This is a genomic window from Thermostichus sp. OS-CIW-30 (assembly GCF_054060215.1).
Map to the genome: position 1 here is coordinate 1 of NZ_JBSSCZ010000005.1, position 57,671 is coordinate 57,671.

The window sequence follows — 57,671 nt, forward strand, 5'->3', positions numbered from 1 at the left end:
CGGCGCAGATGCCGTCAACTGCTGCAACGGCTGTCTGGCAAGGAGAGACGCTTTCAAACGTGGGTCAATCATCGCATCTCCAAAGCTATTGTCTCTAGGGCAAAGGCTACCAACAGCGCTATCGCCCTGGAAGACTTGACAGGGATCCGGGAAAGGGTCAATCAACAGCCACGCAGCAAAGCTGAACGGCGCAGGGCCAACAGTTGGGCGTTCTACCAGCTGAGGCAGTTTCTGGAATACAAGGCTCTGCGTGCAGGGGTTGCTTTGATTCTGGTGCCGCCTGCCTACACGTCGCAGACCTGCCACCGGTGTTTGCACGTCCATCCCGATCCTACGCAATCCTATCGCAGTGGGAAGCAGTTCAAGTGTGGGCACTGTGGATGGGAAGGAGATGCGGATTTGAATGGTGCGAATGTGATTGCGCTTTGGTGCTCCGCACCGCTAACGCGACTGGGGGCTGTCGTAAACCAGCCTAGAGGTTCGGGCCTGTTTTGTTCTCTGGTAGAGCAGAGCAGGCTCAGGGCTACTGAAAGCCCGCTCCGTACCGCTTTAGCGGTCGGAGTCGGGTAGTTTACAGCCTCTATAGATTGCTGTAGCGTTCTTCGGCCCAGGGTTCACCGCCCATGTAGTAGCCGTTGCTCCCCCAAAAGCCCAGCTGATCTTAGGGGGGAAACTCCAGGCATATGGGTGAGGGATCAAAGTGCGCACCGGCCCTACCGGGAGCGGTTGTCCTTCCAGGGTATGAACCAGGTAGTTTTCGGGGCGGGTGAACTCCTCCAGAGTCAGGTTGGTGGTGTAGCCGCCATAACAGTGTTGCATCACCGCCTTGGCCTCAGGAGCAATGGATACCAACTGCAACCCATCCGGGATCCACACCCCTGTCCAGTTGACATCCTCCATCTCCTTTCGGTACAACGCAAAGACTGGAGACACGGCACAGCTTGCCCACTGCTGTCGCCCCCATCCAGCCCCACCACTTGGCCGGTGTACTCCGTCATCGAAGGCTTGGTACTGCGCTGGAGTGGCCTTGAGGAGTTTGGCATCTCCGACCAGCGTGGGTGTATCTTATCGCAGGTCTAACAGGGCAAAAGCCGTCCTGGAAGGGCGGGGCTTTGGACCTAGCTTTTTGGTAAAGGTATGGGCTCTAGGGTGGAATCTTGTCCGTGACGGGCCTGTAGGATCGGGTCAACCGGGAACGAGGACTGGCGCTGCTTCAGGATCGGGGAGAATGGATCCCTGTTGGAGCCTGTGAATGGCTGCCGGGGATAGGGGAGAAGAGCCCGGAAGGGACTCCGTCCCGCTAACCCAAGCGGGTGAGGTTGATAAAGCCGACTGGTGGAACTGAGTTGAGCAATTTTGGGGTGCAGAGCGTGTTGTCGATGAACCTATGGAGTGCAGGGCTGTTGGGCCTTACCTTCAGCTCACCTGGAGAATTTGTCTTCCGCTTTCCCCCCGGCACCCCGCTGGTGGGAGGGCTGGGCCTACGCTGGTATGGCCTATTGATGGCAGTGGCCGTGTTGGTCGGCTTGATCTTGACCAAAGCGTTGGCAGAATCTCGTCATCTAGAGAAAGAGCCTGGCAAAGCCAGTGAACGAGTGGAGCTACTGGCCCTGTGGTTGGTAATATCTGGGTTTCTGGGCGCCCGCCTCTACTACGTCCTCACCCACTGGTCAGAGTTCCAAGACAACCCCCTCTCGGCCTTTGCCATTTGGCAGGGGGGTCTCATCATCCACGGTGGGGTGTTGGCCGGCGCGCTTGCCCTTTACCTCTATTGCCGCACCACCGGGATCAACGGCTGGAAGTACGCCGATGTGCTCACGCCGGGGTTAATTTTGGGCCAAGCCATCGGGCGCTGGGGCAACTTTTTCAACTCTGAGGCCTACGGTGCCCCTATTCCTCCCGACAGCCCTTGGCCGCTGCGGGTGTACATTCCTCCCCAAGCCCGCGAGCCGGAATACAGCCAATTTGAGTTTTTTCACCCCATCTTTTTTTACGAAAGCGTCCTCAACCTGCTTCTATTTGCCCTCTTGATGGGAATGTTCTGGCGCTTTCCCAAACTCAAAGATGGCACTTGGGTTTGGACCTATGTTGTCGGCTATAGCCTGATCCGCATCCCCTACGAAATCTTGCGCGTGTCGGCGGTGGCCTATCTGCCGGGAACTTCCATCAAAGCCGCCTATGTAGCCAGTGGCTTGGGCTTGGTGATCGGGATCGGCATGTTGATCTACATGTACCGGCTGCGCTTCGACCCCGATTTGGAACAACTGGCAGCGTGGTTATCGGAGCAAGCGGGATTAGCGCCAGAAGCAGCCCAAAACCTTCTGGAACGGGCTTGGGCCATCCAGCAACAACACCGCCGCGCCGACCTGTTGGATCGTGTTACCCTAGCCATGCCCCACTTTCCCAGCGCCCTTGCCCCCCACCTCTCTCTGGCTCGACGGGAGCTGCTGATGCGGCAACTGTTTTGTCGCCTGGAAGGCAGGGATCCCTCTGAGGAAGGGCTGGCCCAAGCCAGTTAGTGCCGTGGCCATCAGGCTGAATCAGGGTCATTCCCTCACCCCCAAGGAGAAAGCAGGGCCAGGGAGCAAAACCTTTAGGCCAGCAGACCTCGGGCCAGCAAACCCGCCCCCCCTCCCATCAACACCAACAGCCAAGTGGGCTGGCGAAAGCGCATCAAGGCAATGAAGGCCGCTACCCCGATCCCCAAAGCCACCAGCGAAGCGGGAGTTGTTTGTTGTAGCAGCGCATTTTGGGCCAAGGGCACTGTAGCCGCAGCAACAGCCCCCAGGGCCGTTGGGGTAATTGCCTGCAGGGATCCCTTCACCCAAGCATTGTGCCGTATGCGCAACAGAACCGGAGCTGCCAGCAAAATAAAGGCAAAAGAAGGGGCAAAGATGGCCACTGTTGCCGTCAGGGCCCCCAGCACCCCTGCCACCTTGTAGCCGATAAAGGCTGCCGTCAGCACCACCGGGCCAGGAGTAAATTGCCCAATGGCCACCCCATCCAAGAACTCTGTCGGCGTCAACCAGCCCAACTGATCCACCACCTCGTCGGCGATGAAGGGGATGATCACCAGCCCTCCCCCGAAGATGGTGCCGCCTACTTTCAGGAAAAACAAGGTCAAAGGCCAGAAATAGGCACCAATCCGCTCCAGACCCCAAAAGCTGCTCAGGATAAGGGTTTCCGGTGGAACCGTGGCCACTACCGTCTGGGCCAACGTCAATACTGGCCAAGGGAGTAAAATCGGGATCCCCGATAGTGGGCCTTTTTTGGGCCCATACAGCAGCAGCCCCACCAGAGCCGCCAGCCCGAACAGCAACAGGATATTCACCCCCCCGATCAGCAGCAGGGCAAAGGCCGCCACCGCGATCAGCCCCCGGCTCCAATCCTTCACAGCTTTACGGCCCAGTTTCCAGCAAAAGGCCAGGATAATGGCGATCACCACCGGGGCCACCCCAAAAAACATCCCCTCTAGCTGCGGCACCCCCTGAAAGCGAAAGTAAAGCCAAGAAAAAATCACCTCGATCACAAAAGCAGGGGCAATGAAGCAAATCCCCGCCAGCACCGCCCCCAACCAGCCTGCCCGCACATAGCCGACATAGATCCCCATCTGGGTAGAAGCTGGCCCTGGCAACATTTCACATAGGCCCACCCCTTCGGTAAATTGTTCCTGGCTCATCCAGCCCCGCCGGATCACCGCCTCATCGTGTTGCATGGCGATGTGGGCTTGGGGGCCGCCGAAACCCAGGGATCCCAGCCGCAGGAATACCACGGCAATCTCTTTCAGGCGCGTTGAAAGGGAGGGCAAGTTGTCGGGGGCGTTTTCCGGCCTGGGGAACTGACCGGGAGCAGACTCAGAAGACATGGGCAAAGCCCGGCAAGACAACCCCGCCTATCCTGCCATCTGTCCGGGATCCCTTCAAGAGGACAACACTCGCCCGTTTATCCTTTCACCCAAACTGCCCCCTCAGGTCTTCAGGCTTCGCAACCACTCTTCCAGAGCGCGGATCGGCGCGGGATCCCGGTAGACGCGCTCCTGGCGCCTCTTCACCTGTTGGCCCATTTGCTCTCGCCACTCTGGATCCAAGCCCAACTGACTGGCAATCTGGACGTATTCATCGAGGGTGTGGGCGATGGTATCCAGGATCCCCATCTGCTGCAGGATGGCGTAGGTGTGGCGGCCCCGCATCAGGGATCCGGGCAAGGTGACGATGGGCAGGCCGTGGGGCAGGGCTTCCAGGGTGGTGTTGCCCCCTGACCAGCCGAGGCTATCCAGGTAAATATCCCCCAGGGCGTTGTAGGCGGCATATTCTGCAGGCGAGAGTTCCGGTAGGAGCACCACATACTCTTCGGCAGCTAGGTCATAGGCCTGAAAGGCTCGTCGCAGCCGCTGCCAAAAGCGCTCGCGGATCCCTTGGGAGAGGCGGCCCCGCAAAAATAGAAATTGACACTTCCCCACTTCCCGGGCGATGCGGGGGAACACCTCGTCGTACTGAGGTAAGTACTTGAATAGGGATTGGGCGCAGAGGTAAAGCACCCTGTCGGGATCCACCCCCCAAGCTTGCCAGTCCACAGGGGCGGGGTCAACTTCTAGGGGAATATAGTAGGTGCCGATGCCAGGCAGGGGCAGGAGCTGCTCGGTGTAATGGCCGGCCCCGTCCGGCGGCTCCATCAGCTCGCTGCTGAGGAAAACGTCTATTGTCGGCAGGCCAGAAGTTTGCGGGTGGCCCCAGGCCATCGCCTGTACTGGCGCCAAGCGGAGGGCGGCCAGTTGGGCACAGACCGGGTCAATGCCCACTTCCGGGTAGAGGAGCACATCCAGCTGTGCCTCTCGAATAGCCGCTTGCCATTCTTCTATGCTGCGGGATCCGGCCACAAAGTGCTCAAAACGAGGGGGCAGGGAGCACGTGACCTCATCTTGGATGACCGAGGTGTGGAAGCCGTAGAGGGCCACTTGAGCACGATCCAGGGCTTCTACCCAGCCGCGAGTCAGGATCTTCCAAACGGAGTGATCCCGAAACAGGCCGGAGACAATGCCCACCCGCACTCGGCCAGGATGTCGCTGCCAGAGGACGGAGGGCTGGGGATAGCGGGCCGCCATCACGTCCCTCACCAAGGATCCGTAGAGCTGCTGCAGATCGCGGTCGTTCTGGCCTTGGTAGGGCAAAAAGAAGGGTTGGACGGAGCCGATCCCGGCAGCCGCTTGCTCCAGGGTTATCGGATCCCGCGGCAGTTGTTCCCAGCGGGCCTTTACCTGTTGTAGGGCTTGGCGGTAGCGCTCCCGGGCCACGGAAACTTGGTCTGCCGAGGCGTACAGCAAGGGCAACTGGCTAACACACCAGCCCAGGGCCGCGGCCAAGTCGGCGGGATCCGCTTGCCAGAGTTGGTAGAACAGCTCCGCCGCTTCCTCCTCCCGGCCACAATCCCGCAGCAGGATGGCCAGGGTGTAGGCGGCATCGGCAAAGTCCGGCTGCAGCTCCAGGGCCTGTCCCAAGGGGACAAGGGCCGCCTCCAAATCCCCCTGCTGCCGCAGCACCAGCCCCAGCTGGTACAAAACTTCCGCGTCCGGCCCCCCCTGCTCTAGGGCCAGTTGCAGGTGAGTTTTCGCCTCCGCCAGCTGCCCCGCCTGCTTGAGAACAATTCCCAAATTAAAGTGGGCGTCGGGAAACCAGGGCTGGTGGGCAAGGGCCTGCCGGATCAGGGCAATCGCGTCGTCCAGGGATCCCTGTTGCTGCCGACAGACCCCCAAGAGGTGCAGTGCCTCGGGGTGGGTGGGCTGGGCTTGCAGCACCTGCTGGTAAAGTGAGACAGCCTGTGGCCATTGCCCTGCCTGGTGATGGCGAACGGCTTGGGCCAACAGACGCTGCAGGTGCTCTCCTCTGTCCTTTCCAGCTCTGCCTAGGCCAAAGCCTTTCCCCGGTCCAGACACAGTGAGCTCCTCTCGCCGGCGGATCCTGGGCCTCTACCCCATCAGCCGTTGGGGAAATTGAGAAAGCCCGCCAAGGCCGGAGCAATCGGCAACAGGGTCATGACCATCAAAAAGAGGGCCAGCAATGCCAAAGCATCCCGCTGACCGTCGGTTTCAGTAATCTCATCCTGCGGTGGACGCTCTGGCTCGCGGGCGATGAACAGGATCAGCAGCGCCCAGTAGAGGGCCAAGACGTTGCTGATGGCCGCCACCGCCAAGGCAATCAGGGTGATGAAGGTGGCGCGGGCCGCCGTCTTCCGCCCGTACACCGCCTGCACAATGCGACCCCCGTCCAGCTGCCCTGCCGGCAGCAGGCTCAAGGCGGTGATTGCCAGGCCAATCCAGCCCACGGCAACAAAAGGATGAATGGGAACCAGCTCCGCCTGCAACTGGGATCCCAGCACCAGCCGGGCCAGAGTGCCCACTAGGATGGAGCTGCGGAAGATCTCCGTGGGCACATACAGACCCTCGGAGCCGGAGAGCTTTAGGCCAGCCAAGAGCACCAGCAGCGACAGGATCCCGCTCGCTGCCGGGCCGGCAAAGGCAATGTCGAACAAAGCCTTGCGGCTGGGCACCGGCGATTGGATGCGGTTCAGGGATCCCAGCGTGCCGATCCCCAAGCTGGGGATAACAAAAGCAGGGCTGAGGCGCACGCCGTACTTGCCCGCCATCCAGCGGTGTCCGGTCTCGTGCACCAGCAAGATGGCGAAGATCCCGGCTGCCACCGGCAGGGCTTCCACCCAGCGCCCCGGCGCATCCAACAGCCGGAAGCCCAAGAGATTGGCCCCCACCTCCAACGTGGCGACGAAGCTGAAGACCAGCAACGCCCCCGCCAGGATCTGCGCCCCCACGGAAGCGCGGTAATTGACGATGGGATCCGGCAAGACCACCACCGCCGGCTTTTCCGCCGGATCCTCCACCAAAAAGAGCTGGTAGCGACTGCCCACCTGCTCTTTGAGCTTCTCCACCAGCAGGGGTACCACCACCTCCGCCTCCTGGCGCAGGTTGCCCTTAAAAATCGCCCCTTCCCCATAGGGGACGGTCTCGGTGACGAAAAAGGTATCGAGGCCGAAAATAGACTGAATGGCCTGCAGATCCTCAGCCGAGATCCGCTGCAGAACCGCAGGCGCTTCCAAAGGCGCCTCCCCTGCCGAAGGGGCTTCCCCCTGCTCTTCCAGACGAGCCAACTGCTCGCGACGGGCCTGCAGCTCCTGCTGGGCCAACTGGCGGGTCTTGCGCCCCACGGCAATGTAGAGCCCCGTAAACACCAGCAACAGCAGCAGGAAACCGGCAAAGTTGAGGTAGATTCCCAGCAGCAGCAGCCCCAGGAAAACCACCCACGGCAACAAGAGCAGGGATCCCTGTAACCACACCCAAACGGCTAAGGATCCCCGCCGACGGGCTCTCCAGAAGCCCCAACCCAAAAAGGCCAGCGTTCCCAGCAAAAAGAGCGGCGTAATCTCAGCGGCAATGTTCATGGCTGACCTATGAGGCTGTACGGGTACCAAGCTGAGGGCAAGACGGCTCAAGCAGAAACAGCCGTTCCTTCAAAACGGGGCTCCGGCTGCTCCCACAGGTAGAAGCCAGCTTTCCGAGGTTTCAGGAGGAACAGCCGCAAAAACTGATAGAAGTTATCCAAGTAGAGGGGCAGCTTGCGCAAACCCTTGAAGGGGCCGGATCCCCGGGCAATCTCCCTCAGCTTAGCGTTGTTGGCCACGCACTTTTGCAGCCGCCGCACAAACTCAGGGTTTTCCACATCCAACACCACCGGGAACACCTTGGCCGCCTCGCGGTTGGTCTTGTAGATTACCTCCATGTCATAAGTATGGGGATCCAGCCCGATGAGGCGGTAGAAATCCGGGCGCTCTCCCACATCGTTGAGGTACATAGTGGCGAACACCGACAGCAAGAAGAAACGGCACCACAGCTTGGCCACCCATCCCTTGAGCAGCCGCGGCTGGCTTAGGAGCATGAGCGCAAAGAAATCGCCGTGGCGGTTCTCGTCCTGGCACCAGTTCTTGAAGAAGTTGAAGATCGGGTAAACGCGATCCTCGGGGTGGGCCTCCAGGTGGCGGTAGATGAGGATGTAGCGCCAGTAGCCGATCTTCTCCGAGAGATAGGTGGCATAGAAGATGAAACGCGGCGCGAAATAGGTGTAAGACTTGTGCTTAGTGAGAAAGCTCAGGTCGAAGGCCATGTTGAAGTCGCCCATGGCGCGGTTCAGAAAGCCGGCATGGCGGGCCTCATCGCGGCTCATCAGGGCAAAGCACTCGGCCAAAACGGGGTTGGTCTCTTTTAGCTTGCGCGACAGCTCCTTGTAGAGGAGAAAACCGGAGAACTCGGCTGTACAGGAGCGCTCCAAGAACTCCACAAACAACCGGCGCGCCTGCGGATCCAGGCGGCTTTCCCAGTCTTGGTTGAACTCCTCACCCCGGACGAAGTGATGGCGGTTGTAGTCGGCGCGAAACTCCTGCAGGATGGCCCGGAAATCGGCCTCTCGATCCCCTAAGCCCATTTTGCCGATGGCCTCGAAATCGGTGGTGTAGAAGCGCGGCGTCAGGATGGTCTCGGTGGGCACTCGCGCTTGAGTTTGAGCAGCTTGCAAACTGGGACTCATAGTGATTTAAAGCGGATGAAAAGGCCAGGTATACTCTCGCAGTTTACCAGCCTCTCTGGCCGTCGTGGGGATAAGAAGTGTTACCGGCAGGCTCTGAGAGATCCTTAAGACTCCACTGCCAGCGGCTGGGATCGCAAGGGATCCGTCAGCTCGCTGCCCTCCTCCGAAGGCGGGATCACCTGCCAAAACAGAGGCAAATAGGATTCCCAATTTTGCAGAATGCGCTCCGCTTTGGGGGAATGGGTGCGGCGATAGTGCTCTTGGATCAGGCTCTTCAGTTGTGCCTCTGCTGCTGCTGTCTGCACCCGCTGAATGCGCACGATCTCCCCGTTGACCTTGGCGGGGAAGTTGCCCTCCTCATCCAGCACATAGGCAAGGCCGCCGGTCATCCCCGCTCCCAGGTTGCGGCCCACCCGCCCCAGCACCACCACCACCCCACCGGTCATGTACTCGCAGCAGTGGTCGCCGGATCCCTCGATCACCGCCTGCGCTCCCGAGTTGCGCACCGCAAAGCGTTCCCCCGCCTGGCCGTTGGCAAACAGGGATCCGCCCGTGGCCCCGTACAAACAGGTGTTGCCCAGGATTACATTTTCCGCCGGATCGCGGGGCGCCTCAGGGGGAGCCAGGATGACGATCTCGCCGCCACACATGCTCTTGCCCACGTAGTCATTCGCTTCTCCTGTCAGGGTCAGGCGCATCCCCGCCAGTGTAAAAGCGCCAAAGCTCTGGCCGGCGCTGCCGACAAAGCGCAGATCCAACTGCCCCCCCTGTTGGGCGAAGCCGGTATCTCCGTACAAGCGGGCCAAGGTTCCGGCAATGCGCCCGCCCACACAGCGGTCGGTGTTGGCGATAGGGATCTCCACCGTGGCCGTGCCGCAGGTTTCCACCGCCTTCTGCACCTCCGGCTGAGCCAGGATCTGCTCATCCAGCACCGGGCCGTTGGAATGCACCGGCTCATGCTCCAACCAGTCGGGCAGGGTGTTGGGATCAAAACCGGGGGGAGTTCGCAGCAGACACTCCAAGTTCAAGGATTGGGTCTTCTGCAGAACCGCATCGGCCCGCGGACAGAGCAGATCCACCCGTCCAATCACCTCCTTCAGAGAGCGGTAGCCCAGTTGCGCTAAGACTTGGCGCACCTCCTCCGCCACAAAGGTGAAGAAGGTCACCACGTGATCTGGCGTGCCGGGGAAGCGCTTGCGCAACTCCTCCTTCTGGCTGGTCACTCCCACAGGGCAGTTGTTAGTGTGGCACACCCGCGCCATGATGCACCCCTCCGCAATCATGGCCACCGTGCCAAAGCCAAACTCTTCTGCCCCCAGCATGGCCGCCATCACCACTTCCCAACCCGTGCGAATGCCGCCATCCACCCGCAGGATGGAGCGCTGCCGTAGGCCGTTTTCCAGCAGGGTATGATGCACCTCCACCAGGCCCAACTCCCAAGGTGCCCCGGCATGTTTGATGGAGCTCAAGGGGGAAGCCCCTGTGCCCCCTTCATGGCCGGAGATTTGGATGATGTCGGCGTTGGCCTTGGCTACTCCTGCCGCCACTGTGCCGATGCCCACCTCCGCCACCAGCTTCACCGACACCTGTGCCTGGGGGTTCACCTGGTGCAAGTCGAAGATCAACTGCGCCAGATCCTCGATGGAGTAGATGTCGTGGTGGGGCGGCGGCGAGATCAAGGTCACCCCCGGCTTGGAGCGGCGCAGCTTGGCGATGTAGGGGCTGACCTTTTTGCCCGGCAGTTGCCCGCCCTCGCCCGGCTTGGCCCCCTGGGCAATTTTGATCTCAATTTGCCGCGCGTTGAGCAAATACTCCGGTGTCACGCCAAAGCGGCCCGAGGCCACCTGCTTCACCGCCGAGCTGGCGTTGTCCCCCATGCGCAGCCCCTTCAGGTGGGGAAAGCGGGCCGAGGTGCCATCTGGGCCTACATCGGTGATGGGGAGGTATCGTTCCGGATCTTCCCCGCCTTCACCGGAGTTGGACTTGCCGCCGATGCGGTTCATGGCAATGGCCAGGGTCTCGTGGGCCTCGCGGCTGAGGGCCCCCAAGGACATCCCACCTGTGGCAAAGCGTTTGAAAATCTCCGACACCGGTTCCACTTCCTCCAAGGGAATGGGATCCCGGTCGCTGCGGAAATCCAGCAGGTCTCGCAACGCGGTGGGGGTGCGGCTGCGCAGGTGCGCCCTGTAGATCTCATAGTGGGCAGGCTGACCCGATTCGATGGCCTTGTGCAGCAGTTTGGCCATTTCTGGACTGTTGATGTGGTATTCGCCTTTGGGCCGCGCCTGGATAAAGCCAAAGTTCTCCAGCTTTTTCGAGGTGAGTTCGGGGAAGGCCCGCTGGTGATTCACCATGCCCTCGCGGGCCAGATCTGCCAGCGTCATGCCCCCCACCCGCGACACCGTGCCGCGGAAGGCCAGATCGATCACCTCTTGGCTCAGGCCAATGGCCTCGAAAATCTGCGCTCCGTGGTAGCTGGAGAGCAGAGAAATGCCCATTTTGGAAAGAATCTTGAGCAGCCCTGCCTCAATGGCGGCGCGGTACTTCAGTTGCACCTCGGCCAGGGAAAGCTGGGGCAACTTGCCGGCAGCCATCTGGGTTTGCGTCTTGGGCTTGTGCCACCACTGCCGCACAGCTTCATAGGCCAGATAAGGACAAACGGCGCTGGCCCCATAGCCGATCAAGCAGGCAAAGTGATGGGTACTCCAGCATTGGGCAGTCTCCACCACCAGGGAAGCGCGTAGGCGCAGCCCCTCCTGGATGAGGTGATGGTGGATGGCGCCCACCGCCAACAGAGGTGGGATCAGAGCCTGCTCGGCATTGAGGCCGCGATCCGAGAGGATTAAAATCTCAGCTCCCCCCCGCACTGCCTGAGCCGCCTGCTGGCAGAGGGCCCGTACCTGGACCTCCAGTCCTTCTGGGCCGGCAGCCACCGGATAGAGAATCGGGAGCGTGTGGCAGGGAAAAGGGGTATGCTGCAGAGCGGCCAGCTCCGCTTCGTTGAGCACCGGGCTGCGCAACTGCAACAGGCGGGCATGCTCAGGGCGGATCTCCAGCAGGTTGCCCTTGGATCCCAGATACACATCCAAAGACATCACCAGGCTCTCCCGCAGGGGATCGATGGCAGGGTTGGTGACCTGGGCAAAGCGCTGCTTGAAATAGTCGTAGAGGGGATGAGGCTGGGTGGACAGCACAGCCAGCGGCGCATCATCCCCCATGCTGAAGGTGGGCTCCTTGCCCGTAGCCGCCATCTCCTCGATGATCATCTCCACATCTTCTGAGGAGTACCCGAAGGCGGTTTGGGCTTGTAACAGTTGTTCTTCCGAGAGGTGAGGGGTATTTTCAAAGCCTTGGGTGCTGAGCTGAACGCGATGGGCTTTGAGCCATTCGCCGTAGGGGTGCTGGGCTGCCACCTGGGTTTTGATCTCCCAGTTTTTGCAGATGTGCCCGCTCTGCAGATCCACCGTCAGCATCTGCCCCGGGCCTAGCCGCCCTTTTTCCAAAATGTCGGTCTCCGGCAGAGGAACCACGCCAGCTTCCGAGGCCACCACCAGCAGACCATCGCGGCTGCGAGCGTAGCGGGCTGGGCGCAGGCCATTGCGATCCAACGTGGCCCCGATGGTTTTGCCGTCGCAGAAAACCACCATCGCCGGGCCATCCCAAGGCTCCTGCAGGCCGCCGAAGAACTCGTAGAAATCCACCACTTCCGGGTGATTCTGCAGTTCTGGCTGGTTGCGATAGGCCTCCGGGATCAGCACCATCATCGCCTGCTGAGTGGAGTAGCCCGACTGAATCAACAGCTCAAACACAGCGTCCAGGCCCGCCGAGTCGCTGGTGCCCGGGTCAATAATCGGCTTCAGATCCTCGACCGCTGTACCCCAGCGGGGATGGGAAAGGGTTTGTTCGCGGGCGGCCATCCAGTTGACATTGCCCAGGTAGGTGTTGATCTCGCCGTTGTGGCAGAGGTAGCGGAAAGGCTGAGCCAGCGACCAACGCGGCAGGGTATTGGTGCTGAAGCGGCGGTGGTAGGTGGCGTAGGTGGTGGTGTAGAGGGGGTTTTGCAGATCTCGATAAAACTGGCCCAGAACCGACGATTGCACCATGCCTTTGTAAACGACAACCCGGCAGGACAAAGAGGCAAAATACAGAGCATAAAAGCCAAACCGAGCCTCTACCCGCCGCCGAATGCGCCGCCGCAACAGATAGAGCTGCTGCTCTAGCTCGTCTCCTTCCAGCGTGGGATGGGTGAGGAGCATCTGCCAAATGGAGGGCATGGTCTGCCGCGCCATCGGCCCCAGGCAATTGGGATTGACCGGTACCTGCCGCCAAACCACCCGCTGCCAGTCGGTGGTGGTCAAGTACTCATCGATCACCTGCTGCACCGCCTGACACTCAGCAGGATCCTGAGGCAAAAAGACCATCCCCACCGCGCTGTGAGTGGGATCCCAAGCTCGAATTTCTTCCCTCTCTGCCTGCAACAGCGACCAGGGGATTGCCGTTGCAATGCCCGCCCCATCACCGCTCTGGCCGTCGCCGCCACAGCCACCCCGATGTTCCATACAGGTGAGGGCCTGAAGGGTTTTCTGCAAGAGGTCGTGGCTGGCTCTCCCCTGCTGATTCACCAAAAAGCCGACCCCGCAAGCATCCCGCTCTTGAAAGTGCCAGTTTTCCTGCAGGATAGGGGCCGAGACCTGAGAGGGATGGGGATTCATAGGAGTAAAAACAGTTTGGAATAAATCACGCTTTCAGAGGTGGAAAACCAGCATATCGCACTCCAATCCGACAGGAAAAGGGGGGCAGTCTCAAGTCACGGCTGGCTCTTGCCAACAGGGCAACCGTTGGGGCAATCGGCTCAGCGAAGTAAAGACAAAAAAGCTCGCCATGAACAGATTTTTCGAGTTTCTTCTGCAGCTTTCCCCGACGGACTGCGGACGATCTGAGAAAGCTAGGGCGAATGCGCCAGCTCACACCGGCTCCGCTCGCTGGCAACTGGCCCTGTGGAGAACTGCGGTAGGGAGACAGCCGTAGGGTATGTCCAGGAAGAGGGCAACCCCACAGATGTACAACAGATGTACAAAGTCAGGCGTGCAACGGTCTATCGCTGGCCGAACCTAGAAGACCTCAGGCCGACAAAAGTCAAGACCCAGAAGCCAAAGATAGACTTGGCCGCCCTGCAGCAAGACATAGGCCAGGATCCAGGAGCTCAATTGTAAGGATAGAGCTCAGAGATTCGGGTCGCGCCAGCGGGACGGAGCCCTTGCCCTATTGACTATACTGGTGGTGCTCTGGGAGCAATGATACTATTACCCTAGATTTTTCGTGTTTCTGAGTAAGCTCATGCTGACTTGCCCAAGCCGTCATTCTTTTAACTTAGGTACGACAAGATCCATAATGGAAAGCAGCATTATCGATGCCAGGATTGTCACAGGCAACTTATACCTGAATCTACTCAAAAGATTGTCTCAGAAGTCAATATATCCCTAGTTAATAAACTTAAGCGACTTTCCATTGCTGCTATATCTTATGTAAATGAACTACCAGAACTCTGGACAAAATTATGTTAATCACAAATCAACTTATTCTTCCCAAATCATGGAGGTCTACCCGTCAAAAGAGGTACTTTGATCCTGCGATGCGACGAGCTATTGCCATTTGTGCTAGCAGGTTGGAGCTTGAAAGCAGGACGAGCTTCCCAAACTTGTTCAGAATGATTGTTCAGAATGACTGTGTCTCCACATGGGTTGGAGTCAGTGTTGCCGAGAAAAGCCATATCCTTGCTAGATTGAAGTCATGGGATCCCTGACTCTACCCGGTAGAACTGAACTTTATGACCGTCCCTCTGATTCACAGCCGTGACGTTCTAGAGAGCCGTCTCAAGGAGATTCCTGCTGAACCCGGCGTATATTTGATGCGAGATGCCACGGATCAGATCCTCTATGTAGGCAAGTCCAAGAAATTGCGCTCTCGAGTGCGATCTTATTTCCGCTTTACCGGCGACCTGTCCCCTCGCATTCAGCGCATGGTAGCTCAGGTTTGCGAGATCGAGTTTATCGTAACCGACAATGAAAGTGAAGCCCTAGCCCTAGAAGACAATCTGATTAAGACCCATCAGCCCCCTTATAATGTTCTCCTTAAGGACGATAAAAAGTATCCCTATTTGTGTATTACCTGGTCGGAGCCTTATCCCCAGCTTTACATCACCCGCCATCGTCGCCTTGATCGGAATCAAGATAAATATTACGGCCCCTACACGGATGTTGGTCTATTGCGCCACACCCTTGGACTGGTCAAACGGATTTTTCCCTTGCGCCAACGGCCCAAACCTCTGTACAAAGATCGCGCCTGTTTGAACTACGACATTGGGCGCTGCCCCGGGGTATGCCAAGGCTTGATCAGCCCAGAAGAGTATCGCAAAACGCTGACTCAAGTGGCCATGATCTTCCAAGGCCAGACAGATGAGCTGATCCGAGAGCTGCAGGAGAAGATGATCCAGGCCGCCGAACAGGAAAATTATGAGGCAGCCGCACGATATCGGGATCAAATTCGCGGTTTGGAACAATTGGGAGAATCCCAGAAGGTCTCTTTGCCTAACTCTACCGTCAGCCGTGATGCTCTGGCCTTGGCCATGAATGATTCACGAGCCTGCATTCAATTGTTTCAGGTGCGGGCAGGCAAGTTGGTGGGGCGGCTGGGGTTTGTGGCCGAAAACCGCGGTGACGACCCAGGCCTTATCTTGCAGCGGGCTTTACAAGAGCATTATCAATACTGCGATCCGGTGGAAATTCCCTCTGAGATTTTGACCCAGTATGAATTGCCCGATCACGATTTTCTGGAGTCTTGGCTGAGTCAGAAAAAAGGCCGCAAGGTCAGCCTTGTTGCCCCCCAACGGCAGAGCAAAGCCGAGCTGATCGAGTTGGTTGAGCGGAATGCCCAACTGGAGCTAACCCGCACTCAGCGCTTGGCGGATCGGGATGCCGCGGCCTTGGAGCGCTTGGCAGAAGTCTTGGATTTGCCGGATGTGCCCCGCCGTCTAGAAGCCTACGATATTTCCCACATCCAGGGATCCGATGCTGTGGCCAGTCAGGTGGTGTTTATCGATGGCCTGCCTGCCAAACAGCACTACCGCCGCTACAAGATTCGCAACCCTGAGGTGCGCCCCGGTCACTCCGATGATTTTGCCAGCCATGCAGAAGTGGCCCGGCGTCGCTTCAGCAAAATGACCCCTGAGGATCAGCCGGATTTGGTGCTCATCGACGGGGGCAAGGGGCAGTTGTCGGCAGTCATGGCCGTCTTGGCAGATTTAGGGCTGGATCACCTGCCGGTAATTGCCTTGGCCAAACGAGAAGAAGAGATCTTTCTGCCGGGGGATCCCGTGCCCTTGCGGTTGCCGGCCCAAGATCCGGCTCGCTTGTTGTTGCAACGCCTGCGAGATGAGGCCCACCGATTTGCTCTCGCCTTTCATCGCCAGCAACGGAAAGCGCGTCAACATGCCTCTACGCTGGACGAGATCCCCGGCTTGGGCAAGTATCGGCAAAAGCTGCTGATGGAAGAATTTCGGTCGATTGCCCGCATTCAGGTGGCTTCAGAAGACCAGCTGGCCCAAGTGCCCGGCATTGGCCCGAAGATTGCCCGGCAGATTTACCGCTACTTTCACCCGGAAACTCAGGCGGAATCCCCGGAGACAGCGCAGGTGGAGTAGTTGAGAATCCGCGCAGGGATCCCTGCCCTACCGGCAGCCCACGGGGTAACATCCACAGAAACCTGAGCACCCTTCCTCGCCCGTGATTTTACGGGGTTAGGGGGGAACTTGTAGTGCGGGAAACATCGCTTAAGGCAGAAATGATACATAATCCCAAGGACAGGTGTTCTCAGTGCCCTGGTACTGCTTGCCAATAGGGGATCCTGATGCTGGCCGAACTTGATGTGCTCCTGGAAAATGCCCCCATTGGGATCTTTCGTGTGGATCTGCAGGGACGGTACCGGTTTGCCAATGCCAAGCTTGCCGAGATATACGGCTATACTTCCTCTGCCCATTTGATGCGCCATCTGTCGGATTTTGGCCATCATCTCTATGCTGACGCTGCCGGTCGTCGCCAGTTTTTCCAGGATCTGCTTGCAGGCAAAGTCGGCGATGGGAGAGTGGCCCAAGAGTTTTTGATCCACAGTCGCAAGGGCTTGGACTTGTGGGTGCGAGAACAAATTCAAGTTGTCCGCAATCCGGCAGGGGATCCCCTCTGTTTTGAGGGGTATGTGGAAGACATCACGGCGCGGAAGCAGGCTGAACAAGCGCTTGCAGAGAGCCAACTCCGCTACAAAAGGTTGGTTTGTGCTATCCCACAAGCCTTAATGATCTTTAGCCAAGAAGGCAAATGCCTGGAGCTGATTTCTTCCCCGGAGAATGCTTGTGTTGCCTCACTCCCAGCAGAGCACCTTCAGGGAAAAGCAGTGCAAGAGCTGTTCGGCTCTGAGGTTAGCGACCAACTCCGGAGGCTGATTGACCGTTGCTTGAGCAGCGGATCCCAGCAAACCTTGGAATATCCCCTAACCAACTCAGCGGGAGAGCTCCGTTACCAAGAAATTTGCATAGTTCCCTACGGAGCAAATTGCGTGCTTGGCTGCATTCAAGATATTACCGAGCGTAAGCGTCTAGAGCTGGCTTTGTTGGAGATTCAACAGCGATTCTGGGGTATTGTAGAGTCCTGCAATTTGGGCATTTCTCTGCTGCCTCTTGAGCCAGAATCCAAGCCACATGGCATGAACTCAGCCCTCAAGGATATAACAGGATATTCTGCAGAGGAACTGAAAGCTTTGCCTCTGGAGGCTTGTATCCCAGACTTGGCCAATGTTGAAACTCTAAAAAAACTTTGGCAGGAGTTGGTTGATGGCCGGCGCAGTCATTATGAATGGGAACATCCCTACACCCGTAAGAATGGCCAAATCATCTGGGTAAAGTCTCAGGTTTATGTTGTGAGAGATGAAGAACAAAAGCCTCTATTTGCCGTTCACTTCCTGGATGATATCAGCGAGCGCCGATCCATCAAATCTGCTCTTGGGGAAATTCAAAACCAATTGCAGGGGATCTTCAACTTCTGTAGCCAAGGGATTGCTCTGATGAGCTTGGATCCTGATCCCCGGTATCTCAGCCTCAATCCGGCAATGGCAGAGATTACGGGGTATAGCGAGGAAGATTGGTCGGCTCTGAAAGCGGAAGATTACACTCCCTATCCCGAAGATCGAGAACGGGGCGAGATACTCTGGAATGAATTGATTGCCGGATACGCTAGCAACTATGAATATGAAAAGGTGATCCGCCGTAAAGATGGCAGAGAGATCTGGGTTCGCCTGCAACTGTCTGTAGTGCGAAACGCTCAAAACGAGCCTCTGTTTGCCATTCAATTTCTAGAAGACATTTCCGAGCGAAAAAGGGCCGAAACTCACCTGCGAGAAAGTTTGGCCGATCTGGCCCGCAGCGAAGCACGTTACCGCGCCCTTTACGAAGTGATTCCAGACATGATTCTGCAGGTGGATCGGCAAGGGCTAATCCTGTCCTACAAGCCCCCCAAAGGATTTGCATCCGCCTATCCCGATGACCGCTATCCTAACCAGTACATTCAGGATCTGTTTCCAGAGCATTGGAAAACCTACTTTGCCCCTTTGCTAGAGAAAGCCTTTCAAACGGGAGAAATTCAGGTTATTGAATATCCGCTTCCTCAAATTTCTCAAGACGCGGCGGAAGCATTGCCGGAATATCGTGAGGCACGTCTGTTGCCCTTTGGGCCGGATGAGGCCATTGTTTTGGTGCGTGATATTACTCTGCGTAAGCGTTTGGAGCTGGCCCAGCAAACGCGAGAAGCTGAGTTAACAGCTCTGGTGCAACAGCGAACCCAGCAACTGGAACGCAGTCTACAGTTTGAATCGATTCTGCGCCGCCTTACCCATCAGATACGGGCAACTCTGGACGAAAAGCAGATCTTGCAGACGGTTGTGAACGAGCTGGGGAAATTTTTGGGCGTTCTTTTTTGCAATGTCGGCCTTTACGATAGCCGCCGAACCTACTCCCTGATCAGCTATGAATACACGACGCTTTCGACCTCTGGGATCGGCGCTCGGGTTCAGATGAAAGATTTTCCCCTCTTCTACGAACAGCTATGGCGAGGCTGGTGCTTTCAACTGTGCGCTCGGGATCGCCAACGGGATCCCGACACTTTGCCCCCTTATTTGACCAAGCTGGCCTGCCCCATTGCCGACGATCAGGGCATTCTTGGGGATCTGTGGCTGGCTCGGCCTCCTGAGGAGAGTTTTAGCGATTGGGAAATCGATTTGGCCCAGCAAATGGCGGCCCAGTGCGCGATTGCCCTGCGACAGGCCAGGCTCTACCTCAGCAGCCAGGCTCAGGTGACGGAATTGAAAAAACTCAGCCAAATTAGGGATAACTTCCTGGCCGCCGTCTCCCATGAGCTGCGCACTCCCCTTACCAGCATTAGCCTCTCGGTTCACCTGCTGAAACTGAGCCATCAAGTTTCTCCTCTCACCCCCAAGCAAATCCAGTATCTTGAGGTTCTGGAGCAGGCGTGCGAGCGAGAGATCTCCCTAATTAACGATCTTCTGGATCTACAAAATTTGTCGGGCAATACGCTCAAGCTGCCCTCTGAGCAGGTTAACTTGCCTTTCCTTTTGGCACCTCTCATCAATCGGTTCCAAGACCAGATGCGCAAGCGGCAGCAAACTCTACAAGTTCACTGGGATCCCCACTTGCCCTATTTGCACACCCATCCTCGCCTGTTGGAACGCTTGGTCTGTGAGCTTTTGACCAATGCCCACAAATTTACGCCCGCCGGCGAACACATTGTCCTAGAGGCTGTTGCTTTAGGTTCCGACCGCTGGGAGCTGCGCTTGACCAACACGGGCACCACCATTCCCCTCGAAGAACAAGAACGCATTTTCGAGCAGTTTTATCGCATCCCCCACTCGGATCCCTGGCAGCAGGGGGGAACAGGCTTGGGATTGGCTCTGGCCCAAGCCATTGCCAACCACTTGGGCGGCTCTTTGCAGGTGGAAAGCACTGCCCACCAAACCACGTTTATTCTTCGCTTGCCCGCAGCAGAATCTTGTTGACGATTCGGTTTGGGCCACTTATGGTGAGATTTACCATATGGGGGGCAGGGTGAAGGTAGCGCTGTTGCAACTGAACTACATCGTCGGCGATCTAAGCGGAAATGCCGAGCGCATCCGTTCGGCAGTCGAGGCAGTGGCGGCGGCGGGAGCAGAGTTGGCCATCACCTCGGAGCTGGCGTTGCTGGGGTATCCACCTCGCGATTTGTTGCTCTACCCGGCCCTGATCGAGAGAGCGAACCAAGTTTTGCAGCACTTGGCCAGCCGGCTACAGACCAGCATTCCGGTGGTCGTGGGATCCGTGCAGCCCAATCCTCTGCCTGAGGGTCGGCCCCTTTACAATGCTGCTGCCTGGCTGGAGGGGGGCCAGATCCGCCATTGGTTCCAGAAGTCGCTCTTGCCCACCTACGATGTATTCGATGAGGATCGCTATTTTGAGCCGGGATCCCAGCCCCAACCCATCGAGTACCGTGGCCGCCGCCTGGGCTTTACCATTTGTGAAGACATTTGGAACGACCGCGACTTTTGGCAGCACCGCCGCTACCACTGGGATCCGGTGGAAGAGATGGCCCGCTGCGGTGCCGACCTGCTGATTAACCTCTCGGCTTCCCCCTTCAGCCTAGGCAAACAGAAGTTGCGGGTGGAGATGCTGGGATCCCTGGCCCGCAAGCACGCCCTGCCCATTCTCTACGTCAATCAGGTGGGGGGCAATGATGATTTGATCTTCGATGGGGCCAGTTGCGCCGTGGATCGCTGGGGTCGGGTTGTGGCCCAAGCGGCTGCCTTTCAGCCGGATCACCTCATCCTGGATGTGGACGAGTTGACCCAGTCTCCCAACCCAGACCAGAGCCCACCGACCGCGGGATCCCGCTGGCCGACCGAACCGGAAGCTGAGCTGTACGAGGCGTTGGTTTTGGGCACCCGCGATTACGTCAGCAAATGTGGCTTTCGCGAGGTGCTATTGGGCCTGTCGGGAGGGATCGACTCTGCCGTCACTGCTGTGATTGCTGCCGATGCCTTGGGGCCGGAGCGGGTGCTGGGGGTGCTCATGCCCTCTCCCTATTCCAGCCCTGGCAGCCTGACCGACGCCTACCAACTGGCGCAAAACCTGGGGATCCCGACCCTAAAGCTGCCCATTCAGTCCATCATGGAGAGCTACCACCAGCTTTTGGCAGAGCCCTTTGCCGGCCTCCCCCCAGACATCACGGAAGAAAACCTGCAATCTCGCATTCGCGGCACCCTCCTCATGGCCCTTTCCAACAAGTTCGGGCGGCTGCTGCTGACCACAGGCAACAAATCAGAGCTGGCAGTGGGCTACTGCACCATTTACGGGGATATGTCCGGCGGCCTGGCGGTGATTTCCGATGTGCCCAAGACCTGGGTGTACCGCTTGGCTCGCTGGATCAACCGACAGCAGGAGCGGATCCCGCTTGCTACGCTGACCAAGCCCCCCTCAGCGGAATTGCGACCCGGCCAACAAGATAGCGACAGCTTGCCCCCCTACGATTTGCTGGACAAGATCCTGCAGCGGCACATCGAGCAGCATCAATCCGGCCCGGAGTTGGTGGCTCAAGGGTTCGATCCCGACACGGTGCAGCACGTGCTGCGGCTGGTTCAAAAAGCCGAGTTCAAGCGACACCAAGCTCCCCCTGGGCTGCGCATCACCGATCGCGCCTTCGGCACCGGCTGGCGGATGCCAATCGCCAAGCGGCAGGAAGGGATCATCTAATGGAACTAGTGGGATACCCTCACCAAATTTTCGGGCTGGAGGCCCGCACCATAGCCGCAGGCTTGGTGTCGGGAGGAAAGCCCGCCTCCTTATAGGTTTGCTGGTCAAAAGTCTGGATAAACTACAATAAGCCCATGAGCCAGACTATCTCTGTACGTTGCAAGCTGATAGTCCCACAAGAGTTGCGTCAAGAAATTGACCGCACCTTGCAGGGCTTTGCGAATGCTTGCAACCAGATTCTCAATACCGCCAAACAAAAGAACTGCTGGAACACCACCAAGCTGCACCACTTGGTCTATCGACCGGTAAGAGCAGCAACGGGGCTGAAAGCCAACCACGTCTGTCAGGCGCTCCGCCGGGTGATTAGTAACGCCAAGGCGGTGAAGCAAGTCCACAAGTTCCGCCCCACCAGTCTGACTTTGGACGCTCGTACTTTTAAGTACCGAGAGTCCGACCAAGCCGTGGGCGTGACCCTGATGAGCGGACGGGTTTGGCTCAAGCTCAAGATTGGCGGTTATCAAATCGCTTTGCTGCGGGGGCAAACACCCACCAGTGCTACTCTGTCCAAGACCAAGCAAGGGGAGTACTACATCAACATTGCGGTTGAGTTGGACACTCCCCCGACTGGCAAGACTCCCAAGGTAATCGGAGTTGACTTGGGCAGGCGGGATATCGCCACCGCTAGCAACGGACGCTCTTGGGGTGGAGAACACATCCAGGCCGTCCGTGACCGGTTCAGCCGTGTACGCGCCAAGGTTCAATCCAAACGCACTCGCAGCTCTAGGAGGCTGTTGAGAAGGCTCTCTGGGAGAGAACGGCGCTACCAGACATGGCTGAACCACAACATCAGCAAAACCTTGGTCAGGGATGCCCAGGCTATTGGTGCGGCACTGGCTTTTGAAGACTTGACAGGCATCAGAGATTGCTTGAATCAGAAGTCTCGAAGTAAGGCTGAGCGGCGCAGGACTAACAACTGGGCGTTCTACCAGCTCAGGATGTTTGTAGCCTACAAGGCTGCCATTGCTGGAGTGCCTGTGGTGCTGGTGCCGCCTGCCTACACCAGTCAGACCTGCCACAAATGCCTGCACATCCACCCTGAGCGGGGTAAGTCCTACCGCAATGGTAAGTCGTTCAAGTGTGGGCATTGTGGGTGGGAAGGGGATGCTGACCATAACGCTGCTCAGGTGATCTCTCTCCTTGGGGCGACTGTAAACTCGCCTGAAATTCCGAAACTTAGCTGTCCTCTGGGTCAGCTAGGGATTGGGATAAAGCCCGCACCCTGCGCATAGCGCGGGTGTCGGGTAGTTTACGCTTCCTGCTCAATACAATAAAGGGCCTGCAAGCCAGCAGACCCAAGGAAAAGCCAAAAGGCGGTAAGTTGAGGTCTCTTAGATCAGGCCCAGCCAGGAAGCAACGCCTTGGCCCGTCACCGCTTCGATGACAATGGCCAACACGAAGCCAATCATGGCAGCCCGACCGTTGAGGCGCTCTGCATACTCGTTAAAGCCAAACTTGGGCTCAGACAAATTGGGATTAGACATGAGAACCTCCAGGGTAGATGGGAACGATGGCGAGTGGGATCCGTAAAGAACGAAAACGAGAACGGCACTTGACCTTCAGTATAGTTTGCATTTCTTCATGATCGCAAGCAAGGTGGTCACCCGCTGCCGATGGCGGCGATGATCTGCCGCGCCAGGGGAATGGCCGCCTCATAGGCTTTGCCCTGATGCAGGTGCAGCACCAGCGTCCAGTTGGGATCCGGCAGGGGCCAAAAGGCCAGCAACCAGGCTTGAAAATCTTCTGCCCAGAGAATTGGTCGTCCTCGTCGTTGAGGATTGAGGATGGTGCCAGACTTGGCTGCCACTGGGATCCCTTCTGGGGCAATGCCGCGACAGGTGCCCGCTGTTGCCGCCAGGCTCATGCCAGCATGGAGAGCCTCCCAAATCCACTCCGGTAAAGAGAGGGCAGGCAGAGAGACCTCGCCAGAAAGGGGTACACCTCGGCGGGCAATCACGCCCCCATAAACCAACAGCTCCCAGGGATCCACCGGCCCAGCCAGACCGGTCGCCAAGAGCGGAGCCGGAGTTGTATTCTGCACACTCCCTAGGCCGAAGCGCCGCAGCCACTCCACCAGGGTATCGGCCCCCAGCTCCCAGCCCAACTGGTAAAAATGCACGTTGCAAGAGTGGGCCAGGGCCTGGCGCAAGTTCAAGGTTCCATGTCCGCGGGGATCCCAGCAGGGTAGCCGGCCCAACCCCAATTGCGGCGGCGGATCCCACCAACCCGGGCAGTGGATCAAGCGCTCGCCGGAGCTGATCCCGGTCTGCAGAGCAGCAGCGGCAACGGCACACTTGACGGTTGAGCCAGGGCTGGCCCTGATTCTGGAAGCCTGCTCCGGCTGCCAAACCCTTGTTAAACGACCGGTGTTCAGGTTGAGGACGGCGGCAAAATCGCGCGGATGGGGCAGCCCTGCAGATTTCCCCTGCAAGCCCCAGGTCAAAGCAGAACCCAATAGCCAGGCTCCACAGGTGCGACGGTTCATCTGCTGTTGGCCCCGAAAACCCAGCCAGACAAAAGCGGATCCCTGTTACAAAAATTCGGAAATCGCAGCCTTCTCACGGACTAGGGTAATCTGAGTTCAGGTCAATGGAGATAACCCTCATGGCAATTCAGCGTGGTGCCAAAGTCCGTGTGCTGCGGAAAGAATCCTACTGGTACCGGGATGTGGGAACGGTTGCAGCGGTGGATACCAGCGGCATTCTCTATCCGGTGATCGTTCGTTTCGACAAGATCAACTACTACAACATCAACACCAACAACTTCCGCGAAGATGAGCTGGAAGTGTTGGAAGCTCCCAAGGCCAAGGCCAAAGCCGCTCCGGCCAGCTAAGCCAAAGTTCTGATGCCGGGGACTGTGTTCTTGAGCAAGTCGTTCTGTGCCTGAACTGCCGGAAGTTGAAACAGTTCGGCAAGATTTGCAACGCCTCACCTTGGGGCCGCGGATACTTGCGGTGGAGGTGCTCCTGGCCCGCACCATTGCCTACCCTGCAGGGGAGATGTTTGGGCGGAGCTTGATTGGCACCCGTTTTACCCAGTGGCAGCGGCGAGGAAAGTATCTCCTGGGATCCCTGGATTCGAGAGCTGTTCTGGGCGTGCATCTGCGCATGACCGGGCAGTTGCTCTGGGTGCAGGGATCCACCCCTTTATCAGCTCACACTCGTGTTCGTTTGGCCTTCGAGGAAGGGTGGAACTTGCGCTTTGTGGATCAGCGCACCTTTGGCCAGATGTGGCTGGTGCCCGCCGGTGTTGAGCTGGAGGCGGTGATCCCCACCCTGCAGACTTTGGGGCCGGAGCCCTTTTCGCCAGCTTTTTCTGAGGCCTATTTCCAGGCTGCCCTGCAGAAGAGTCGCCGTCTTATTAAAACCGCGCTGCTGGATCAATCGCTGGTAGCCGGGGTGGGCAACATTTACGCCGACGAAGCCCTGTTTCTGAGCGGCATTCACCCTTTGACGCCAGCAGTTCAGCTTTCGGATGTGGCCAAGGCACGCCTGCGAGAAGCTTTGATCGAGGTGTTACGGGCCGGGCTGGAGCAGCGGGGCACCACCTTGCGGGATTACCGGGATCTGCGTGGGCTCAACGGCAACTATCAAGGGCAAGCGTGGGTGTACGGTCGGGAAGGGGATCCCTGTCGCCTCTGTGGCACCCCAATTCAGCGGATGAAGCTGGCAGGTCGGTCGGCCCATTTTTGCCCCCACTGCCAGCCACTCAAAACCCCCCTCTCCCTTGGGGAGAGGGGTTGGGGGTGAGGGGGAGCGCTTGGGCTCCGGAGCAGCTACCATCGCCAGTGCAGGGGATCCGGTGAAAAGAATGGCATGGCTCCGGTTCACAAAGCTCTGGGGTGGGGCGAGTTTGCTCGGCTGGGTGGTCTTCCCAGGGGCTGCGGCCTTTGCCCAACTGGAGTTGGATGCCCAACTGGGCCGCTCCCAAATTGTTTCTCCCAGCAAAGATTGCCCCGCCTGCAACCTAACGGGGGCAGAACTGCCGGGAGCTGACCTCAGGGGGGCCAACCTAAAAGAAGCGATCCTCAGACAGGCCAATCTCCAAGCTGCCGACCTCTCCCAAGCAATCCTCAATCTGGCCGATTTGAGAGGGGCCAATCTGAGTGGCTCAGCTCAGGCAGGGGCTTTCTTGTGGGAAGCCGATCTGGCGCAGGCCAACCTGCAGCAGACAGATCTGACGGGTGCCAATCTGCAGGTGGCCAACTTAAGCGGGGCCGACTTGCGTCGAGCCATCCTCACCGGCGCCGACCTCACAGGGGCCAAGTTACACAATGCCGATCTGCGGGGGGCCGACCTGCGAGGCGCTTTTCTGGAGGGGGCGGATCTGACCGGCGCCCTGTACAATGCCCAAACCCGGCTGGATCCCACCTTTGACCCCCAGGCCCGCGGCATGGTCTTGGTGAAGCCATAACCCCCCTCTCCCCAAGGGAGAGGGGCTGGGGGTGAGGGCGCTTTATTTGGGATCCCCCCTTGGGCAGATTAAAACCAGCACCCCCTCGGCTGGGATCCCCTGCCATGACTTCCCCTGTCCGCGTTCTCATTGCCGACGATCATCCCCTCTTCCGGCTGGGGCTGAAGTTTGCCCTGCAAGCCCAAGGATTTGAGGTGGTGGCCGAAGCCGAGACGGGATCCCAGGCCGTCAACTGTTGTCGCAGTTGCCCCATCGACGTAGCCATTTTGGATGTGCGCATGCCGGATGGGGATGGGATCGCCGCCTGCCAGCAAATCACCGAGCTGGGCCTGCCGGTGGTGGTGGTGATGATGACCACCTTTCAGGAGCCGGGTCTGATTGAGGCAGCCCGCCGCGCCGGGGCCAAAGGCTACCTTTCCAAAGAGACCGACCCGGCGGAATTGGCCCGCGTCATCCGTCAGATTTTGTCCAACCCCGAACGAGACTGGCTGCCTGCCCGACAGGAGCTGCCCAAGCTCACCCCCCGCGAGCTGTGTGTGCTGCAACTGATGAAAGAGGGCCTGGCCAACAAGCAGATTGCCCGCCGCCTGGGCCTGAGCATCGAAACTGTCAAAGAATACGCCAGCACCGCCTACCGCAAGCTGGATGCCAGCGACCGCGTCACCGCCCTCCTCAAGGCGCAACAACTGGGGATTTTGTGAAAGGATATTGAGGATTCTTAAGAATCTTGCAGAGAGGGGGCTGGCAGCTCCCCCCAGCGGTGGGGATGTCCGAAACTCCGGATCCCTTGCATACTGTTGCTATCTTGGCATCTGCCCAAGTGCCCCTTCTCACCTGCGTTATCTGAGATACGGCCATGTCTGCTCCTTCCCCGCTGCTGCTCAAGCTCACCCTGCGCTTGCTCGCCTCTTTGAAAGCACGGGTGGATCGGCGCAAGATCCGAGAGCGGGGCTTTGTCCTGCCGGTGGCTGTTTTGATCGTGCTGGTCTTGAGCTTGGTGACGGTAGGGCTGCTGACCCGCTCTACCCAGCGCACCATCCAAACCCAGGTGGAACGGGCGGAGCTGACCATCAGCCGGCAACTGAATGCTGCCATCGACCGGGCCAGGGCCAAGATTGACAACCTGATTCGGGATCGCCGCCTGCCCAACAGTGCCCCCACCGATGCCCAATTCACCTCTGCGCTGCTCAACGATGGCGCATTGGTGCCTGCAGAGCCCTCGGATCCCTATACCCTTCCCGATGAGCGGCGCTTTTTGCTGAACTACAGCGCCCTTGTTCGGGATCCCCAGAATCGGAGCCAGGGAATTGAAGTGCAGCGGCAAGCCCCAGTCTGGTGGTTCTTGGTGGATACCGACAACAACGGGATCGACGACTCCGTTACCGCCTACACCATTCTGTACAACCGCCGAGCGCCGGTTACGGGGCAAAGGAACCTCCAGGACTTTGAGGAAAACATTTCCGATACTGAGCGGGCGCGGCGACTGGTGATCCGCGGTGGGCCACTGCAGGGTTCGGCCTTGGCGGGGTGTACCGATTCTCCGGCTGAACAGACGGTCAACCCCAACGTGGGGGACTGGTTCCAGGTGGGCTCATCTTTGCAAAAGCCCTTTCAGGTCTATGCAGTTACTCTTCCCATTGAGGGGGCCGACTCCACCACCCGCGCCGTTTCGGCTCTGCAGTTTCAGCAAGATCGGCGGCGGGATCTGCTGAACAAGTGGGGAATTTTCAACCGCGGCGACGTGGAGTTTTTCTTTACTCCTGGCTACAACTGGAACGGTGCTATCTACGCAGGCGGTAGCCTTTTCTTCCGGAACACTGCCAACAACTTGTTCCGGGCTTTCGCCATCAGCTCGGAGCAATCCTGCTTCTACATGCCCGCTGACAACTCTGAGATCACTGCCTTTGGAGAGCTGGTGGCAGGGGCCATTGGCTACGCCGGCCAGCAGGTGAGCGATACTCTGATTTTCGATGTTCACTCTGACCAGAAAGACGTAGCGCCACAGGTGCTGGCTCGGTTGAACAACCAAAATTTTGACTCGGTGCAGAACCAGGTAGAGCCAGAAAATGTGGCGCTGGATCCGCTGGAGCTACAGCTTTTTGGTCGCATTCGCACCCGCGGAACCTACGCCCAAGATGTAGCAGGATGGGCAAATTCTCCTCTCAACGCCAAAAAGAGAAAGAGGGAGGACCCTGACGCCCAAGAGAGGGAGAACCCTGGCCGGATTAAAGCTGGCGGCTTTCGGTCCGACCAGGCCTGCCCGCCCTACGTGGACGATGTGTATCGGGCCGACAACCGCTTTGGCCCCAAGGCCAGCTATGACCGTCCACCGGTCGAACCTAACCAGCAGAGGGGCTGCGACGTGGACACCTTTGCTCAGAGGTTTGGTGTCAATGCCGGTAGCCCGATTCCTGCTGATGCCAGGAACAACCAGAATGAGTCTTTGACCGAGGACAACCCACCCCCAGGCGCCCTTTCCGAGGTGGGCTTGGATGGCTATTGGGAGCGGCGGGCACGCGTGGAGGGCTTGCGGGTGATCGTGGGGCAGCGGCTGGAGCTAACCCGCACCGATTCTTTGCCTTTGCCTTTGGTGCCCACCGGGAATGCGGATGATCCCACCAAGTTACAGGCCATTTTCATCAGCAACGAGGCGCGGCAACGGCTAACGCTACGGGATAACCCAGCGGCAGTGCAGGCCACGGCCGTTTACCACTACAGCCATGAGCAGGGGCGCTTTCCCATTGCCTGCTTGGCCACGGTGGCTCACCCCGGCACTCCCTGGAGCTTGCAGCGGGCTTCCACCTTCCCTACCGGCGACCAGCGCACTCAACTGGGCATCAACTTCTTTACCGGAGAGGGCACCAACGTTTGGGAGTATGACCCCGAGCCGATGCGGGAGCAACTGCGGCCTGGCACTCCTTTGTGGACAGCGCTCACCAACCTGGCCAATTTTGCCGGCGATCCCGATGGGGCCTATCCACCCAAGCAAGAAGCGGGCCGCATTCACCCGGATCCGTTTATTACGGCTTTTGGCAACTTCTCCGAGCTGCGGCGGGCGATTGGGCAGGCGATTGATCTGGTCAACCGAGGCACTCCCGCTGACCAAGTGACTGACCAACTGAGCCTAGCCGACCAAACCACGCTGCAAACGGCAGGCTGCATGTTGGGCATGCTGGCCGATAACATCCTGCGCATTCGGGATGCCGCCACTGCCAGCAATCCTGATCCCACAGCTCAAATCCTTTGGAACGACATCCAAGCCAGCCGAGCTGGGAACCGAGAAGCAGCCAACCGGTTTTATCTGCCGCTGCGCTACATTTTCCCTCTGCAGCCCTTCCACCACAGCGTGCCCCCCAACCCCAACGATCCCCTTGAAGATGAGCGGAGGCGGGCCTACCCCTTCTTACAGGGGCCAGTAACCTATCAAGCCGTGGTGGATCTGGAATCCATGAGGCTGAGGCCCCGGGCCACCATTGACCAGTGGACTTTGCCCCATGCCCCAGCCAATTGCACTGCTGCTGGCCCCAATAGCAACCAATTTGATCTCATTCGGATTGGCAACCAGTGTCGTCGCGTGCCCTTCAAAGATTCCGTCTTCTACGATGGCCGCGAGGCGATGGCGGTGCGGGCCCTCAACATCGACCTGGCCCTGCTGACCAACAACGTCAACGGACAGGCCAGGGGGTTGATTAACGGGGACACTTGGCTGCCTGCCGGCATTGGCGAGAACCGAGAAGGGGGGATTTTCTACGCCTTCCGGGAAGATGCCGTGCGGGAAGATGCCATTGCCCGCCCACCCTTGGGCACTTTTGATAGCTACCTGACCAACTGGCGCAACGCAAACGCCCGCGGCACTTTGGGCAGCGCTGGCGTTATGAACGCCGGTCAGCCGAATCGAGGCACGGCCAATGGCCAAACGGTCTGGGATCCCCCTGTTTCCAATCCAGGTGGACTCAGCCCCAAACCGGTGGACTACTATGCCGATCCGGATCGGCGGCCCTACGGCTTCCGGCTGCGCAACGGGGCGGTGCTGGCCCGCGGCGGGTTCAACCCTGATGACGCGATTTTTGGCCTCTCCTTCGTTTCCGACAACCCCGTTTACATCCAAGGGGACTTTAACCTGCATCAGACGAGGAACGGGCACCAGCTGGAGGAGTTCACAACTCGCCTTGCCTTCGGAGCAGACGGCCTCTACAGCAACTTCTACGGGCGGCTGCGGGCCAATGAAGATCGGCGCTTTGCCCGGGCGGCGGAGGATCTCTGGCGGCCTAGCGACGTGTTGGGCGACTCGGTGAACATCCTCTCTGCCGATTTCTGCGATGGCAGCATTGATGATGCCTTTGTCCAGGATGGCACCCTCAATGGCGGCGGCGTTAACTACAACCCCGGGCAGGACTACGACGGTGGGCGGGCATCAGCCCCTCGGCGGTGGGATTACTACGGCTGTCTCAGTAAGAACGGCAGGGATAACCTGGGACTCAACACCTCCTTCCTCAACCAGGCCCTGGTAATCCGCGGCAACAACTGGCCGGCTCCGGATCCCAACAGAGATGGTGCTGGGGTTCTGCGCTTCGACAACACCAACGGGGCGCAGAATTTGGGCAACCACGTGCGGCGGCCAGGCTGGCCAGAGGTGTTTGCCCGCGACACCATCTTTGCTCGCCGAGGTAGCACCGATAGAAACTCCAATGAAGCCGACTGGACAGCAGGCGGTGGCGTGCCGGAGGTGCGACTTCTGCGGGCACCCGACAGGGGCTCACCCGATCTCAGGAATCCAGGCTATGCCGACTTTGGAGTGCGCATCTCGGCTCTAGGCAACCCGGTGTTGGATACCTCCCGCTGGCTGCTGATAGCTTCCCTCCAGCCTTGCCGACCGCCTGAAATGGAAGGAGGCGGTGGCCTGTTGGCCGAGTACTACAACGGCTGGATAACCAGCCCGCAGAACCAGTACAACCGCAACACAGGGTTTGGGAACACCGGAGCCGTAGGCCCCCTGCCTTCGAGAGCTCAAGAGGCCAACCTGCCCTACTTGCGGGCGGTGCGCTGGCCGGATCCAATCTATCCTGCTCAAGATTGGCAGATCGGCTCCTTCATGAAAGAAGAGGATCAAGGAGGGCCAACCTGCAACACCTCAGGCGGCTGGGGCAGCTCAGCCGGCTCGCGATGGGCCTGTATTCGCGATGCTTTAAAAACCGATGGTTCCGTTGTTTCCGGCTGGGATCCCCCTAGAGATCCACCTGGAAAAGGCTTTGCCTTCTGGGAAGACGGTGGCCATCCCGATCTCCCGCCTTGGGGTGGGTTCTACTACCTGTTTGCCAACCAGGACTACCTGATCACCAACTCCCCCTTCCTTTCGTGGAATACTCAACCCGACTTTCCCAAGGCTGGCTTTTTGTGGATGCCAAGATGCAGTGAGCCGGATACGTCTCAACCTCCCGCTGATGCTCTAGACATAGACAGGGGCAACATAGGCTTCTGGCGCTCCTGCTGGCGGCGCAGAGAGAAGTCATGGGGAAGTGGCAACAAGTATGGTAATGACTTTTTTGTAGTGCGCTGGGTAGGGGAGCTGTATCCCCGTTGGCCGGGTGTTGCCACCTACAACCTCAACACCGACGATGGGGGCCGACTCATCATTCGCAGAAACCCCAACTACACTCCTAACCCAGATGAGGAAAAGCCAGCTTTTGGAGGCTTCTATCTCAATGCGGGCACTCGTCTAGAACATCTGCCGGAGGATAAGGCTGTTGGTGTCGAAGCTTGGTCGGATAGCGCCGATAACCGTGTGAGTTTCCGGCTGGAGCTGCAGTGCGTTACCGACTACACTCGGCCTTCTCCCTACCTGGTGGAGATTCAGGCCTACGAGAACATGGGCAATGCCTTCGTCCGCTTTACAACCCAGGGAGACGGGCAGCCGCTGGAAAACTATGACCTTCGCTACCTGAAGCCGCTGAAGCCGGTCAACCAACCTTGCCAGCCGGATCCAATCAAGGGTAGCGAGCTCGATGAGAGTAAAGATCCCTATCAGCGCTCCTGCGCAGAACCCCTTAACTGCAATCCCATCTGGACAGGCTGGAGTCCTGCATGTAGAACCGACATCTGTGTGGCCACCACCATCACCCAAACCAGAACGGCCACCTTGCCTGCCGGTTGCCCTGGCACTCCGCCAACGCCGCAAACTCGGACGATCCGCTGCGACCCTCAGTACAACTACGGGCCTTGGTCAGATTGGACGCCTCAGTGTACCCCGCAGCAGCAGTGTAGCGGCACCAGCATCACCCAAACCCGCACCCGCACAGTAACCCCGCTCTGTCGCAGCCAAAGCCCCTTCACCGAAACCGAAACCCAAACCATCACCTGCAAGCCTCCAGATGCTAGCTGCGGTGCTTGGTCTAAATGGACTCCTGAGTGTACGGTGGCCAACGGCGGCACCAAAGTCACCCAAACTCGCAGCCGCACCTGCACAGTGGCAGCTTGCGGAACCAGCTACACCGAGACGCAATCCGAGACGGTTACTTGCCCGCAGATTTGCAACTACGACTGGGGGCCTTGGTCACCGGCCAGTTGCAATGAGGTCAAGATCGACTGCGGCACAACCGAAACCTTTACCCAAACCCGAACGGGCACCCTCATCGACAGCACCAGCAGCCCCACCTGCTCGCCCAATGCAACGCAGACCCAACCTTTGACCTGTCGAGGGCGTCCCTGCGGGCCCAGCACCTTTGCCCCAGAAACGCCCTCCAAGAGCCCCTTGGGCGAGTGGATGGCAGCCAAGCCCAACACGGTGGAGCTGCGCCCCATTCAGGCAGTCGAGGCCGATCCGGAGCCGGAGACCATCAGCGTGAATACGGTGGCCGCGGCTCCTGCTGAAGGCGTAACCATTGCCCTGCAGCCGCAGCTTTCCCCGGTGCTGGAGGTGAAAGCCGGGGTGCCCAAGCCACCCAAGTGGCCCAACCCTGCCGAGGCTCTGCAGGCGGCCTTCAATTGGATGTTTGGCGAACCGGCCTATGCTGCCCGCGAGGGCTTGGTGAGAGGTGGCGTTCTCTCCGAGATCGTTTCTCAACCCAACCGCGAGCCCGGCATCCGCCCGGCTATCAAGGGAGAGGCTCTAGAAGACCCGTTTACAAAGGGAACCGAGGGAACCGACCTCTGGCTCTGGGCCCGAGCGCTGAGGCGCAAATTACTTAGGGAAGATCTGACGGTGGGCTGCCCCTCGGAGGAGGAAGGCCCAGATTCCAAAGGCGGCTTCTGGGTGCCCGGAGTGTTTCGCCCCAACTTCAACACCACCTTCAAGTACACCGCCTACACCGGTGACAGCCGACCCAGCACGTTGCGCATCAAAGACTGGAACGGAGACGGCAAACTGAACTTCTGGGACAAAAACGACAACGGCGTTCGCGACTCCGACGAGCCTTGGGATGTTGTTTTGGATCGGGATCCGCTGTTTGCGGAGAAGAATCCTGCCAATCCCAATAACAATCCCAATAAACTGCTGGTTCAGCCCCAGATGGCGTTGAACCCCTATGCTTGGGTAAACGAAGGTGACACTCAGAACTACTCCCCAAGCTCCAACTATCGTGGCGGTTACTACATTGACACCAAGGGGAGCGAAGATATCCGCAATGGCCTGTGCTTCTACGTCAGGGTGGGCTCTGACTCGGGCACCAAGAGGGTTCAAATCCAGATCGATCGCAACGGTTCCACAATGACCGACAGCGATTTCCCCAGCGATACCGCCGCTTTTGCTTGGGTGGATGTGGAGCCGTTCACCCTGGACCTGAACAAGGCTCCCACTGGCTTTGCCGGCGAAAACCCGGTGCTGGGGGTAATCCTGGATGAGGTGACCCGGCGGCCCATTCCCATTCCCCGCTTCCAAGAGCTGGCCTCAACCGATGTGAACCAGCGCCGCCGCAACGACGATGGCAGCCAAAACCGGCAGCTGCAGCCGGCCAGGGAAACGCGGGTGAATGCCACTGCCATCAGCGGCACCCTGCCCTCGCGGCTAGACCAAACTGCCGGCGGCATGCACAACTTCCTGCGTCTCAACGAGCTGTGGAGAAATACCAACCTCTTCTTCAGCGGCTCGATGATCCAGCTCAACTACAGCACCTATGCCACCGGCCCCTTCCTGCAGCAGAGCTTTGAGCCGCCCAACTTGGTTACGGGCTCGGCCCTCACGCGGGGCTACGACTACTACTACCCACCCAATCGCCGCTTCGGCTACGATGTGGGCCTGCAAATTGCCCGTCGTCCCAGCGCGGTGTCGGCTCGCTTCCAATTCCCCTCCAATGCCCGCACTGAGTTCTTGCGGGAGTTGGATCCTCAGGATCCATATGTGCGGCGGCTGCGCTGCGGGCTGCAAGCTCAGCCAGATGTGCCCCTGCAGGCGGCTGCTCGGATTGGAGGCTGTAATGAGTTCAACTGATATCGACTCCCCAAGCCAGGGGTAGATTCAAGGTAGGAGCAGAGTGGGCTAAGGGAGGGATCGATGAGCAAAGGACGGCTTTGGCGGCAACAAGAAACAGGGGGCTTTACCCTCATTGAGGTCTTGGCGTCGGTGGTCATTGTGGCTTTGGCTATGGCCGCTCTTGCTCCTGCTCTCACCCTGATCGCCTACCGGCGGGCCATGACGGAGCGGATAGAAGTGGCCAATCAACTGGCCCGAGCCGAGGTAGATCGCATTCGCACTCTGGTTGACCTGGAACTGGCCGCCAACCCAGCTGCTTTCCAGAACCCGGCTCAGTTGGCTCGTCTGCCCAGGATTGGAGCAAGCCCCTTGGCCAATACCCCGCCTCCTGCTGATATGGACAACCCCGGCCCCAACTACTCCATTCGCCTGGCCGAAGTGCGGTTGCCGGGGCGAAACCCCGAGGTCTATGTCATCCAAACCTTTCGGGATAGGGGCGGGGAATGCATTGACCGACGCAACAACACCGTCATCTCAGGGGTTCCCTGCTCCTTCTTTTTGGGGGTGAGGGTGTACCACCGCTTTTCCTTCAACCCAACCACTCGACAGGCTCTTCCTGGCCTGCGCGCTGAGACGGTCTCCGCCAATCAGAACTTGGCCAATGCCGATGTGTGGCTCTTTCCCATGGCCAGCTCGATTGTGGAAGTCAACCTGGCCGCCAATTTGGGGGATGTTTGCCGGGCCATTTTGGCCGACGTTCAAGCTAGGGGTGGGATCCCGACCAACAACTGCAATGCCTTCCCGCTGCCCAGCCCAAGTCCTACCTCGCTTTGAAGCGACGGGTAAGCTCCTCCTGCAGGCTCACAAAAAGGTGGTGTTTTCCTATGTTCAAGGTTTTTCGCCACAGGGTTTACCAGAGTGCGGGGTTTACCCTCATCGAGCTTTTGGTGTCGCTGGTGGTAGCCTCGATCTTTCTGCTGGCCACCGGCATGATCGTTATCGAAACCATGCGGGTGGATCGGGAAGAGACGGGGCGCACTCAGGTGCAGGCGGAGCTGACCCAGGCCATGCAGTATATCCAGCAGGATCTGGCGGAGGCGCTTTACATCTACAACGATGCGGAACAGCCCAACGGAGACGGAACGCCAGATCTCATCCAAAGGCTTTACACCCCCGGCTGGATTCGCCGCCCCGATGGAGCCATTCCAGTGGTCGCCTTTTGGAAGCTGAATCCGATCCCACGCGATTGCTATCAAGGCCCTCCGACCTTGCAACAAATTCGAGAAGGCCGAGTAACTTTGAAGGAGAGACCTACGGGTATTTCCGAAGCTGACTGGGATAACATCCGCAGCCGCCGCAACATCTATACCTTGGTTGTGTACTACTTGCAACGTAACTACAACAACGCCGGTAACCCAGACGGCAGCACCCCCTGGGAGGGCAATGCGCGCATTGCTAGGTTTGAGTTGCAACCTTTTAATGATACATGCATTGAGCGCAGCCCATTCTTCAGGGTTGATCCCGATCCATATCGGCAAGGCTTCCTTGACTGGCCCGCTGAGAAGGATCTTCAAGATCTCGAGCAGAGGGGGACACCCCAGGAACCCATTGCCGCGGCAGGCAATCGAGGCCCTCGTCTTGTAACTCTGGTCTCCAATATCTTTAGCAGCCGGCAGGGCAGCCCGCAGGTTGCACCCGCTTGCCCGCAGGGCTATGCCTTTGGTGGCGGCAAGCCCAACGGCGTCACCTTCCCAGGGCTGGGAGATAACCAAAACGACGTGGGCTTCTATGTCTGCGTGCGGCAAAGCGTCGGCGCTGACCGACCGCAGGATGTGATCATCAACATCACCGCCACGGCCATGGAGCGGGCCAACCCTGGCCTTTTCCGTCGCTACATCCGAAATGCCACCAGCGTTGATGCGGAGCAGGTGTCGCGGTATCTGACGACAATGCAAACTCAGGTGTTGGCCCGTGGTGTGTTTAATCGTCAAGCCTAGTCAAGCCTATGTGACTTATTCGGAGGGGGGATTCCTACCTATGTTGGCCTCGATGAGCAGATTCAGACGGACTGCACCTGCCCAGATGAAGGGCTTTACCCTGGTAGAACTCTTAGCGGTCACCGTCATCATCGGCATCTTGGCCGCGCTAGCCGTTCCCTCTGGGATCAATATCTGGGCGCGGATCCAGCTTGATGATGCGCAAAACAAGGTAGAGCGGGCTTTGCGCACCGCCCGCACCAATGCCAGGGCTTCTCTCTTGGGCCGAGCTTGGGTGGTGAGGGTGGACAATTCGGAGCCGAATGTACCGACTCTGGTTATTCAAGATGAGCAGGGCCTTTGCGATGAACCCACCCCCTGTCAGCGGGTGCGCCTGAATAATTTTGTAACCGTCAACAGTATCTTCCCTGGTGAAGTGACATCCACTTTAATTGCCATACCAGAGCGGTCAACTTTAATTGCCATACCAGAGCGGTCAGTGGAGGTTATGCGGTCAGTGGAGGTTGAGGTTATAGAGAACGCCCCCACCTTCGCCAACGGGGGGGCAGTTTTTGAATCCGATGGCCGCGCCCGTCAACTGGATCGCTTTGTGGTCAGCAGCCCTGATGAAGTGACATCCACTTTAATTGCCATACCAGAGCGGTCAACTTTAATTGCCATACCAGAGCGGTCAGTGGAGGTTATGCAGTCAGTGGAGGTTGAGGTTATAGAGAACGCCCCCACCTTCGCCAACGGGGGGGCAGTTTTTGAATCCGATGGCCGCGCCCGTCAACTGGGTCGCTTTGTAGTTAGCAGCACCTACTCTCAGGGAGAAAACCGCTGCGTGGTGGTGAGCACCTTGATAGGCACTATCCGCAAGGACAACGACCCGGCTTGTGCAAGTAGAACAGATGCAGAAGACTAGCCAGGCTTGCAACCTTCTTGAAAGAGGGTAGGATGGTCAGGCCGATGTTTTTGGGTGGAGCATGGCTTCTCCTTCCCTGATCCCTCAGGAAAAAACTTTCCCTTGGCAAACTCGTCAGCCTGCTTTGCTGGTGCTGGCGGATGGCACTTCCTTTGCCGGTTGGTCTTTTGGGGCGCCGGGCACGGCGGTGGGCGAGGTGGTGTTTAACACGGGCATGACCGGCTACCAGGAGGTGATCACCGATCCCAGCTACCGGGGGCAGATCATTACTTTCACCTGCCCTGAGCTGGGAAATACCGGAGTGAATGAGCTGGACGAAGAATCGGCTCGGCCCCAAGTCGCGGGGGTGATTGCCCGCAATGTATCGCGCTTGGCCAGCTCCTGGCGGGCTACATCCACCCTCCCCGAATACCTGCAACGATATGGGATCCCGGCCATTGCTGGGGTAGATACGCGGGCTTTGGCACGGCGGCTGCGCTCTCAGGGGGTGATGAACGGGGCCCTTTCCACGGAGACTTTGGATCCCCAGGTTTTGTTGGAGCGGGTGCGCCAAGCTCCTTCCATGCAGGGGTTGAGCTTGGTGGCGGAAGTTACTACTCCCCAACCCTACGAGTGGCTGGAGCCTACGCCTGCCGATTGGGACTATGGCCGCAGCCAAGGGATCCCAGTGCCGGAGCCGCCCCTGCGGGTGGTGGCCCTGGATTTCGGCGTTAAGCGCAACATTCTGCGCCGCCTTACCCGCTATGGCTGTCGCGTCATGGTGTTGCCGGCCAATGCCAGCCCGGAGCAGATTTTGAGTTACAACCCCGATGGGATCTTCCTCTCCAATGGGCCAGGGGATCCCGCCGCTGAGACGACTGCCATCCGCACCACGCAAGCGCTGCTGCAAACCGGGAAGCCCCTATTTGGGATCTGCCTGGGCCATCAGATTCTCAGTTTGGCCCTAGGGGGATCCACCTACAAGCTCAAGTTTGGCCACCGCGGCCTCAACCACCCTTGCGGGTTGGAGAAGCAAGTGGAGATCACCAGCCAGAACCACGGATTTGCGGTGGATGCCGCTTCGATCCCCGCCGATGGGGTGGTAATCACCTACCTCAACTTGAATGACCACACCGTAGCCGGGATCCGCCACCGTCACCTGCCCCTGTTTTCCGTGCAGTATCACCCGGAAGCCAGCCCCGGCCCTCATGATGCCGATCACCTCTTCCGGGAGTTTGTGGAGCTAATGCTGCAGCACCGCCGTTTAGCGGGATAGATGGGCTAGACGCAGAGCAAGGGCCTCGCGCGCTTCTTCCCGGTCGTCAAAGTGAATCTTCTCAGTGCCTAGGATCTGGTAGTCTTCGTGGCCTTTACCGGCAATGACCACCGTATCCCCTGGCTGAGCTTCGAGGATGGCTAGACGAATGGCCTGCCGCCGATCCACCTCCACGGCCCAGGGGAATCCAGGGATCCCAGCCAAGATATCCTGCAAGATCCGCTGCGGATCTTCAGTGCGCGGGTTATCTGAGGTCACGATCACCTGATCTGCCCAGGTGGCGGCAATGCGGCCCATCTGCGGGCGCTTACCCCGGTCGCGATCTCCACCACAGCCAAAGACGCAGATCAGCCGGCCTTGAACTTGCGGGCGCAGCGCCTTGAGCAGGTTTTCCAGCCCATCGGGGGTGTGGGCATAGTCCACGATTACCGTGATGTCCTGCCCTGGCAGGCTCACCCGCTCCATTCGCCCCGGTACTCCGGGAAAACGGGGCAAGGCCGACTGGATGGCCTCAGGGGGGATCCCCAAGTGCAGCGCTACCCCTACCGCCGCCAGCAGGTTGGCCAGGTTGAAGGATCCCACCAGGGGGGCTGCCACGGCAAAGGCGCCAGAGGGGGTGTGCAGGGTCGCCTGTAAGCCGTTGGGGTGCAATTGAACGTTGCTGGGCCAGAGGCCAGGGATCCCCTGCAGGGGCTGCAGCGAGTAGGCCCAGGGCTGCAGATCGGGCCGAATGGCTTGCAAGAGCCGCCGTCCCCCAGCATCGTCGGCGTTGATCACCGCCCGCCCTTGGAGATACTCCTGTCGGAAGAGGGTGGCTTTGGCCTGCCAGTAGTTCTCCATGCTGCCGTGGAAATCCAGGTGATCCTGGGTGAGGTTGGTCCAGACGGCAGCGGCAAAGGAACACCCCCACACTCGATCTTGAGCGAGAGCATGGGAGCTCACCTCCATCACCGCCACCTCCGCCCCGGCTCTCTGGGCTTCCCTGAGGCTGCGCTGCAGTTCAGGCGGAAAAAGGGTGGTGTGGGGAGCAACTTCGCTGTGGCCCGGCCAGCGGTTGTACAGAGTGCCCAGCAAAGCCGCGGAGCGACCGGCAGCCTGCACCAAATGTTCGATTAAGTGGGTGGTGGTGGTTTTGCCGTTGGTGCCCGTCACCCCCACCAAGGTCAGTTGACGGGCGGGAAACCCATAGAAAGCTGCCGCCACCTGGGCCACGGCCTTGGGGAGAGCCTCGCGCGGCATAAGCAGGATAGGCTGCTGCGACAGCAACTCCTGAGAAGACAAGCTCTCCCACGCCTCCTGGGAGATCAGGGCGGCCACTGCCCCTGCCGCCAGGGCCTGGGCCACGAAGCAACCCCCATCCACGCGGGATCCCGGCATCCCCAAGAAGAGATCCCCCGGCTGTACCTGGCGAGAGTCGGCACAGAGGCCCCAGACCTGCACCCCCTCCAGGGATCCCTGGGCCAATTGAGGCTGGATCCCAGCTTGGTGGAGCAATTTGGACAAAGTGATCCCAGCAGTTTCCATCGTTGCCACTCCCCACAGCTTTGCCGGTTAGGGTAGCGGCCAGGGATTGCCGCCGTCAAATTAGGCCAGGGCTTCCTCCAGCTTTTGCTTGGCCCACAGAGAAGCGTAGAGGCCCTTCTCGTCCGCCAGCAATTCGGCATGGGATCCCTTCTGCACAAGGCGGCCCTGGTCCATCACCCAAATCTGATCGGCCTCCACCGCAGCCGTAAGGCGATGGGTGATGAAGATCACCGTTTTCTGGGCCGTGACCCGACGCAGATGGCGAAGAATGGCCTGAGCCGTCTGATTGTCCACGCTGGAGAGAGAGTCATCCAGGATCAAGATGGGAGCATCCACCAGTAAAGCCCGAGCCAAGGCCACCCGCTGTCGCTGGCCACCGGAGAGGGTAATGCCCCGCTCTCCCACCAGAGTGTCGTAGCCCTTGGGAAAGTTGAGGATCTCGGCGTGGATGTGGGCGGCTTTGGCAGCCCATTCCACCTCCCAATCTTCGGCATCCGGCTTGCCGTAGCGAATGTTATCCCGGACCGTGGCGCTGAACAGGAAGCTCTCCTGGGGCACATAGGCAATGGCCCGGCGCAGGGATCCCAGTTGAATCTGGGTGATATCCTGCCCATCCAAAAACAGTTGCCCCGGCTGGATCTCCAGCAGCCGAAGAAGGGCATTGGCCAGAGTGGACTTGCCCGCCCCAATCGGCCCCACCACCGCCACCATCTGGCCCGGTTCTATGCAAAAGTGCAAATCCTCTAGAGCCGGAGCTGCCGCAGGGCCGGCGAAGGCAAACGCGAGACCTCTGGCCTCGAGGCGACCCTGCACCCTCTCCAGAGACAACGGCAAAGCGCCTGGGGCGTCTCGGATGGTGGGTTCTACCCCCAACAGAGCATCGATCCGCTCCAAGCTGACCTGCCCCCGCTGGTAGGCCGTGATGGTGAAGCCCAGCAGGGCGGTGGGAAATACCAACCGTTCCACGTAGAGGGTGAGGGCCGAAAAATCCCCGATGGTCAGCGTCCCTGCCGCAATCTGCGGCCCCCCCACCGCCAGCAGTAGCAACAAACTGAGGCTGACCAGCGCCACCAAAGAAGGGAAAAGCAAGTTGCGAGTGAGGGCCAAGCGCAAATTGGCCTGCAGCAGCCGCTGGTTCTGGCGGCGAAACTCCCGCTGCTCGTGCTGTTCCTGGCTGTACACCTTGATCAGGGCAATGCCGTTCAGGTCCTCTTGAATGAGATCGCTCAGATCCGCCAACTCCTGCTGCACCTGGAGCTGCTCCTGCTGCAGGCGGTTGCTGCTCAACTTCACCAGCACCAACATCACCGGAAACACCGACAGCGCCAAGGTGCTCAGACGGGGCTCGATGCCAAACATGGCGGGCAAGGTGGTGGCATAGGCAAAGATCGTGTTGGCCAAATTGAGTAGGGCGAACCCCAACAGGCGGCGGATGTTTTCCACATCGCTGGTGATGCAGGTGAGAATGTCCCCGATGGTCTGCTGGGCAAAGTAGGAAGGCTGCAGGGTGAGCAAATGCTCGAAGATGGCTTGCTTGAGGTGAAACTCCACCTGCCGTCCCACCCCAAACATCCACACCCGCGAGGCAATGCGAATGCCCATCATCAGGCTGGAGACGACCAGCACCGTTAGGGCGTAAAGGGCAATGCGCCGGGCCGACAAAGTGGCCAGGTTCTGGCTCAGGTCATCGATGACCAGCTTGACGTACCAGGGCAGGAACACCCCCAGGCCATTGACCAGGAGCAGGGATCCAATGCCCAACCCCACCTGTCGTCGATAGGGGCGCAGATAATGGGCCAACTGTCGGAGATGGGATCCCGATCCGGTCACTCACTTGCTCCCTGCATCCTCTTCCACTCTAGCGTTCAGCCGGATCCCCCCGGTAGGGATCAGGCCAGAACCTGAGCCGGGGCTTGCTGGGCCAGTTGCGCCGTTTCCCGCCGTGCCCAGGCATCTGCCTGCAAAATGTCCTCCAGGCTGGGATCGGCAATGACTTGATGCCGCTCACAAACCCGCTCCAAGAGACGGGGAATATCCAAAAAACGGATGCGCTCCTGCAAGAACAGGGCTACCGCCACTTCATTGGCTGCATTCAACACTGCCGGCAGCGTCCCCCCCCTCCGCCCGGCGGCATAGGCCAACTCCATGCAAGGATACTTGCGGTGATCCGGAGCCTTAAAGGTGAGGGATCCCAGCTTGACCAAATCGAGGGGATCCCAGGGGGTGGCCAGGCGTTCCGGCCAACTGAGGCCGTAGAGGATGGGCAGGTGCATGTCCGGCCAGCCCAACTGGGCCAGAACCGAGGTATCGGCCAGCTCGATCAGGGAGTGGACAATGCTCTGCGGGTGGATGAGGATGTCGATGTGGTCGTAGTCCAGGCCGAAGAGCCAGTGGGCCTCGATCACCTCCAGGCCCTTGTTCATTAGGGTAGCCGAGTCGATGGTGATTTTGCGCCCCATCACCCAATTGGGATGCTTGAGGGCATCGGCCAGGGTGACCTGATCCAATTTTTCGGCAGGCCAATCCCGAAAGGCGCCACCCGAGGCAGTCAACAGGATTCTTCGCAGGGATCCCGCCGGCACCCCCTGCAAACATTGGAAAATGGCCGAATGCTCAGAATCGACGGGGATCAGGTTCACCCCATACTCGCGCACCAGGGGCAGCACCACCGGCCCCCCTGCCACCAGGGTTTCTTTGTTGGCCAGGGCAATGTCTTTGCCGGCACGGATGGCCGCCAGGGTTGGCAATAAACCGGCGCAGCCGACGATCCCCGTCACCACCCGCTGGGCCGCCGGGTGAGCCGCCACCTGACACAGCCCCTCCGTTCCGGCCACCAACTCCGGCAGCGGTCGGATCCCCGTCAGCAGCGACCGCAGCTCCGGCAGCAGCTCCTCCCGGCCAATGGCAACCATCTGGGGCCGAAACCGCCGCACCTGCTCGGCCAAGAGGGCAACGTTGCTGTAGCTGGTCAGGCCAACAACCTGAAAACGCTCCGGATACTGGGCCACCAAGTCCAGAGTTTGGGTGCCAATCGAGCCGGTGGAGCCGAGCAAGGTGATGGCTTGCATAAAGGATCCCTTTACCCCTGAAAGAGCGTGAAGTCCTCCCAACGCAGACTTCCCCTCGCGCAACTTGCCCAAGGACTCCGTCCCGCTATTGCGAACGGCCCCACCTCGCGTTCGGGGATCCCTGCCTCACGCCCCTTCATCTTATTCTTATCTGGTTCTGATCTGGAATCTGTGGGCTCCCTCCGATCCCCGACAGCGGGATCCCTGAGCGGCTGTGGGGTCCGCGATGCCCCCCTTCCCCAGATTTTGGTTTCAAACCTTTCCCGACTGAGAACGCAGCCACTGGCTGAGCAGCGCCTCGATCAGCTCCGAAAGATCTTGATCCGATTCCAACAGGATGCGCTTCACGGCTCGGTGAGTCTCTTTGGGGATGTAGGCCGTCAATTTGACGTACTCAGAGCTGTTGGGCTTGGCGCCTGCTTCCGGTTGCTCGAGGGTCGGCTTGGGTTCTGGAATCTTGTAGGCTTGGGCGCTCAGCTTTTTCGGGGCGGGTCGGGCCGGGATCCCCTCTGGCTGCCGGTCGAGAAGGCGCTCAAACTTGCTCATGACGAGATTTCCTCCCCCACAGCAACGTAGTCTGACCAAGCTTGTTTGGCTCTCGGCTCTGGGATCTCGTGAACACAGACCCCCTCCAGAGCAGCCCGTTGAAAAGCCACCGTGCGGCGAATGGAATGGTGGCAGAGAGGAATCCCGACTTGCTTGAGAAAGTTGCGGGCCTCCGCTCCATCTCGGTTGGGCCAGGGGGGAACCAGCGTCAGCAAGACCTTGTAGTGCTTTGCCCCCAACCGGTCTAGGGCCTTGGCGGTCAGCATCAAGGCATCTAGAGCCAAGGCATCCGGGGAACAGGGCAAAAGCAGCAGATCACACCGCTGCGCCAGAGCGTGTAACTGTTCCGGGGTGGGACGGGCAGGGGTGTCAATCACCGTGTGCTGAAAGCCTGTGGGCGTGGGAGTGGTGGGATCCCCGGCCAATACCTTGATAGGAAAGGATGATCCCCGTTCTGCCCAGCGAGAGGCCGAGCGATTGGGATCGGCGTCGATCAACAGGGCCATCCCCGACCCACCCAAAGGGGCTGCCCCTTGTTTTTGCTGAAGGTAGAGGGCCAGGTGTACCGCCGTGGTGGTTTTGCCCACGCCCCCTTTGAACCCCAAGACCGCGATATTCATCTGCCACACACCCTCCCACCCTGGTTTTACTGCCCAGGTGCACGGGCGGCAAGAGGCAAAAGTGGGCATTGGGGTCTTGGGGCAACTCGGGAGAGCCGGCCGCGGGGAGAAGTTCTCCCGGTTGCGCAATCCTTAGGCTTCGCCGGTAGGATATCCTTGGCTGGCATAACCGGCTGGCTTTGGAGAATCTGACCATGCCTCATCTCTCGCGATCCCATTCCCCCCTTGGCTTGGCTCGCTCCTGGTCTGTTCTGCTGGGGTTGAGTCTGGCCTTGAGTGTGAGCGCCTGTGGCGGTGGCGGTTCCAGTCGCCTGCTTCCCCCAGTCTCGGCCCCTCCCACAGGACGAATTGAGGGATCCCATTTCGACGATCTCAACGGCAATGGGCTGCGGGATCCGGGGGAGCCGGGGCTGCCGGGCATTACCACGTTTTTGGACTTAAACGGCAATGGCCGCCTCGACTCGGGGGAGCCCAGCACCGTCAGCGATGCCAGCGGTAACTTTCGCTTCTCCAACTTGCCCCCTGGCACCTACCGCGTCACCGCCCTTTTGCCCCCAGGGCGAGTGTTCACCACGCCGCGCTCAGGCTTGGGGCTGGAGCGGATTGTGGGCGGCAGACCTGCTCCCGAAGGGGCCTTTCCCTGGATGGTGGCCTTGCTGAACGCGGCTGAGCCAGATCCTTTTCAAGCGCAGTTTTGCGGCGGATCCCTGATCGCGCCGGAGTGGGTAGTTACCGCTGCCCATTGTTTTTTCGACGAACAAGGCAAGCAGGTAGTGAGTGCCCAAAATCTGGATCTGCTGTTGGGTACCAACCGCCTACAAATCGGCGCCGGTCAACGCATTCGCGCCGCGCAAATTGTCCTCAACCCCGGCTACAACCCCCAGGTGGGGAAACTCGGGGGGAACGACATTGCCCTGGTGCGCCTTTCTCGGCCAGTAGCTTTGGCCACCCTGCCGCTGGTGCAGCCCAACCAAACCAACCTGACGGCCCCCGGCACTGCCGCCACCATCCTCGGCTGGGGAGCTACCTTCCCCCGCGCCCTGGATCAAGAACCCAGCGGCTTTCCCCGAGATTTGCAGCAGGCCACCGTTCCCATCGTCTCCAATGCGGTGTGCAACGCGCCCCAATCCTACAATGGCACCATTTTGGATACTATGCTCTGCGCCGGCTTTCCCCAGGGAGGAGTCGATACGTGTCAGGCTGATAGCGGTGGGCCTTTGATTGTGTCCAGTGGCACGGGTTTTGCCCTGGCCGGAATCACCAGTTTTGGCATCGGCTGCGCCCAGCCCAATTTCTATGGGGTGTATACGCGGGTGTCTAGCTTCGCCGGTTTTGTGCAATCGGTAATCGGCAGTGCCCCCAGCCCAACTCCAGCACCACCCTCCCCTCCACCCCCCACCGGGACAACTGCTTCATTCGTTGTCAATTTGAGGGAAGGTGAGGTGGTTGCGGGGCTCAACTTTGGCAGCCGGGCGCAGTGAACACGAACTGTGGCAGCAAGCAGTGGTGTGGCGATCGTTTAGCTAGGCCGCCGTTCGCGCTAGCGGGACGGAGTCCTTGAAGCCCCGCCCTCTGTCCGTAGGACGAGGGTCGGAATGAAAGGCGGACATCCCCTGTTCTATAATCAACCTGGCTGTGCAAAACGGCATTGCCGGAATCTGGTACAGCTACGCGGTGGGGCATCCCGTGTCTGCTCGTGGAGGGTTCTTGCACTAGCTCCCCAATGAAGCGAGAAGCCCGCTCCGTACCGCCAGCAGTCGGAGTCGGGAGTATGTCACGATAGGGATCCCTGTTGTAACCAAACCCATTTGATTGACGGAGGAGATGTCTTTCCTATGACCCAAGTGACGATTGGCGAAAACGAAGGGATCGAATCGGCGCTGCGCCGCTTCAAGCGCCAGGTTTCTAAGGCGGGCATTTTGCGGGATTTGCGCAACCATCGGCACTTTGAAACCAACCTAGAAAAGCGCAAGCGCAAAGCGGTGGCCGTCCGGCGCAACCGCCGCAAGTCCATGGCCTAGGCTACTGCCGACACTCGGAAATCTGAACCCCTCTGAACAGGGCTTGTGGCCTTGCCTGAGGTTCTGACGTTAGTTTCTCGGAATCTGGGTTGGGCCAGCCTGCAGGGATCCGCTCAGCACGTCGATTTCCAGCATCAGTTCTTCGCCAACATAGCTCTCGGGCAAAGGAGCAAAGGGGGCTGAGCGCTGGATGGCACTGAGCACGGCTGCATCCAACAGGGGATCTTCTGAGGGGGTTTGCAGGCGCAGTTCCCGCAGGGATCCCTGTCGATCCAGACGCACCTGCACCACTGTTACGTAGGATCCGGATGCCCGCCGTACCATCCAGTGTTGGCGAACCCTTTCTTGGAATTGAGCCAAGTAGTCTCCCCAATCCGGATCGGCGACGGCATTGAGGCTGGGTGGGCCTGCCCGCGAGGACTCTATCCCACTGGTGCGACCAAGGCTGGAGCTGTGGGATCCGGTAGGAAAAGTCGGGGGCAAGGTGGGAGAAGGCTCTTCCAACGGGGCTGCGATCGGCTCTGGAGAGGGCAAAGTTGGATGCGGATCCGCTGGAGCCGACAGGTAGGGTTGTGGCAAAACCTCAGGAGAACTTGCTGCTCTTTCGGGTTGAGGCTTGAGGGATTGAGCAGGAGAGATCTGAGCCGATTTGGTCTCCACTGCTGCTGCCGAGGAGGTAGCCAGTAGGCTTTGCAGATGCTGACGATAGTCCTGCAGTTGCTGGCGCTGTGGAGAGGACAGAGGCCAGTGATCCAGCCATTCTTCCGTCAGATGTAGCGCCTCCGCCCAATTGTGATCGGCAACTGCCTGCTCCAGAGCTGCTAAACCCGCTGACAGATTTTCTAACCTGGCCTTTGGCTGCTGCTGAGGAGAGGCAGAGTCGCGGTTGGGTTGGGGCATCTCAAGCTCCCTTGGGGATGGGGGGAGGATCCCAGGGACAGGACTCCCTGCGGCTGAGGCAACCAAAGGCTGTGCCGCCGCAGAAGTGGCCTCTTCACTTGGGCTGGGCACTTGCGACTGCCGCACCGATACGTGATCCCGAGGTTCAGAGACACCGGACTCACGGGCGGAGACGGGCGCAATCCACTGCGGCTCTGGGGGCGGCTCATCCGCCATCTCCACCCACTGAAAGGAGATTATCTCCTCCTCTTCCCGGATCCTAGGCTGCCAACCCACCCAGCTCATCGCGATGAAATGCAACCCTGCCGAGAGCACGTTGGCCAGCCCCAGACGCCAAGGTAAGGAGCGGCGTTCCTGCTCTCGTTTTTGTTGAGAACAGCTGAGGCGAGGATCTGGATCCGTCAGTTGGTTTGGCCGGCTCTCAGCAGCCGGTTCTGGTTTGGGGGAGGTGGACTCTGCAGTAGGTTGGGCCGGGATCCCTGCGCTACAAGGATCTCGAGCGGGGTTCAATTCGTTTTGCACCTTTCCACCTTTCCTCACAGCCACATGCCAACAGAAGCCCACCGACGCTTCTCTGCTTCCTTCGATCAATAGCCCATCCCCGGGCAGGGGGGTAGCCATCGATGCACAAACGCGCCCAGGGCAAAGCTGTGTTGGCTTATACGGACTTCTGCCATTTCAACGCCTATCTTTTTCACGGGGGGCGGTGCTTTGAGCCACCTAGGCTCACGAAAAGCCAGCTCATGATTCTCCGAACTAGAGCTTGTGGAGCGGGTTTATGCTTGTTACCCAGCAACCTGTCCTGAGGCGGTTTTGGTACCCCGTGATCCCGATGTCGGCCCTGGAAACCGGCCCACAAGCTTTCACGCTGCTGAAGACTCCTCTGGTGCTTTGGCTCAATGAGTCAGGGCAGCCTTGCGCCGTCTTGGATCGTTGCTGCCATCGCTCGGCCCAACTTTCCAAAGGGGTTGTTTGCAATGGCCACATCCGCTGCCCCTATCACGGCTGGGAGTTTGACGGCTCCGGCACCTGTGTGAAGGTGCCCCAACTTACAGACAACTTCATCCCCCCTACCTACAAGGTGGAGGGGTTTCGCTGCCAAGAGCGCTATGGCTATGTTTGGGTGGCATTGGCGGATCCCTTGACCGATATTCCCGAGATCCCAGAGGTGGCGGATTCCCGGTTTCGCCAAATTCATCAGTTCTATGAGGTCTGGAAATGCGCCGGCCTGCGCCTGATGGAAAACTCCTTTGACAATGCCCATCTCCACTTCGTCCATCACCAGAGCTTTGGGGTGATCTCCGAGCCTGTACCCCCAGATCTGGACAGCCTTGAAGAACTGGAATATGACCTTCGGGCCACCTCTGTTTTGCCGGTGTTCAACAGTGACTTGCAGAAGCAAAACTTGCGGATGTCAGAGGATCGCACAGTGCGTATCCTGGAGGGCACCTGGTTTATGCCTTTTGGTCGCAAGCTCAAAATCACCTACCCCAACGGCCTCATCCACATCATTTTCACAGCGGCTACCCCCATCGACGACCAAACCTCGCAGGTGGTGCAATTCTGTTTGCGCAACGATTCAGAAGCAGAGGTGAGTGGTAAACTACCCGACTCCGACCGCTAAAGCGGTACGGAGCGGGCTTTCAGTAGCCCTGAGCCTGCTCTGCTCTACCAGAGAACAAAACAGGCCCGAACCTCTAGGCTGGTTTACGACAGCCCCCAAGAGCGCAATCACATTCGCACCATTCAAATCCGCATCCCCTTCCCATCCACAGTGCCCACACTTGAACGACTTGCCACTGCGGTAGGACTTGCCCTGCTCAGGGTGGATGTGTAAGCACCGGTGACAGGTCTGCGACGTGTAAGCAGGCGGCACAGGAATCAGAGAAACCCCTGCAACCCTCGCCTTGTATTCCAGAAACTGGCGTAGTTGGTAGAACGCCCAACTGTTGGCCCTGCGCCGCTCGGCTTTGCTGCGCGGCTGTTGATTGACTCTTTTCCGGATCCCTGTCAGGTCTTCCAGGGCGATAGCGCTGTTGGTAGCTTTTGCCCTAGAGACAATAGCTTTGGAGATGCGATGATTGACCCACGCCTGAAAACGTCTCTCCTTGCCAGACAGCCGTTGCAGCAGTTCTCTGCATCTGCGCCGCGAACTGCGTGTGCCCTTACTGGCTTTGCGTTGGAGTGCCGCCCTCAATCGAGAGTAGTGGTCTCGGACTCTGTTCAACTGCTGTCCATTCCAGTTGTCCCCCTCTGACGTATGGGCAATATCCGTCCTCCCCAAGTCCACCCCCAGCACTCTGCCCGTGCGTTGCGGCGGGGATGGCTCCGCTTCCACACAGATTTGAATGGAGTAGGAGCCGTCTTTACGCTTGACCAGGGTGGCAGATTTGGGGTTGGAACCAGCCAGCCGTTCTCTCTGGTAGCGGCCAATCGCCAGCTCAAAGCGCTCCCGACCCTCCACCGTGGTCAGCGACACCGACCAGTCTTTCTCGCGGAACGAAAAGATACGAGCGTCGTAGGTAGCGAAGCCCCCTTTGAACGCTTTGACGGGGCGGTTTTTCTGTTGGGCAACTTTACGGGCGCCGGCCAGCCGCCTGCAGACCTGCTGAGCCAAGTTACTGGACAAGCCGAACCGGGCACGGATTTCGCGGTAGCACAGAGACTGGAGCTTAACGGCGTTGGCGACTTTCTCGGGTGTGTTTTGGTTGACCCAGTTCAAGGCTTGGCCAAAAGCCTCCAAAGTCGCGTCCAATTTGGCGGCTTGCGACGGGGACGCCTTGAGCTTGCAGGATACGGTCAGGACTTGGGTCATAGTTCTATTGTAACCTCGCATTCCTCTCGGCACTGACCCTACGGGTACAGTGCGGGGCTCCTGCGATTTCTAGCTGAGAGTATCATCGCCTTCGATCGGCAGGTGACCCTTGAGGATCAACGGGTTCTGGAAAGCACCGACTATGACGTTCCCCTCGATATCAAGGCGGAGCAGCACATGTTTACCGATAAACCCAGCATCGTCATGCGTCGCAAGCTGGCTGCCCTCTTGAAAGCTCACGGAGAGGTGGAAGCGCGGCGGAGCAGGGATCCTGAACTCACGCCAATGGTCGGGCAGACCCAAAAGAGGGGCCGAAGCAGCCCCCCTTCTTGGGTTTGAGTGTCTCGATTGGATTTCTCGTTAGACCAGAAAGAAGCGCTTTCCCCGTAACTTGAACTACTTGATCTTGACGGTAGCGCCGGCTTCTTCCAGCTTCTTCTTGATGTCGTTGGCTTCCTCTTTGGCAACCCCTTCTTTGACGGGTTTGGGAGCCGCCTCGACCAGATCTTTGGCATCCTTCAGACCCAAGCCGGTCAACTCGCGCACCACCTTGAGGATGGCGATCTTCTTGTCGGCTGGCACAGCCTCGAGGATGACATCAAAGGCAGTTTGCTCTTCCACCGGCTCAGGGGCTGCCGCCGGAGCTGCCGCCGCCGCTGCCACAGGAGCTGCCATGACCATACCGCCGGCTGGGGCTGCTGCACTGACGCCAAAGGTTTCCTCGATGGCTTTCACCAGCTCGGAAGCTTCCAGCAAGCTCAAGGCTTTCAACTCTTCCAAAATCTTTGCAACGCGCTCTGAAGACATGATGGTTTCTCCTTGGGGGTAACAGAATCGATACACAGGTTTGGGCTGATGAACTGAAGCCCTTTATGCGGCCTCCTTGTCGGCAATGGCCCGGATGGCCCGCCCCAGAGAGGCTGGGATCTCGTGGATACCGCGCGCCACTTGCGTGGGCACAGCATTGAGCCCGACCGCCAGGCCGGTGGCCACCGACTTGAGGCTGCCCGCCACTTGGGCCATGAGCACTTCCTTGGGCGGTAGCTCGGCGATGGCCTTGGCCTGCTCCAAGGTCAGGGATAGCCCTTCAATGCCGGCACCGCGGAACTCGGTTTTCTTGGTTTGCTTGGCAAAATCTTGATACGCCTTCAGGGCGGCTGAAATATCGCCCCGAATCAAGATAAAGGCCGTCGGCCCCGCCAAAAAGGGAATGATCCCTGCCCAAGCTTTTTGGTCGGCGATGGCTCGCCGCATCAGGGTATTCTTAACAACCATGCAAACCGAATCCGATTTGCGCAGCTCTGCCCGCAGTTGGTCCATCTCCGCAACGGTCAGCCCCTTGTAGTCGATCACCAGCACCATTTGGCTGGCCTGCAGCAGGGATCGGACTTTATCGACGATCTCCGCTTTCTTCGCTAAAGGTTGCTTGCCCATGCGCTCACCTCCTTTGTTGTCAATGGTCACCCAGGGTTAACGGGTGGTGAATCTGGGTTCTGCCAAACAGAATGCGTCCCAGCCGTGGCCGAGACGCATGGAGATAAGCGCACCCTCAAAAGCGATCCAAGAAGGGATCCCTTTGAACTTCGCTCAAACCTCGGCAGGACATTAAGCCCGCGGGCACCTGCTGTCTTCGGCTTGCTATTCGACTGGGGAAAGATGTTCTGCCGGGATCCTCCTCCAAATTACACTCACTCAAACCCTTTTCAACCCATCGCAGCGCCGAAGCCAGGCTTAGGTCGCCAACTTCAGCTCCCGCAGGGCATTGATATCAACCTCAATCGAGGGGCCCATTGTAGCAGAAACATGTAGGGTTCGCCAATACTTGCCCTTGGCTCCAGAGGGACGGTTGCGATCGATGGACTCCTGCACTGCCTTTAGGTTCTCCAGCAGAGCTTCGACGGGGAACTTACACTTGCCGAAGATCAAATGCACAATGCCGGTGCGATCCGCCCGGTACTCCAGCTTGCCGGCTTTAAACTCTTTGATCGCCTGGGCCAGATCCATGGTCACCGTTCCCCCCTTGGGAGAAGGCATGAGGCCGCGCGGCCCCAACAGCCGCCCCAGCTTAGCCACCTGGGGCATCACATCGGGGGTGGCGATCAGAAGGTCAAAATCCATCATGCCCTTGCTGATTTCCTCGATCAGGTCTTCATATCCAACCCGATCCGCCCCTGCATTTTGGGCCTCCACCACTTTCTCGCCGCGGGCAATCACCGCCACTCGGATTTCTTGGCCGGTGCCCCTGGGCAAGACTACAGTGGTGCGCAGTTGTTGGTCGGCGTACTTGGGGTCGATCCCCAGGCGGATGTGAACCTCTGCCGCCTCTTCAAATTTGGCGGTGGCCGTCTCTTTCATCAGGGCCAAAGCCGCTTCGGGAGCATAGGCAATGGGCTTCACCTTCTCCCGCAAAGCCTGCATACGTTTGGAAAGCTTTCGAGCCATCGTTTCTCCTCGGGGTACTGGCGAGAACTTCTCTCCCCCACAGTGGTTTGCTAGAACAACTTTTTCAAGACCGTGAATACCTCAGACCGGGCAAGGGATCCCTCCATCAATCCACCACCGTCACCCCCATGCTGCGAGCAGTTCCGGCAATAATTTTCATGGCCGCCTCCACATCGTGGGCATTCAAATCCGGCAGCTTCTGCTCGGCGATCTGGCGCAGTTGAGCTCGGGTCAGGGATCCCACCTTGGTTTTGTGGGGCTCGCTGGAGCCAGACTCAATGCCCAGAGCCTTCTTGATCAACACCGAAGCTGGCGGCGTCTTGAGGACGAAGGTAAAGCTGCGATCCTCGAAGATGGAGATTTCAACAGGCACCACCATCCCGGCCTGATCCGCCGTCTTGGCGTTGTACTCCTTACAAAAGGCCATGATGTTGACCCCGTGTTGACCCAAGGCTGGGCCAATGGGGGGAGCGGGGGTGGCCTTGCCCGCCTGAATGGCCAACTTGACCACGGCCACCAACTTCTTAGCCATGAAACGCAGTTACACCTCTTTTCGCACTTGACCAAACTCTAATTCTACCGGGGTATCGCGCCCGAAAATCGAGATCAACGCCTTGAGCTTGCCCCGTTCTGGGCTGACCTCCACCACCTCGCCGTAGAAACCCTGGAAGGGGCCGGATAGCACCTCGATGCGATCGCCAGGGGCCATGTCGATTTTGAGGGGCACTTCCTCCACCTCGACGCTGCTGAAGATGCGCTGGACTTCGCTTTGGCTGAGGGGACGCGGTGTAACATGCCCCCGACCGCGACCGTAGGCCCGCTTTTCTTCGGTGCCGACAAAGTTGATCACGTTGGGGGTTGTTTTCACCACCATCCAAGTGTCGTCGTTCATGTCCATGCGCACCAGGACATAGCCGGGAAAAATCTTCTCCTCTTGCTCCTGGCGCTTGCCGGTTCGATCCAGCTTGAAGCCCGTTCGCTTCGGGATCACCACCTCGACAATTTGATCCGCCACATCCAAAGCAGCCGCCCGTTGCATCAGGGTGCTCTTCACTTTGTTTTCGCAGCCTGAGGCCACCTGCACGGCGTACCAGCGCAGGTTGCGACGCTCTTGACCTTCCCCCTCGTCCGGTTCCGGGATCGCGTCTGCAGGCTCAAAGTGCTCCACACGGCCCCCACGACGTTTTCGCTGCTGCTCTGGCCTCATCACCTCACATCCTCCCTGTAGCCATCCTTGAACATGACTCTCTTGCCCCTCAGGACAGAACATCACAAGAACAGCTGAGTGGCTACCCAAGCAAACACTTGATCGACCAGGTAGATGAAGGAAGCAAAAGCCAACACAATCAGTAAGACCCCTACCGACTCGCCGATCAATTGCCGGCGGCTCGGCCAAACAATCTTGCTTAATTCTGTGCGGGTCTCTTGAATAAAACCCGGGATCCCTTTGGGTGCGGTGGAACTGTCTTTGGAGTGGCCCCGGCTGGCGGGATCCAAACGCTGTTCCGTATCGGCTTTGCTGGAGGGGGTGCTCTTAACCACGGCGGTGTTCTCCTAATGGATCCCGAAAACGGTGTACCGCATTTCAGCAGGCACGGGATCGGCTTTGCGATCCTAACAGATTTACCGGGAATGGGATCCAACCTTAGGGAGTGGGGGTGGGCTCAGGTGCCAAGGAACCGGGAGAAAGCGGGAGGGAGCGGCGGCGGGATTGGTTAAATTGCTCCACAGCAGCATCAACGCTGGCCTTGCCGTCCCAGCGGGAAGCAGCATTCTGGCGGGAGAGGAAGTCGGCAGCCCGGAAGAGATCGTTGACGTTGATGCTGGTGCCATCCAACAGAGGGGGATTGCTGTCGCGGCGAATGGCCTCGTTGACACTTCCGCTTTGGGCCAGGGCCACCCCAGAACCGCTCAGAACCGAGCTCAAGGCCATCCCCACCAGGAGCAGTGCTGGGGGCGAGGGGATCCCACGCCAGCAGACGGGCGATGGATTCAGGAGACGGTTGAGAAGCTTGCCGAGCATGATTTATTTCTCCGCTTCGTTTACACGAGGGTGCTGCTCCGCCAGCCCCTCTACCAACAACTGCTGCTCTTCAGCGGTCAAGGGGCGCTTGGCCAACAGGTCTGGCCGCCTTTGCCAGGTTCGAACCAACTGCTGCTGCAGACGCCAACGGGCAATGGCTTGATGGTCGCCTGAGAGGAGCACCGGCGGCACCTTGTGCCCCTGAAACTCTGCCGGGCGGGTGTATTGAGGATAGTCCAACAGCCCCGCCTGGAAGCTTTCGCTCTTTAACGAGTCTACCTTGCCTACGGTGCCCGGCAAGAGCCTCACCACGCCGTTGATCAGGGCCAGCGCCGGAATTTCCCCCCCCGTCAGGACAAAATCCCCCAGCGACACTTCACGGGTAGCCAAGTGTTCCCGGATGCGCTCGTCAAAGCCCTCGTACTGGCCACACAGCAGGATCAGTTGCGCTTTCTGGGCCAGCTCCTGCAGCAGCGCCTGGTTCAGCGGTTGCCCCTGGGGCGTCAGCAGAATGATCTCGCAGGGATCCAACCGGGGCAGGGAGGCAACGGCAGCAAAGAAGGGCTCCGGCTTAAGCACCATGCCCACCCCACCCCCGTAGGGCTCATCATCGACACGGCGGTGCTTATCGGTGGCGAAGTCGCGTGGATTGGTGCAGTGGACTTCGGCGATCCCCTGCTGTAGGGCTTTGCCCACCAGCCCAATGCGCAGCGGCGTTTCAAAAAATTCGGGGAAAAGGGTAAGGATATCGAACCGCACAGGACTCAGGACGAGGTGCGCAACCGCTCCAAATCCAGGCGCAAGGACTCAATCTGATAGATCAGCTCCATCAACTCAGCCATCTCTTCTCTGGAGATAGCCGGCTTGTTGGGGGAGGAAGCCGGTGTCGGGGGAGCATTCTCGACAGGCGCTTCAGAGTCAGGACTTGCCGAGGGGGCGTTGGCGGCTGGATCCCTGAGACTCTCAACGTAACGAACTGCCTCCTGCTCGATCAACTCTCCCTTTTGCTCCAGCTCCGCCGCCAGTTGTCCCAAGTCCATCGAAAGGCGGTTGAGGTTTTCGGTGCGCTTTTCCGGGTCTTGCAGGATCTCCACCAGAGCGGTGGCCGTGCCGTAAAAAATGTGGCGAGCCCGCGTGAACCAATCTGAAGAGTGAGAACTCATGGCAGCAGAAAGAGGTGGGTTGTGGATTATTCTAGGCGATCCACCCACCGGGATGAGCCCAAGGATACAAGCAGAATACCCGGCGTTCGAGGACAGACTGGAGTCTAGTTCTCCAAAGTCTTGAGGGCAATCTCAACCTGAAGACAGGGTTTAATCGACGGCGCGGATCTCGCCACTGTTTAGGCGCTCCACAATCGATTCCAGCAGTTCGTGCTCTTCTGGGGAAATTTCTTGATCGGCCATGACGGCACTGAGAATCTGCTGTTGCTCGGCGCGAGTCAAGACTTTGTCCGCCAAAGCCCGGTTGATTAGAGCTCTCAGCTCAGAGGGTTGAGAGGGTTCCACCGTTTTTCTCCTAGCGCTGGAGGGCAAGGGGTCCCATAATGGGGTTCTGGATCCAAGAAGCAATGGACAGCGGCCCACCACCCAGTATACCAGTATAACGGTACGGCTGTGGAAACCCAGGTATCCTCAAAAGACCAGAGATCCCAACCTGTGGGGGTGATTGGCGGCGGGCAGTTGGCGCAGATGTTGGCCTTGGCAGCTCGCCAGATGGGGATCCCGCTGGTGGTGCAGGCTGCTGCTCCCACCGATCCAGCGGTGGCAGTGGCCGATGGGGTGGTTTGGGGATCCACAGCCGACAGCCAGGCCACGGCCCAGTTGTTGGAGCGCTGCCCGGTGGTTACTTTTGAAAACGAGTTTATCCCTCTGCCGGAGCTGAAAAAACTGGATCCGGAGGGATCCCGCTTTCGTCCTAGTCTCAGCACGCTAGAGCCGCTGCTGGACAAGTTGCACCAACGGCAGTTCCTGGCGCGGTTGGGGTTGCCGGTGCCGACTTTTTTTCCGCTGGAGGCGGTGTTGGATTCGGCAGACCTGGCTGGACTGGGCTTTCCGGTGGTGCTCAAGCGACGGCGGCAGGGCTACGATGGGCAGGGCACCCGCATCTTGCACGAGCGAGCGGCTTTGCAGCAGGCCCTTAGCCAATCTGAGGGGATCCCGCTATTGCTGGAGGAATGGATCCCGTTTGAGCGGGAGCTGGCGGTGATGGTAGCGCGGGGGCTGAAGGGAGAGATCCGGGTTTACCCGGTGGTGGAAACTGTGCAGATCGAGCAAATCTGCCGCCATGTCCTGGTGCCTGCCCGCATCCCCCCAACCACCGAGGCCGAGATCCGGCGCTTAGCAGCCGATCTGATGGAAAAACTGGGTGCAGTTGGCGTGTTTGGCATCGAGCTGTTTTGGGTGCCGCCCCCCCATCCCAAGGCCGGGATCTGGATCAACGAAATCTCGCCGCGGGTCCACAATTCCGGCCACTACACCCTGGAAGCCTGCCACACCTCACAATTCGAGCAACACCTGCGGGCCATCCTCGGCCTGCCTTTGGGGGATCCCTCCCTCAAGTGTGGGGGGGCAGTGATGGTCAATCTCTTGGGCTATGAGCATGCCACCGGCGATTACCCAGAAAAGCGGCAGCGCCTGGCCCAGCTCCCCAATGCCACGGTGCATTGGTACCACAAAACCCCTGCCCGCCCAGGGCGGAAACTGGGCCATGTAACCGTCTGTCTGCCGACTGCTCCCTCTCCTTTCGAAGCAGCAGCCCTTGTCCGCACCCTCGAATCCCTCTGGTACCCCCAGCCATGAGCCAAGCGCAGGATCCCTCATTTTCTCCAGCCACACAAGCCCTGATCCAGGCCATGCAACGGCGGGATGTGCCCGCGGTAGCCCAGCAGGTCAACCGCCTCTCCCCCCAAGAGCGCCCCGCCGTGTTGACCCCTGCCCTTCGATACCTCGCCGGGGTGGATCCCGCCAGCGCCCAGTGGTTTGTTCGCCACCTCATGGCCCCTGCGGTCAAAGCGCAACTGCGAGAAGGGATCCTCAAAGCCGCCCAAGACTACCTACAGGAAGCCGGCTTCACCGAAGGGATCGACTACGAACTCAAGCCTGTTCGCGAAAGCGGTGCGGAGCACCATCCCCAATCGGGGGGCAACATCTTGAGCATCAGCCGCAGAGCCTTGCCCTACGCGGCTCCCGATGACGATCCCTTGGGGCAGTTGTTGTTGGCGGAATTCTGCGAATTGCGAGACTAGGCCACCATGA

Annotated in this window: 47 protein-coding genes, 1 pseudogene and 1 other annotated feature (1 of these 49 running past the window's edge); of the genes and pseudogenes, 23 read left to right on the forward strand and 25 right to left on the reverse strand. The window is 59.1% G+C overall.

Going from position 1 to position 57,671, the window contains the following annotated elements; genetic code table 11:
* Nucleotides 1-570 (forward strand): RNA-guided endonuclease TnpB family protein (locus tag ACVWZF_RS02895; RefSeq protein WP_457410781.1); only part of this gene is annotated, 570 nt, incomplete at its 5' end.
* Here the strand turns inward: ACVWZF_RS02895 and ACVWZF_RS02900 are convergent.
* Nucleotides 550-933, reverse strand: a complete 384-nt coding sequence (locus ACVWZF_RS02900) for a molybdopterin-dependent oxidoreductase (RefSeq protein WP_049749569.1) — start codon at nucleotides 931-933, stop codon at nucleotides 550-552. The two genes, ACVWZF_RS02895 and ACVWZF_RS02900, sit on opposite strands and share 21 nt — an antisense overlap.
* A gap of 446 nt (nucleotides 934-1,379) precedes the next feature.
* Between ACVWZF_RS02900 and lgt the strand changes: the two genes are divergently transcribed.
* Nucleotides 1,380-2,519 carry a prolipoprotein diacylglyceryl transferase gene (lgt, locus tag ACVWZF_RS02905; protein WP_011432885.1) on the forward strand — a complete coding sequence of 380 codons (1,140 nt, stop codon included), beginning with the start codon at nucleotides 1,380-1,382 and terminating at the stop codon, nucleotides 2,517-2,519.
* A gap of 74 nt (nucleotides 2,520-2,593) precedes the next feature.
* Here the strand turns inward: lgt and chrA are convergent, their stop codons facing one another.
* The 5 genes from chrA to ACVWZF_RS02930 all read right to left on the reverse strand — a co-directional run bounded on the left by chrA (nucleotide 2,594) and on the right by ACVWZF_RS02930 (nucleotide 13,297).
* Entirely contained in the window at nucleotides 2,594-3,865 is a 1,272-nt protein-coding gene (gene chrA / locus ACVWZF_RS02910) for a chromate efflux transporter (protein WP_011432884.1), read from the reverse strand.
* 102 nt (nucleotides 3,866-3,967) lie between these two features.
* Nucleotides 3,968-5,929 (reverse strand): O-linked N-acetylglucosamine transferase, SPINDLY family protein, encoded by a 1,962-nt coding sequence (locus ACVWZF_RS02915; RefSeq protein WP_457410782.1) that lies wholly within the window; start codon nucleotides 5,927-5,929, stop codon nucleotides 3,968-3,970.
* A 41-nt stretch (nucleotides 5,930-5,970) separates the two neighbouring features.
* Nucleotides 5,971-7,446: a site-2 protease family protein gene (locus ACVWZF_RS02920; RefSeq protein WP_414418781.1), complete on the reverse strand. Its 1,476-nt coding sequence runs from the start codon at nucleotides 7,444-7,446 to the stop codon at nucleotides 5,971-5,973.
* 47 nt (nucleotides 7,447-7,493) lie between these two features.
* A complete protein-coding gene (acsF, locus tag ACVWZF_RS02925; RefSeq protein ID WP_414412625.1) occupies nucleotides 7,494-8,585 on the reverse strand; it encodes a magnesium-protoporphyrin IX monomethyl ester (oxidative) cyclase in 1,092 nt (363 codons plus the stop codon).
* 104 nt (nucleotides 8,586-8,689) lie between these two features.
* A complete protein-coding gene (locus ACVWZF_RS02930; protein ID WP_457396373.1) occupies nucleotides 8,690-13,297 on the reverse strand; it encodes a glutamate synthase-related protein in 4,608 nt (1,535 codons plus the stop codon).
* A gap of 285 nt (nucleotides 13,298-13,582) precedes the next feature.
* Between ACVWZF_RS02930 and ACVWZF_RS02935 the strand changes: the two genes are divergently transcribed.
* From ACVWZF_RS02935 to ACVWZF_RS02955, 5 genes are all read left to right on the forward strand, one after another.
* A complete protein-coding gene (locus ACVWZF_RS02935; protein WP_457410784.1) occupies nucleotides 13,583-13,798 on the forward strand; it encodes an IS630 transposase-related protein in 216 nt (71 codons plus the stop codon).
* Nucleotides 13,799-14,412: 614 nt separating this feature from the next.
* The gene (gene uvrC / locus ACVWZF_RS02940) at nucleotides 14,413-16,284 is read left to right on the forward strand and encodes an excinuclease ABC subunit UvrC (protein WP_457410786.1); all 1,872 of its coding nucleotides are present in this window, start codon (nucleotides 14,413-14,415) and stop codon (nucleotides 16,282-16,284) included.
* A gap of 206 nt (nucleotides 16,285-16,490) precedes the next feature.
* On the forward strand, nucleotides 16,491-19,700 hold the full coding sequence (locus tag ACVWZF_RS02945; RefSeq protein ID WP_457410788.1) for a PAS domain S-box protein: 3,210 nt from the start codon (nucleotides 16,491-16,493) through the stop codon (nucleotides 19,698-19,700).
* Nucleotides 19,701-19,749: 49 nt separating this feature from the next.
* Complete coding sequence (locus tag ACVWZF_RS02950; RefSeq protein ID WP_457410789.1) at nucleotides 19,750-21,426, forward strand: NAD+ synthase; 1,677 nt, start codon at nucleotides 19,750-19,752, stop codon at nucleotides 21,424-21,426.
* Between the two features lie 134 nt (nucleotides 21,427-21,560).
* Nucleotides 21,561-22,715, forward strand: a complete 1,155-nt coding sequence (locus tag ACVWZF_RS02955; RefSeq protein ID WP_457410791.1) for an RNA-guided endonuclease InsQ/TnpB family protein — start codon at nucleotides 21,561-21,563, stop codon at nucleotides 22,713-22,715.
* A 99-nt stretch (nucleotides 22,716-22,814) separates the two neighbouring features.
* On the opposite strand, the gene ACVWZF_RS02960 is transcribed toward ACVWZF_RS02955, so the two are convergent.
* Together ACVWZF_RS02960 and ACVWZF_RS02965 are read right to left on the reverse strand one after the other, a co-directional pair.
* Nucleotides 22,815-22,967 (reverse strand): chlorophyll a/b-binding protein, encoded by a 153-nt coding sequence (locus ACVWZF_RS02960; protein WP_011429120.1) that lies wholly within the window; start codon nucleotides 22,965-22,967, stop codon nucleotides 22,815-22,817.
* A 116-nt stretch (nucleotides 22,968-23,083) separates the two neighbouring features.
* On the reverse strand, nucleotides 23,084-23,968 hold the full coding sequence (locus ACVWZF_RS02965) for a penicillin-binding transpeptidase domain-containing protein (protein ID WP_457410792.1): 885 nt from the start codon (nucleotides 23,966-23,968) through the stop codon (nucleotides 23,084-23,086).
* Between the two features lie 119 nt (nucleotides 23,969-24,087).
* Between ACVWZF_RS02965 and ACVWZF_RS02970 the strand changes: the two genes are divergently transcribed.
* The 9 genes from ACVWZF_RS02970 to carA all read left to right on the forward strand — a co-directional run bounded on the left by ACVWZF_RS02970 (nucleotide 24,088) and on the right by carA (nucleotide 38,455).
* Nucleotides 24,088-24,315: a photosystem I reaction center subunit IV gene (locus tag ACVWZF_RS02970; RefSeq protein WP_414329200.1), complete on the forward strand. Its 228-nt coding sequence runs from the start codon at nucleotides 24,088-24,090 to the stop codon at nucleotides 24,313-24,315.
* Nucleotides 24,316-24,361: 46 nt separating this feature from the next.
* Nucleotides 24,362-25,231: a DNA-formamidopyrimidine glycosylase gene (locus ACVWZF_RS02975; RefSeq protein WP_457410794.1), complete on the forward strand. Its 870-nt coding sequence runs from the start codon at nucleotides 24,362-24,364 to the stop codon at nucleotides 25,229-25,231.
* A gap of 61 nt (nucleotides 25,232-25,292) precedes the next feature.
* Nucleotides 25,293-25,895, forward strand: coding sequence for a pentapeptide repeat-containing protein (locus ACVWZF_RS02980; RefSeq protein ID WP_457410796.1), 603 nt, complete (start codon nucleotides 25,293-25,295; stop codon nucleotides 25,893-25,895).
* Nucleotides 25,896-25,999: 104 nt separating this feature from the next.
* Nucleotides 26,000-26,596, forward strand: coding sequence for a response regulator (locus ACVWZF_RS02985; protein WP_457410798.1), 597 nt, complete (start codon nucleotides 26,000-26,002; stop codon nucleotides 26,594-26,596).
* A gap of 155 nt (nucleotides 26,597-26,751) precedes the next feature.
* Nucleotides 26,752-34,317, forward strand: coding sequence for a hormogonium polysaccharide biosynthesis protein HpsA (gene hpsA, locus ACVWZF_RS02990; protein ID WP_457410800.1), 7,566 nt, complete (start codon nucleotides 26,752-26,754; stop codon nucleotides 34,315-34,317).
* Between the two features lie 63 nt (nucleotides 34,318-34,380).
* Nucleotides 34,381-35,133 (forward strand): prepilin-type N-terminal cleavage/methylation domain-containing protein, encoded by a 753-nt coding sequence (locus ACVWZF_RS02995; RefSeq protein ID WP_457410802.1) that lies wholly within the window; start codon nucleotides 34,381-34,383, stop codon nucleotides 35,131-35,133.
* Nucleotides 35,134-35,183: 50 nt separating this feature from the next.
* Complete coding sequence (locus tag ACVWZF_RS03000; protein WP_457410804.1) at nucleotides 35,184-36,296, forward strand: PulJ/GspJ family protein; 1,113 nt, start codon at nucleotides 35,184-35,186, stop codon at nucleotides 36,294-36,296.
* 52 nt (nucleotides 36,297-36,348) lie between these two features.
* Nucleotides 36,349-37,200, forward strand: coding sequence for a pilus assembly FimT family protein (locus tag ACVWZF_RS03005; RefSeq protein WP_457410806.1), 852 nt, complete (start codon nucleotides 36,349-36,351; stop codon nucleotides 37,198-37,200).
* A 61-nt stretch (nucleotides 37,201-37,261) separates the two neighbouring features.
* Nucleotides 37,262-38,455, forward strand: coding sequence for a glutamine-hydrolyzing carbamoyl-phosphate synthase small subunit (carA, locus tag ACVWZF_RS03010; RefSeq protein ID WP_457410807.1), 1,194 nt, complete (start codon nucleotides 37,262-37,264; stop codon nucleotides 38,453-38,455).
* Here the strand turns inward: carA and ACVWZF_RS03015 are convergent.
* The 5 genes from ACVWZF_RS03015 to ACVWZF_RS03035 all read right to left on the reverse strand — a co-directional run bounded on the left by ACVWZF_RS03015 (nucleotide 38,444) and on the right by ACVWZF_RS03035 (nucleotide 44,213).
* The gene (locus ACVWZF_RS03015) at nucleotides 38,444-39,979 is read right to left on the reverse strand and encodes a UDP-N-acetylmuramoyl-L-alanyl-D-glutamate--2,6-diaminopimelate ligase (RefSeq protein WP_457410809.1); all 1,536 of its coding nucleotides are present in this window, start codon (nucleotides 39,977-39,979) and stop codon (nucleotides 38,444-38,446) included. The genes carA and ACVWZF_RS03015 overlap by 12 nt on opposite strands.
* A gap of 60 nt (nucleotides 39,980-40,039) precedes the next feature.
* A complete protein-coding gene (locus tag ACVWZF_RS03020) occupies nucleotides 40,040-41,809 on the reverse strand; it encodes an ABC transporter ATP-binding protein (RefSeq protein WP_457394171.1) in 1,770 nt (589 codons plus the stop codon).
* A gap of 59 nt (nucleotides 41,810-41,868) precedes the next feature.
* Nucleotides 41,869-43,047 (reverse strand): 1-deoxy-D-xylulose-5-phosphate reductoisomerase, encoded by a 1,179-nt coding sequence (locus ACVWZF_RS03025; RefSeq protein ID WP_457394168.1) that lies wholly within the window; start codon nucleotides 43,045-43,047, stop codon nucleotides 41,869-41,871.
* Between the two features lie 252 nt (nucleotides 43,048-43,299).
* On the reverse strand, nucleotides 43,300-43,593 hold the full coding sequence (locus ACVWZF_RS03030) for a hypothetical protein (RefSeq protein WP_011432860.1): 294 nt from the start codon (nucleotides 43,591-43,593) through the stop codon (nucleotides 43,300-43,302).
* The gene (locus ACVWZF_RS03035) at nucleotides 43,590-44,213 is read right to left on the reverse strand and encodes a ParA family protein (RefSeq protein ID WP_414355822.1); all 624 of its coding nucleotides are present in this window, start codon (nucleotides 44,211-44,213) and stop codon (nucleotides 43,590-43,592) included. The genes ACVWZF_RS03030 and ACVWZF_RS03035 overlap by 4 nt, the downstream gene beginning before the upstream one ends.
* 194 nt (nucleotides 44,214-44,407) lie before the next feature.
* Here ACVWZF_RS03035 and ACVWZF_RS03040 point away from each other — a divergent pair, with 194 nt between their 5' ends.
* On the forward strand, nucleotides 44,408-45,694 hold the full coding sequence (locus ACVWZF_RS03040; RefSeq protein ID WP_457394164.1) for a trypsin-like serine protease: 1,287 nt from the start codon (nucleotides 44,408-44,410) through the stop codon (nucleotides 45,692-45,694).
* Between the two features lie 354 nt (nucleotides 45,695-46,048).
* Nucleotides 46,049-46,234: a 30S ribosomal protein S21 gene (gene rpsU, locus ACVWZF_RS03045; RefSeq protein WP_011432857.1), complete on the forward strand. Its 186-nt coding sequence runs from the start codon at nucleotides 46,049-46,051 to the stop codon at nucleotides 46,232-46,234.
* A gap of 69 nt (nucleotides 46,235-46,303) precedes the next feature.
* On the opposite strand, the gene ACVWZF_RS03050 is transcribed toward rpsU, so the two are convergent.
* Complete coding sequence (locus ACVWZF_RS03050) at nucleotides 46,304-47,644, reverse strand: TonB family protein (RefSeq protein WP_457410811.1); 1,341 nt, start codon at nucleotides 47,642-47,644, stop codon at nucleotides 46,304-46,306.
* 268 nt (nucleotides 47,645-47,912) lie between these two features.
* Here ACVWZF_RS03050 and ACVWZF_RS03055 point away from each other — a divergent pair, with 268 nt between their 5' ends.
* Nucleotides 47,913-48,758 (forward strand): Rieske 2Fe-2S domain-containing protein, encoded by an 846-nt coding sequence (locus ACVWZF_RS03055; protein WP_457394158.1) that lies wholly within the window; start codon nucleotides 47,913-47,915, stop codon nucleotides 48,756-48,758.
* Here ACVWZF_RS03055 and ACVWZF_RS03060 read toward each other — a convergent pair.
* Complete coding sequence (locus tag ACVWZF_RS03060) at nucleotides 48,738-49,949, reverse strand: RNA-guided endonuclease InsQ/TnpB family protein (protein WP_457394155.1); 1,212 nt, start codon at nucleotides 49,947-49,949, stop codon at nucleotides 48,738-48,740. The two genes, ACVWZF_RS03055 and ACVWZF_RS03060, sit on opposite strands and share 21 nt — an antisense overlap.
* A 72-nt stretch (nucleotides 49,950-50,021) precedes the next feature.
* Between ACVWZF_RS03060 and ACVWZF_RS03065 the strand changes: the two are divergent.
* Nucleotides 50,022-50,288, forward strand: a pseudogene (locus ACVWZF_RS03065) (hypothetical protein); the annotation flags it as partial.
* A gap of 57 nt (nucleotides 50,289-50,345) precedes the next feature.
* Here ACVWZF_RS03065 and rplL read toward each other — a convergent pair.
* The 10 genes from rplL to ACVWZF_RS03115 form a co-directional block, all read right to left on the reverse strand.
* A complete protein-coding gene (gene rplL / locus ACVWZF_RS03070; RefSeq protein WP_414329114.1) occupies nucleotides 50,346-50,756 on the reverse strand; it encodes a 50S ribosomal protein L7/L12 in 411 nt (136 codons plus the stop codon).
* Between the two features lie 63 nt (nucleotides 50,757-50,819).
* Nucleotides 50,820-51,383 (reverse strand): 50S ribosomal protein L10, encoded by a 564-nt coding sequence (rplJ, locus tag ACVWZF_RS03075; protein ID WP_011432851.1) that lies wholly within the window; start codon nucleotides 51,381-51,383, stop codon nucleotides 50,820-50,822.
* 58 nt (nucleotides 51,384-51,441) lie between these two features.
* Nucleotides 51,442-51,601, reverse strand: a sequence feature (ribosomal protein L10 leader region).
* 79 nt (nucleotides 51,602-51,680) lie between these two features.
* Nucleotides 51,681-52,391, reverse strand: coding sequence for a 50S ribosomal protein L1 (gene rplA, locus ACVWZF_RS03080; RefSeq protein ID WP_011432850.1), 711 nt, complete (start codon nucleotides 52,389-52,391; stop codon nucleotides 51,681-51,683).
* Between the two features lie 106 nt (nucleotides 52,392-52,497).
* Entirely contained in the window at nucleotides 52,498-52,923 is a 426-nt protein-coding gene (gene rplK, locus ACVWZF_RS03085; RefSeq protein WP_011432849.1) for a 50S ribosomal protein L11, read from the reverse strand.
* 9 nt (nucleotides 52,924-52,932) lie between these two features.
* Nucleotides 52,933-53,598, reverse strand: coding sequence for a transcription termination/antitermination protein NusG (nusG, locus tag ACVWZF_RS03090; RefSeq protein ID WP_414342805.1), 666 nt, complete (start codon nucleotides 53,596-53,598; stop codon nucleotides 52,933-52,935).
* Nucleotides 53,599-53,660: 62 nt separating this feature from the next.
* A complete protein-coding gene (gene secE / locus ACVWZF_RS03095; RefSeq protein WP_011432847.1) occupies nucleotides 53,661-53,933 on the reverse strand; it encodes a preprotein translocase subunit SecE in 273 nt (90 codons plus the stop codon).
* Between the two features lie 103 nt (nucleotides 53,934-54,036).
* Nucleotides 54,037-54,414 (reverse strand): hypothetical protein, encoded by a 378-nt coding sequence (locus ACVWZF_RS03100; protein WP_414407343.1) that lies wholly within the window; start codon nucleotides 54,412-54,414, stop codon nucleotides 54,037-54,039.
* A 3-nt stretch (nucleotides 54,415-54,417) separates the two neighbouring features.
* Nucleotides 54,418-55,173 (reverse strand): tRNA (guanosine(37)-N1)-methyltransferase TrmD, encoded by a 756-nt coding sequence (gene trmD / locus ACVWZF_RS03105; protein WP_414351007.1) that lies wholly within the window; start codon nucleotides 55,171-55,173, stop codon nucleotides 54,418-54,420.
* A gap of 5 nt (nucleotides 55,174-55,178) precedes the next feature.
* Nucleotides 55,179-55,577: a hypothetical protein gene (locus tag ACVWZF_RS03110; RefSeq protein WP_457394145.1), complete on the reverse strand. Its 399-nt coding sequence runs from the start codon at nucleotides 55,575-55,577 to the stop codon at nucleotides 55,179-55,181.
* A 150-nt stretch (nucleotides 55,578-55,727) separates the two neighbouring features.
* Nucleotides 55,728-55,922 carry a hypothetical protein gene (locus ACVWZF_RS03115; protein WP_414329471.1) on the reverse strand — a complete coding sequence of 65 codons (195 nt, stop codon included), beginning with the start codon at nucleotides 55,920-55,922 and terminating at the stop codon, nucleotides 55,728-55,730.
* A 108-nt stretch (nucleotides 55,923-56,030) separates the two neighbouring features.
* Between ACVWZF_RS03115 and ACVWZF_RS03120 the strand changes: the two genes are divergently transcribed.
* The 3 genes in view from ACVWZF_RS03120 to rimI are tightly spaced (at most 6 nt apart) and all read left to right on the forward strand, a layout consistent with a single transcriptional unit that may run on beyond the window.
* Nucleotides 56,031-57,215, forward strand: a complete 1,185-nt coding sequence (locus ACVWZF_RS03120) for a 5-(carboxyamino)imidazole ribonucleotide synthase (protein WP_457394142.1) — start codon at nucleotides 56,031-56,033, stop codon at nucleotides 57,213-57,215.
* Nucleotides 57,212-57,661 (forward strand): hypothetical protein, encoded by a 450-nt coding sequence (locus ACVWZF_RS03125; protein ID WP_457394139.1) that lies wholly within the window; start codon nucleotides 57,212-57,214, stop codon nucleotides 57,659-57,661. Before ACVWZF_RS03120 ends, ACVWZF_RS03125 begins: the two co-directional genes overlap by 4 nt.
* A gap of 6 nt (nucleotides 57,662-57,667) precedes the next feature.
* On the forward strand, nucleotides 57,668-57,671 hold the beginning of the coding sequence (gene rimI, locus ACVWZF_RS03130) for a ribosomal protein S18-alanine N-acetyltransferase (protein WP_457394136.1). 530 nt of this gene lie beyond the right edge of the window; the window shows 4 of its 534 coding nt (coding positions 1-4); it begins with the start codon at nucleotides 57,668-57,670; its stop codon lies off the right edge, out of view.

What these genes read in the sequence shown, in the direction of transcription:
- ACVWZF_RS03005 (WP_457410806.1), top strand. Translation starts at nt 36,349, where the DNA reads ATGAGCAGATTCAGACGGACTGCACCTGCCCAGATGAAGGGCTTTACC.
- uvrC (WP_457410786.1), top strand. Translation starts at nt 14,413, where the DNA reads ATGACCGTCCCTCTGATTCACAGCCGTGACGTTCTAGAGAGCCGTCTC.
- ACVWZF_RS02960 (WP_011429120.1), bottom strand. Translation starts at nt 22,967, where the DNA reads ATGTCTAATCCCAATTTGTCTGAGCCCAAGTTTGGCTTTAACGAGTAT.
- rplJ (WP_011432851.1), bottom strand. Translation starts at nt 51,383, where the DNA reads ATGGGCAAGCAACCTTTAGCGAAGAAAGCGGAGATCGTCGATAAAGTC.
- ACVWZF_RS03035 (WP_414355822.1), bottom strand. Translation starts at nt 44,213, where the DNA reads ATGAATATCGCGGTCTTGGGGTTCAAAGGGGGCGTGGGCAAAACCACC.
- ACVWZF_RS03125 (WP_457394139.1), top strand. Translation starts at nt 57,212, where the DNA reads ATGAGCCAAGCGCAGGATCCCTCATTTTCTCCAGCCACACAAGCCCTG.
- ACVWZF_RS03040 (WP_457394164.1), top strand. Translation starts at nt 44,408, where the DNA reads ATGCCTCATCTCTCGCGATCCCATTCCCCCCTTGGCTTGGCTCGCTCC.
- ACVWZF_RS02965 (WP_457410792.1), bottom strand. Translation starts at nt 23,968, where the DNA reads ATGAACCGTCGCACCTGTGGAGCCTGGCTATTGGGTTCTGCTTTGACC.
- ACVWZF_RS03015 (WP_457410809.1), bottom strand. Translation starts at nt 39,979, where the DNA reads ATGGAAACTGCTGGGATCACTTTGTCCAAATTGCTCCACCAAGCTGGG.
- rplA (WP_011432850.1), bottom strand. Translation starts at nt 52,391, where the DNA reads ATGGCTCGAAAGCTTTCCAAACGTATGCAGGCTTTGCGGGAGAAGGTG.
- ACVWZF_RS02955 (WP_457410791.1), top strand. Translation starts at nt 21,561, where the DNA reads ATGAGCCAGACTATCTCTGTACGTTGCAAGCTGATAGTCCCACAAGAG.
- ACVWZF_RS02945 (WP_457410788.1), top strand. Translation starts at nt 16,491, where the DNA reads ATGCTGGCCGAACTTGATGTGCTCCTGGAAAATGCCCCCATTGGGATC.
- ACVWZF_RS03100 (WP_414407343.1), bottom strand. Translation starts at nt 54,414, where the DNA reads ATGCTCGGCAAGCTTCTCAACCGTCTCCTGAATCCATCGCCCGTCTGC.
- ACVWZF_RS02980 (WP_457410796.1), top strand. Translation starts at nt 25,293, where the DNA reads ATGGCATGGCTCCGGTTCACAAAGCTCTGGGGTGGGGCGAGTTTGCTC.
- ACVWZF_RS03055 (WP_457394158.1), top strand. Translation starts at nt 47,913, where the DNA reads ATGCTTGTTACCCAGCAACCTGTCCTGAGGCGGTTTTGGTACCCCGTG.
- ACVWZF_RS02970 (WP_414329200.1), top strand. Translation starts at nt 24,088, where the DNA reads ATGGCAATTCAGCGTGGTGCCAAAGTCCGTGTGCTGCGGAAAGAATCC.
- ACVWZF_RS03000 (WP_457410804.1), top strand. Translation starts at nt 35,184, where the DNA reads ATGTTCAAGGTTTTTCGCCACAGGGTTTACCAGAGTGCGGGGTTTACC.
- ACVWZF_RS02930 (WP_457396373.1), bottom strand. Translation starts at nt 13,297, where the DNA reads ATGAATCCCCATCCCTCTCAGGTCTCGGCCCCTATCCTGCAGGAAAAC.
- ACVWZF_RS03060 (WP_457394155.1), bottom strand. Translation starts at nt 49,949, where the DNA reads ATGACCCAAGTCCTGACCGTATCCTGCAAGCTCAAGGCGTCCCCGTCG.
- rplK (WP_011432849.1), bottom strand. Translation starts at nt 52,923, where the DNA reads ATGGCTAAGAAGTTGGTGGCCGTGGTCAAGTTGGCCATTCAGGCGGGC.
- ACVWZF_RS03030 (WP_011432860.1), bottom strand. Translation starts at nt 43,593, where the DNA reads ATGAGCAAGTTTGAGCGCCTTCTCGACCGGCAGCCAGAGGGGATCCCG.
- nusG (WP_414342805.1), bottom strand. Translation starts at nt 53,598, where the DNA reads ATGAGGCCAGAGCAGCAGCGAAAACGTCGTGGGGGCCGTGTGGAGCAC.
- chrA (WP_011432884.1), bottom strand. Translation starts at nt 3,865, where the DNA reads ATGTCTTCTGAGTCTGCTCCCGGTCAGTTCCCCAGGCCGGAAAACGCC.
- ACVWZF_RS02995 (WP_457410802.1), top strand. Translation starts at nt 34,381, where the DNA reads ATGAGCAAAGGACGGCTTTGGCGGCAACAAGAAACAGGGGGCTTTACC.
- carA (WP_457410807.1), top strand. Translation starts at nt 37,262, where the DNA reads ATGGCTTCTCCTTCCCTGATCCCTCAGGAAAAAACTTTCCCTTGGCAA.
- lgt (WP_011432885.1), top strand. Translation starts at nt 1,380, where the DNA reads ATGAACCTATGGAGTGCAGGGCTGTTGGGCCTTACCTTCAGCTCACCT.
- rpsU (WP_011432857.1), top strand. Translation starts at nt 46,049, where the DNA reads ATGACCCAAGTGACGATTGGCGAAAACGAAGGGATCGAATCGGCGCTG.
- ACVWZF_RS03025 (WP_457394168.1), bottom strand. Translation starts at nt 43,047, where the DNA reads ATGCAAGCCATCACCTTGCTCGGCTCCACCGGCTCGATTGGCACCCAA.
- ACVWZF_RS02920 (WP_414418781.1), bottom strand. Translation starts at nt 7,446, where the DNA reads ATGAACATTGCCGCTGAGATTACGCCGCTCTTTTTGCTGGGAACGCTG.
- hpsA (WP_457410800.1), top strand. Translation starts at nt 26,752, where the DNA reads ATGTCTGCTCCTTCCCCGCTGCTGCTCAAGCTCACCCTGCGCTTGCTC.
- acsF (WP_414412625.1), bottom strand. Translation starts at nt 8,585, where the DNA reads ATGAGTCCCAGTTTGCAAGCTGCTCAAACTCAAGCGCGAGTGCCCACC.
- ACVWZF_RS02985 (WP_457410798.1), top strand. Translation starts at nt 26,000, where the DNA reads ATGACTTCCCCTGTCCGCGTTCTCATTGCCGACGATCATCCCCTCTTC.
- ACVWZF_RS03110 (WP_457394145.1), bottom strand. Translation starts at nt 55,577, where the DNA reads ATGAGTTCTCACTCTTCAGATTGGTTCACGCGGGCTCGCCACATTTTT.
- rplL (WP_414329114.1), bottom strand. Translation starts at nt 50,756, where the DNA reads ATGTCTTCAGAGCGCGTTGCAAAGATTTTGGAAGAGTTGAAAGCCTTG.